This is a genomic window from Actinoplanes sp. CA-142083 (assembly GCF_050942195.1).
Classification (GTDB): domain Bacteria; phylum Actinomycetota; class Actinomycetes; order Mycobacteriales; family Micromonosporaceae; genus Actinoplanes.
In genome coordinates this window covers 6,872,746-6,927,913 of sequence record NZ_CP192076.1, presented here as the reverse complement: position 1 = coordinate 6,927,913, position 55,168 = coordinate 6,872,746, and the positions used below count along the sequence as shown (strand labels likewise).

Genomic DNA, 55,168 nt, shown 5'->3' with positions numbered 1-55,168 from the left:
GGACCGGTTACCGGTCTCGGTGCCCGGCGAGGGCGAAACTCGGGAGAACCGGGTGAGCGCGCTCGGCAGCCTGTCCGGCGTCGTCACCGGGGTCGGGATCGGCGTGATGTTCGGGGTGCTGCGCCGGGCCGGGCTGCGGCCGCCGGGGCCGGTGGGGGCCGTCCTGGTCGGGCTGACCGCGATGGCCTCGACGAACGCCTCGATGGCCTCGCTCGGCGTCAGCGACCCCCGCGACTGGTCGGTGGGCGACTGGCTCAGCGACCTCGTGCCGCACCTGGCCTACGGCGCGGTCGCCTACGCGACGCTGGCCGCCCTCGATTAATCGGTCGCCGCGAGTGGCTGGGGGGCGGTAGAACCACGGAATGACCGAACAGCGGCTGGCCGGTGGGCTCGGATTCGGCGCCGTGCGCGTCGGCGACGAGGTTCGCCGGCCCGTGCAGCCCTGGACCGCGAACGCGCACGCGGTGCTGCGGCATCTGGAGGACGCCGGCTTCGACGGTGCTCCGCGCGCCCGCGGCTTCGATGAGCAGGGTCGCGAGCGCCTGACGTTCCTGCCCGGCGAGACCCTGGGCGAGACCTGGCCGTGGCCGGCCTGGCTGCGCACCGACGAGGCGCTGCGGCAGGTCGGTGCGTGGCTGCGGCGGCTGCACGACGCGACCGCGACTTTCCGTCCGGCCGCCGATGCCGTCTGGTTCACCGGCCGGGCGTGGGAGCCGGGGCTGCTGATGGCGCATCTGGACGCGTCGCCGTGGAACGCGGTCTGGGCCGATGGCGAGCTGGTGGGCTTCGTCGACTGGGACACCGTCAGCCCGTCGCGGCGGGAGGACGACCTGGCCTTCTCGGCGCTGACCTGGGTGCCGCTGCTGACGGCGGAGCTCGCGGGGAACGCCGGTTTCGACGAGGCGACCGACCGCCACCGGCGGTTCCATCTGCTGCTGGACGCGTACGGGTACGACGGCGACCGCATCGCGATCCGGGACGCGATCGCCGGGCGGGTGGAGCGCAACGTCGCGGTGATCCGGCAGATGGCCGCGGGTGGGGAGCCGACTTCGCAGGGGATGCTGCCGTGGGCGGCGTTTCTGGAACGGTCCGGCGCCGAGGTGGCCGGGCTGCCCGACGAGTTCTGGCGTCCGTAGCGCGGCGGGGCGGCGGGCGGCGGGGCGGCCTGGGCGGCGGGGGCCTGGGCGGCCGGGAGGATTCAGGCGGCTGTGGGCGGCGCGGTGGAGGCGCGGATCACCAGGGACGGGTTCATCAGGACCGAGCGGGGGTGGCGGTCCGGCTCCTCGATGGTGTCGAGCAGGAGGCGGGCGGCCTCGCCACCGATCTCGTAGTGGGGGATGGCGACCGTGGTCAGCGGCGGCCGCATCTTGTCGAGGAACGGCATCTCGTTGAAGCCGACCACGCTGATCTGCCCGGGGCAGGAGATGCCGCGCTCGGCGAAGACGTCGTAGCAGCCCAGCGCGATCAGGTCGTTGCCGGCCACGATCGCGGTGAACTCGGCGCCCGAGTCGAGCAGCGAGCGCAGCGCCTGGGCGCCCTCGGTCTCCGACCAGTATCCGCACTCGACGGTCAGAGCGGGGTCGTCCCCGAGGCCGTTGTCGACCATGGCGTGGCGGAAGGCGCGGGCGCGGCTCAGGCCGGTCGAGGTATGTTGCGGGCCCGAGAGGTGGGCGATCCGGGTGTGGCCCAGCCCGGCCAGGTGGGCCACCGCGAGGGCGATGCCGGCGTCGTCGTCGGCGCTCACCGACGGCAACTCCAGGCCGTCGACGCGACGGTTGACCAGCACCATCCGTACGCCCTGCTCGTGCAACCGGTGCAGCAGCGGGTGCTCGCGGCGCGCGGTCGCGACGATCAGGCCCTCGACCTGCCGGGACCGCAGCGACTCGACCTGGGCCTCCTCGCGCCCGGGATCGTTGTCGGTGTTGACGATCCAGGCGTTGTAGCCGGCCGTGGTGAGCACGTCCTCGATGCCGCGGACGATCGGCGGGAACAGCGGGTTGGTCAGGTCGGGGATGACCAGGCCGACGGTGCTGCTGCGGGCGGTCTTGAGGCTGCGGGCGATCGGGTTGGGCTGATAGCCGATGGACTCGGCGGCGCGCAGGACCTTACGGGCGGTGTCGGCGTTGACCAGCGGGCGCGTCTGCGGGTTGAGCGCGCGGGACGCCGTGGCGGGGTGCACCCCGGCCAGCTGCGCGACGTCGCGGAGCGTCGGCGTGGTCATCCGCACGAGTTTAGGCCCGGTCATCCCCGCCCCCGACAGTCACGGCCGATGTGGTCAGTCGGGCTCGCGACAGCGTGGCCAGCACACCCAGCGGCACGGCGACCAGCGCGAGCACCGCGAAGCCCAGCGAATAGTGGCCGGCCGAGGCGGGGCCGGCGAGCAGCGCCGAAGACAGGGCGCTGCCGGCGAACAGGCACCCGGCGAAGCCGGAGACGACCGCGGCGCGGGCGGCGGGCAGCACCTCGGTGGCCCACGTCTGCAGCGACGAGTGCATGGCGGCCCAGGCCAGCCCGATCAGCACCGCCACCACGGCGGCGACCGCGGCCCGCTGGGAGACCGCGGCCAGCGCGCAGGCCGCTACCGCGGCGGCGGCGCCGCATGCGATCAGCCGCCAGGCCGGCCAGCGCCGGGATAGCGCGCCGGCCAGCGGGGCGAAGATCAGCACGGCGAGGCCGTACACGGCGGTGACCGCGCCGGCCAGCGCGGCGCTGACGCCGGTCGACTCGATGGCCGGCGGCAGCAGGGTCAGGGCGCCGAGCAGCACGCCGCCCTCGACGAACGCGAGCAGCAGCACGAGCAGCGCCGCCCGCGAGCGGAACAGCCGGCCGAAGCCGCCGCCGCCCCGCCGGCCGTCGGCGGGGGAGGGCAGGCGGCGCAGCAGGAACGAGAGGGTCAGCGCGCAGACGGCCGAGACCAGGAACGCGGCCCGCCAGCTCACCGCGACCGCGAGCAGGCCGGCGCCGGCCGACGCGAGGGCGGTGCCGAGCGCGACGCCGACCATGAGGTTGGTGACCTCGGTCTGGCGGCGCTCGCGCGAGACGGTGTCGCCGACGTAGATGAGGCTCGCCGGGATGGCCGCGCTGAACGCCGCCCCGGCCAGCGCGCGGGCCACCCCGAGCTGGGTGACCGTGGTGACGGCGGCGGAACCGGCCGCCGCGATGCCGGCCGCCGCCAGCGTGATCCGCAGCGTCCGGACGCGGCCCAGCCGATCGGACACCAGGCCCCAGATCGGCTGCATCAAGCCGTACGCCAGGAAGTAGACGCTGGCCGTCTGGACGACGGCCGAGAGCGGAACGCCCAGCGATCGGGCCGTGATGATGAGCATGGGTGGCATGGCGAAGCGGTCCATGGTGCTGACGAACGTCGTGGCCTGCAGCAGGCGCAGCGGGCGGGTCACGCGAAACGCCGGCGCAGGCCGGCCACCGTCGCCAGGGCCGTGGCGTGGATGACGCCGTCGGGGACGAGCCCCTCCTCGGGGTCCTTCAGGCGCCGCAGATAGCGCTCCGCGAGGGGCCGTTCCAATCGCAGCGCTTCCATGGCCGACGCGATGACGAGCTCGTCGTGCTTGCCGTCCACGATGGCGCCGGCGGTCTCGACCATCCGGTCGGTGAAGGCCGCGACCGGCGCGGGATCGAGGGCGGCCAGGACCGTGCCGAGATAGGGGTTGCACACCTCGCTGACCCGGGCCACCGCGGTGAAGCCGGCCGCCTCGGCGTGCAGCTCGTTGCCGGCGTTGAGCATCGTGTAATCGCAGTCGCCGGCCAGCAGCGCCTGGAGCCGCTTCGGCGTGGACCCGAGCGTGATCAGCTCGAACTCGTCGCGGGAGACGCCGAGCGACTCGGCGAGCGCGTACATGGCGAAGGCGAAGCCCGACGTGGGCACGTCGACGCCGACGCGGGCGCCACGCAGCTCGCCGCGGCCGTAGAGGGCGAGGCCCATGCCCCGGTCGATCGCGGCCAGCATCTCCACCCGGCGGGGCTGGCCGAGGACGTTGTCGGGGCTGGTCAGCACGGCGTCGTAGGCGCCGGCGTAGAGCGCCTGGAACTGGGCCGGCGACGAGGGCACGAGGGTCTCGGTCACGTCGAGGGCCGGGTCGAGGTGGCGCGCGACGCGCAGCAGGACCGACGGCGTGAACGATCCGAGTCGGACGGTGGTGGCCACGACGGCAGCATAGCCGCACTCGTTTGCAGTCGGAACTCTTGACATTGCTGTAACACAGGACACATCCTGCTACGCAAACGATTGCGGCCTCTCTCAGGAGGACCCTGATGATCGAGATATCCGTCCCCCGGCGATCAGTCCTCGCCGCTTCCCTCACCGCCGCCATGGCGCTTGCTCTCGGCGCCTGCGGATCCCGGCCGTCCGAGAAAGCGGCGGCCGATACCAGCAAACCCATGACGATCGGCATCTCGCTGCCGCTGACCGGCGACTTCTCCCAGCCCGGCACCGAGGCGCGCCGCGGCTACGAGGTCTGGGCCGACCAGATCAACAAGGCCGGCGGCCTGCTCGGCCGCCAGGTGCAGCTCAAGATCGTCGACGACGCGAGCAACCAGGACACGGTGGTCAGCGACTACACCAAGCTGATCACGCAGGACAAGGTCGACCTCATCCTCGGCACCTTCTCGTCACTGCTCAACTACCCGGCCTCGGCGGTCGCGGAGAAGAACGGCATGGTGTTCGTCGAGCCGGCCGGCGGCGCGCCGAAGATGTTCGAGCGCGGCTTCAAGTACCTCTTCTTCGCCCAGCCGGCGACCGCGCCGCACCAGGCCGACGTCTTCGTCGACTGGATCAAGTCACTCCCCGCCGACCAGCAGCCCAAGACGGCGGCCTACCCGACGCAGGACGACCCGTTCGCGGCGCCGGTCATCGAGAGCATGCAGAAGCAGCTGGAAGCCATCGGGGTCAAGACCGTGTACAGCTCGACGTACCCGGCCGACACCACGAACTTCCAGTCGATCGCCAGCCAGCTCGCCGCCAAGAAGCCCGACCTGATCGCCCAGGGCGCGGTCTTCGAGGACGGCGTCGGACTGGTCCGCTCGCTGAAGCAACTGCAGTACTCGCCGAAGATCATGTTCCAGACCTCGGCGCCGAGCAACGCCGGCCAGTACAGCACCGGCGTCGGCGTGGAGAACACCGAGGGCGTCTTCTACACGGTCAGCTGGCATCAGGACGCCAAGACCCCGAAGAACGCGGAATTCGTCGCCGGCTACAAGGCGAAGTATCAGAACGCCGACCCGGCCGAGGACGCGGCGGACGCGTACGCGGCGGCCGAGGTGCTGCAGGCCGCGGTCGTCGCGGTCGGCTCCACCGACCAGGCCAAGCTGCGCGACTGGCTGCACGCCAACCAGGTGACGACCATCCTCGGCCCGCTGCGCTGGGAGGCGACCGGCGAGCCGATCGGCAAGTTCCTGCTCGGACAGTGGCAGTCGGGCAAGGCCCAGGTCGTCGCGCCGGCCGAGGCGGCCACCTCCCAGACGGTCGTGAACCCCAAGCCCGACTGGAAGTGATCGGCACATGACCCAGTTCGTCCAGGCGCTCGTGCTCGGAGTGCTGATCGGCGGCATCTACGCGCTGATGGCCTCCGGCCTGACGCTGATCTTCGGAGTGCTGCGGATCGTCAACATCGCCCAGGGCGCGTTCCTCATCCTGGTCGCGACGTTCACCTGGTGGCTGTGGCGGGCGACCGGGATCGACCCGATCCTGTCCGCGTTCATCACCGCCCCGCTGATGTTCGGCCTCGGCTGGTTGCTGTACCGGTTCGTGGTGCGGCGCATCAGCGGGCAGGCGGCCTCGATGTCGGTGCTGCTGACCTTCGGCATCGCGCTGGTGATCGAGGGCTTCCTCAACGTGGTGGCGGGCAACAAGTTTCGCTCCGCCACCCCGGCGTACTTCGAGCAGAGCTTCCGGGTGGGCGACATCCTGCTGCCCAAGGCCCAGGTCTACGGCTTCCTCGCGGCGGTCGTGGTGCTGGGCGGGCTGTATCTGTTGCTCACCCGGACCTGGGCGGGCCGGGCCATCCGGGCCACCTCGCAGAACCCGTCGGCCGCGGCGCTGGTCGGCATCACGGCGACGGCCACGGCCGCGCTGGCGTTCGCGCTGGGCAGCGCGAGCGCCGGCGTGGGCGGGTCGATCCTGTCGGTGCTCTACCCGTTCTTCCCGGCGTCGCACTACGACTGGATCTCCCGGCTGCTCGGCATCGTGGTGCTGGGCGGCATGGGCTCGCTGCCGGGGGCGCTGGTCGGCGCGCTCGTCCTCGGGCTGGCCGAGACGCTCACCGCGACCTATGGCTCCCTGCAGTGGTCGACGCTGGTCTTCTATCTCGTGATCATGGCGGTCCTGCTGGTCCGGCCGCAGGGTCTGTTCGGCGCCCGGCTGCGGGAGGACGTCGCATGACCTTCTTGAGAAAACCGCACGCCATCGCCGGAATCGTCCTCCTCGGGCTGATCCTCTACCCGGTGATCAACCCGTGGCAGCCCTATCCGCAGGGCGTCATGCTGATGATGTTCCTGCTCGCCATCCAGGCCACCAGCTGGAACATCATTTCCGGCTACGCGGGCTACATCTCGCTCGGCCACAGCATGTTCCTCGGCCTCGGCTCCTACACGGCCGCGATCATCGCGCTGCACACCGGCGTCAACCCGCTCTGGGTGGCGCCGCTCGGCGGGGTGACCGCGGTGATCGTCGCGGTCGTCTTCGGTGCGGTGGTGCTGCGGACCCGCGGGCACGCCTTCGTGATCATCACGATCGCGCTGCTGCTGTCGGCGCAGATCGTCGCCACCAACTGGGACTCGCTCACCAACGGCTCTGACGGCATCACGCTGGAGCTTCCGTTCTGGAGCGCCGATTTCCAGAACATTCCGTTCTATTACGCGTTCCTGTTTCTCCTGGTGCTGACCGTGCTGTTCAGCGCGTGGATCGCGCGCACCAAGCTCGGCACCGGCCTGGTCGCGATCCGCGAGGACGAGGGCAAGGCCGCCGCGATCGGGGTCAACACCACAATCTTCAAGATCATCGCGTACGGGGCCAGCAGCTTCTTCATCGGCATCGCCGGAGGCGTCTACGCGTACTACCAGACCTTCCTCAATCCGGTGGGGTCGTTCGCGATCCTCGGCAGTGTGCTGATCGTCCTCGCCGCGCTCGTCGGCGGACGGGGCTCGCTCTACGGGCCGGTGCTCGGCGCGTTCATCGTCTCGCTGATCAACGAGGGCGCCACGGTGTACGGCGGGAGCACTCAATCACGCGTACTCGTCATGGGCTTGATCCTGGTTTTGGTCGTGCTCTTCCTGCCGGCCGGGCTGCTGCCGACGGTGGAGTCGGCCTGGCGCAAGCGGCATCCCGCGAAAGTTTCCTATACCGATCAGGTCGGCGCTCTCTCGCACAACGCGGCTGTGGTGCGGGCGCGACTGCCGCAGCGGGAACCGGGACCGATCCTCGAAGTACGGGGGGTCACGAAACGTTTCGGCGGGCTGGTGGCCGTCGACGGCGCGGACCTGACCGTCGAGCGCGGGTCGATCACGGCGCTGATCGGGCCCAACGGATCGGGCAAGACGACGCTGTTCAACCTGATCACCGGGGCCATGCCGGCCGACTCGGGGACCGTGACCTTCAACGGCAAGCGGATCGAGAAACTGCCGCCGTGGACGCGCGGGCATCTCGGGCTGGGCCGGACGTTCCAGGTGACGCGGCTGTTCAAGGACATGACCGTGCTGCAGAACGTGGTCGCGCCGCAGCCCGACGGAAAGTTGCGCACGATGCTGGCCGACGCGGTGTCGGGAGCCGAAGCGACCCGGGCGCGCGAACTGCTCGACGTGGTCGGGCTCGGCGCGCTGGCGCAGCAGAAGGCGGGGGCGCTCTCCTATGGGCAGCAGAAGCTGGTCGAGCTGGCGCAGGTGCTGATGCAGGCGCCGGAGCTGATCCTGCTCGACGAGCCGGCCGGCGGGGTCAACCCGAGCCTGCTGGGACGGCTGACCGAGGTGATCCGCGAGCTCAACCGGGACGGGGTGACCTTCCTGGTGGTCGAGCACAACATTCCGCTGGTGCTGGAACTTTGCGATCCGGTTTACGTCTTCGCGCGCGGCAAGAGCATCGCGTCGGGACCGCCGGCGCAGATCAGGGAGGACCCGCTGGTGCTGGACGCCTACCTGGGTGACGACTGGAGGGCCGATGCTCACGCTTGAGGACGTCACGGCGGGGTACGGCGGCGGGAACGTGCTGCAGGGGGTGTCGCTCACCTGCGGCGAGGGGACGGTGACCTGCATCGTCGGGCCGAACGGGGCCGGGAAGTCCACGGTGCTCCGGGTGATCAGCGGGTTGCTGCGGTGCCGGACGGGGTCGGTCGCCCTGGCGGGCTCGCGGCTCGATCAGCTCGACCCGGCCCGGATCCTGGCGCTCGGGATCACCCAGGTGCCGCAGTCGCAGGCGCTCTTCCCGGGAATGTCGGTGCGGGAGAACGTGCTGCTCGGCGGCTATCTGATCCGCCGCGATCGCCGTCTGCTGGCGGCCCGCTTCGACGCGGTCGTCGCGCGCATCCCGCTCGTCGGCGAACGCGCCCGTGATCAGGCCGGGAACCTCTCGGGCGGACAGCGGCGGATGGTGGAGATCGCGCGCTGCCTGATGCTCTCGCCGAAGCTGCTACTGCTCGACGAGCCGTCGCTCGGGCTCGATCCGCGCAGCCTCGCCGGGGTGGCCGGGCTGATCCGGTCGCTGCACGAGGGCGGGACGACCGTGCTGATGGTCGAGCAGAACGTGCGGCTCGGGCTCGGGCTGGCCACCCACGGCGTGGTGATGGAGGGCGGCAAGGTGCGGCTCACCGGCACCGCCGCCGCGGTACGCGACAACCCCGAGATGGCTTCGCTCTATCTGGGCGGCACACCTGCATCCGTTAAGGAGACACAACATGGCTGAAGCTGTTGGCTGGATCGGGGCGGGGCGGATGGGGGCCGCCATGGCCGTCCGGCTGCTCGCCGCCGGTGTGCCGCCGCTCGTCTGGAACCGGACCCGCTCCAAAGCTGAGGCCACCGGCTGCCCGGTCGCCTCCGATGTCGCCGCCCTGCGCTCCTGCGATGTCGTGTTCACGATGCTGTCCACTTCTGCGGATCTTGATGAGGTGCTGTTCGGGGACGGCGGTCTGCTCGTCGATCCGTCTTCGGTGCCGGAGACCTTGATCGATTGCTCCACTATCTCGCCCGAGTCGTCTGCGCTCGTACGATCGGCGTGTCTTGCTCTTGGGGTTGATTTTCTCGCCGCACCCGTTTCCGGTAACGGCAAAGTAGTCAAGTCCGGAAATTTGAGTATTGCGGTTTCGGGGCCGGTTTTGGCCTATGAACGCGTGTCGGATTTGCTGGGACATATCGCTCGCTCGGTGACCTATGTGGGGGAGGGCGACGTCTCCCGGCTCGTCAAGATCTGCCACAACCTGATGCTCGGCGTGGTCACCCAGTGCATGGCCGAGATCACCGTGCTCGCCGAGAAGGGCGGGGTGTCGCGGGCCGCGTTCCTGGAGTTCCTGAACGGCTCGGTGATGGGGTCGATGTTCACCCGGTACAAATCGCCGGCTTTCGTCCACCTCGACTACACTCCGACGTTCACGCCGGTGTTGCTGCGCAAGGACTTCGATCTCGGGCTCGCCGCGGGGCACGAGCTGGACGTGCCGCTGCCGCTGGCCGCGCTGACGGCGCAGCTGGTGCAGCAGGCGGTGTCGAGCGGGCGGGTGACCGAGGACTTCGCGATCCTGCTCGACCAGCAGGCCGCCGCCTCCGGACTCACGCTCAAGCCCGAGGACACGCCGGTCGACGACGGGCTCTCGTCGTGAGCCGGCCGCTCGGCGCGCCGGGGCACATGGGGGTCGACTACGAGGAGCGGGTCGACTTCGATCGGCTGCGTCGCTACCGGCTTTCCCGCGCGGTCTCCAGTCTCGCCTCCTCTTCGTGTGGCGCGTTCCTGCTCTTCGACTTCTACAACATCCGGTACACGACGCAGACGTGGATCGGCGGGGCGCTCGGCGACAAGATGACCCGGTATGCGCTGCTCACGCGCTCGGGCGGGCCGACGTTGTGGGACTTCGGGTCGGCGGCTCGGCATCACAAGCTGTACGCGCCGTGGCTCGACCCTTCTTCATGCCGGGCGGGCATGCTGGGGATGCGCGGGGCCATCGCGCCGTCGGCCGGGCTCATGGAATCCGCCGTACGGGAAATCAAGGGTTTGCTTCTTGATGCTGGTCTTGCCGATCAGCCGGTCGGCGTGGACATCGTGGAACCCGCGTTTCTCTTCGAAATGCAGCGGCAGGGGGTGGAGGTCGTCGACTGCCAGCAGCTCATGCTCGACGCCCGGCTGATCAAGTCGCCGGATGAGATCATGCTGCTGAACCAGGCCGCGGCGATGGTGGACGGCGTCTACCAGGACATCGTGGAGGCCCTGAAGCCGGGGATCCGCGAGAACGAGATCGTGGCGATGGCCAACAAGCGGCTGTACGAGATGGGCTCCGACCAGGTCGAGGCGATCAACGCGGTCTCCGGCGAGCGGTGCAACCCGCACCCGCACAACTTCTCCGACCGCATCATCCGCCCCGGCGACCAGGCGTTCTTCGACATCATCCACTCGTTCAACGGCTACCGGACCTGCTACTACCGCACGCTCGGGGTGGGGCGCGCGACGGCTTCGCAGCGCGACGCTTACAAGAAGGCCCGTGAGTGGATGGACTCGGCGATCAACGCGGTCCGTCCCGGCGTGGGGACCGACGAGATCGCGGCTCTGTGGCCGGCCGCTCCCTCGTTCGGGTTCGAGAACGAGATGGCGGCATTCGGCCTGCAATTCGGGCACGGCCTGGGGCTGGGGCTGCACGAGCGCCCGATCATCTCGCGGCTCAACAGCTTCTCGTCGCCGGTGGAGCTGCAGGAGGGCATGGTCTTCGCCCTCGAGACGTACTGCCCCGCCGACGACGGTTTCTCGGCCGCGCGCCTCGAAGAAGAAGTCGTGGTGACCGCGGACGGCCCACGCATCCTCACGCTGTTCCCGTCGGAAGACCTCGTGGTCGCCAACCCGTACTAGGAGGTTTTGTGGACACGGATCTCTTCATCGGGGGCAAGTGGCTCCCGTCCTCGGCCGGCGATCGTTTCGACGTGCTCGACCCCGCGACCGGCACGGTGATCGCCTCGGTGGCGGACGGCACGACGGCCGACGCCCTAGCGGCCGTCGAGGCCGCGTCTTCCGCCGCCGCCGCGTGGGCTGCGACACCACCACGCGTACGGGCGGAGCACCTGCGCCGCGCGTTCGAGTTGATGACCGCGCGCGCGTCGTCGCTGGCCCAGCTGATCAGCCTGGAGAACGGGAAGGCTCTCGCTGACGCCCAGGGCGAGGTGGCTTACGCCGCCGAGTTCTTCCGGTGGTACGCCGAGGAGGCGGTGCGCGCCTTCGGCTCGGTCGCGACGGCTCCCTCGGGCGCCAACCGCATCCTGGTGGTGCGCCAGCCGGTGGGCGTCTGCGTTCTGGTCACGCCCTGGAACTTCCCCGCCGCCATGGCCACCCGCAAGATCGCACCCGCCCTGGCCGCCGGCTGCACCGTGATCCTCAAGCCGGCCTCCGACACCCCCTTGACAGCCCTCGCGATGGCCGCCCTGCTGGCCGAGGCCGGCATCCCGCCCGGCGTGGTAAACGTGCTGCCGTCCCGAAGCTCGGGCCGCGTGGTCTCCGCGATGCTGCACGACCCGCGGGTACGCAAGGTCTCCTTCACCGGTTCCACCGAGGTGGGCCGCCTGTTGCTGGCCGAGGCGGCCGACAACGTCGTGAACACCTCGATGGAACTGGGCGGCAACGCGCCTTTCCTGGTCTTCGCCGACGCCGACCTCCCCGCAGCCGTCGAAGGCGCCATGATCGCCAAAATGCGCAACGGCGGCGAGGCTTGCACGGCGGCCAACCGCTTCTACGTAGAGGCCCCGGTAGCCGCCGAGTTCGCCCGCCTCTTGTCGGCCCGCATGGCGTCGCTGGTGGTCGGCCCCGGCACCGACCCCGCCACCCAGGTGGGCCCGTTGGTCAACCCCGAGGCGGTCGACAAGGTGGACTCGCTGGTCCGCTCGGCCCTCTCCGCGGGCGCCGTAGCCACCACAGGCGGCTCCCGCCTTTCGGGGGCCGGCTGCTACTACCCGCCCACGGTCCTCACCAACGTCCCACCCGACGCCAGCATTCTCCGCGAGGAGATCTTCGGCCCCGTGGCCCCGATAGTCACCTTCACCGCCGAGGAGGAGGTGATCCGCCTCGCCAACGACACCGAATACGGGCTGGTCGCCTACGTCTACACCAGCGACTTGGCGCGTGGTTTGCGGGTGAGCGAGGCTTTGGAGGCGGGGATGGTCGGCCTGAACCGCGGCTTGGTAAGCGACCCGGCAGCCCCGTTCGGCGGTGTGAAACAGAGCGGGATCGGTCGGGAAGGCGGTCATGAGGGCCTGCTCGACTACACCGAGTCCAAGTACATAGCCGTCACCTGGTAGCCGGCGCCGCGCCGGGCTTGCCCGCGCGGCGTTCCGGCTTGCCGCCACCGCGTTCGTGCTTGCCCACGCCGGCGCTCGCACCGCTCATAGGGCCGTGTCTTGCCTTGCCCTGGGCGGGCGGCAGGCAGGTCAGCTGTCCCGCTCTATGGCTGCGACCACCGCCTCTCGTGTCAGCGGCAGGTCGCGCACCCGGACGCCTACTGCCGCCGCGAGCGCGTTGCCGATCGCGGCGGCGGTCGGGCCCTGGGCGGCCTCGCCGGCACCCAGCGACTTCTCGTTCTCCTCGCCGCCGACCAGCGTGACGTCGACCCGCGGCACCTGGGAGAACCGCAGGATCGGGTAGGTCTCCCACGTGTCGCTGGTGACCCGCCTGCGGTCGAAACGGACCCGCTCGGTCAGCGTCCAGCTGGCCGACTGCACGGCGCCGCCCTCGATCTGGTTGCGAACGCCGTCCGGGTTGACCACCCGGCCCACGTCGATCGCCACGTACAGCCGGCGAACCCGGACGTCAGCCTCCGCTTCTACCTCCGCGACCACCGCACAGTAGGCGCCGGTGCCCTTGTACCGCGCATAGCCCAGACCGAACCCGTGCCCCTCGGGCGGTGGTTGTCTCCAGCCGGCCGCTTCGGCGGCCGCGATGAGGACGCGCCGCCCGCGCGGGTCGCTGAGGTGCTCCAGCCGGAACTCCAACGGATCCCGCCCGGCTGCCTCGGCCAGCTCGTCCATGGCCGACTCGATGGCAAAGACATTGAGGAACGCCCCCAGCGCCCGCATCGACGAGCTGCGGATCGGTGACCGGAGCAGCCGATGCCCGACAACCCGTCGGCGCGGCAGGTCGTACCCGGGCAGCGCGTTGCGCATGCTGCCGTACCCGTTGGCAGCCGGGGGATCCACCGCCGCCGGATACTCGGCCGCGTGCCCGAGGACGGTCGCCGCTAGCAACCCGGGAACACCGGCATACCCCGGCCGTGCCATGTGGCCCTGGCTGAAGACGTCATAGTGCCACGACGAGATCGCCCCGTCCGCCGACAGCGTGGCAGCCACGTCGGCCGTCATCGCCGACCCGAACGGCGCCCACGACAGCTCGTCCTGCCGGCTCCACAGCACCTGCACCGGGCGCCCCGGCACGGCCCGGGCGAGCAGCACAGCGTCGAAGGCCGCATCGTCGGCGGCATTGTGTCCGTAGCATCCCGCGTTCTCGACGTGCTCGACCCGCACGGCGTCCGCCTCCAGGCCGAGCGCGGCCGCGATCGCCCGGCCGAGCGGATGGACGCCCTGACTGTGCGACCACACCTCCAGCCGGCCGTCGTCGTGCCAGAGCGCCACGCCGCAGCTGGGTGCCATCGACGCGTGCGCCACGAAGGGACGGCTGTAGGTCGCCCGGACAACTCGCTCGCTAACCGCTTCGACGTGATCGTCCCGGCTGTCAGCCGCGCTCGCGCCTCTTTGCCGGCTGCCGCCTGTCTCAGCACCGCTGCCCCGCGCGCCGGTTGTGCCGTCTTTGTCACCGCCCGGTGGCGCTGCGCCGTCGTCGACGACCGTGATGGTCTCGTGCGGGCCCGCTCGCAGGAACTTGTCGAGGTCCTCCTCGTCGGGAAGCGAGTCATGCTCGTCCCAGCGCGTGCCCTGCCGCAGGACCTCCGCGCCTCGCACCACAGTCGCCTCGTCCGGTCCTACCAGGCCGAGGAAGGAACCATCTCGCACGAGGGTGAGCCCGTCGGGCACCGCGGCGGTCACCTCGACGAGGCGTGCGCCGCGCGAGGGTGGACGCACGACCCGCCCGTACAGCTGGCCGGGCAGGCGCAGATCCTGGATGTAGCGCGGCCGCCCGAACACCTTGTCCGGCAGGTCGAGCCGCTCGACGCTTCGGCCGACCAGCCCTGCCTCCGACCGCAGCGGCACGTCGGGGTCGGCCGGGACTTCGAGGTCGACGGCGGCGGCAAACCGGGCATAGGAGAAGTCGTCGCCGCCCGCCGCTCGGGCGAAGCGCATCCGGACATTCGCCGCCGCGACCCGCAGTGCGGCACCCGAATCCATGACGGACAGGCTGCCGGCGGTGACACCCTCGTCGGGCCCGCCGGACCCGGCCGGCACCATGCGGACGGCCGCCAGGCCGACGCCGAGCTCGTCGGCGGCGATCTGTGCCAGCGCGGTCAGGATGCCCTGGCCCAGCTCGACCTTTCCGGCCCGCACGTCGATCCGGCCGTCGGAGTGCACGGTGATCCAGCGCGCGAGGATCGGGTTGGCGGCGAGGTTCTTCGGAAGCTCAGCCATTGTCCTCACCCGCCCGCACGACGGCCCGGACCATCCGCTGCTGCGCACCGCATCGGCACAGATGGCGGTCGAGCGCGGCGACCACCTCGGACTCGCCGGGATGAGGGTCGCGCTCCAGCAGCGCGGCCGCCGACATGATGATCCCGGTGACGCAGTAACCGCACTGCGCCGCCTGCTCATCGAGGAATGCCTGCTGGACGGGATGCGGCGTGATGCCCTCGACGGTCGTGACCGCCTTGCCCTCGACCGACCAGATCGGGGTGTCGCAGGACGGCACCGGGTGGCCGTCGACGTGGACGAAACAGGCGCCGCACAGTCCGAGCCCGCACCCGAAGCGCGCGCCCATCAGCCCCAGCTCGTTGCGCAGGACGTACAGAAGCGGCGTATCCGGATCGGCCGCGACGCGGTGCTCCACGCCATTCACCGTGAGCGTGATCATCAGTCTTCTCCGAAGACTTCGGGGTGCCGGCGGAGCTCGATGCGCGTCCGCCGGATGTGGCCGGCCAGGAAACGGCCCGAGTCCACCTCGTCGCGGCGCTCGATGGCGTCCAGCAGCAGGCGGTGCTCGGCGTTCACGACCCAGCGCCGGCTCGGTCCGGTGAGCTGCATGAACAGGCGGCGGTAGTACTGCGTCGAATTCCACAGGCGGGTGACCGTGGTGGTGAGCTGATCGATGCCGCAGGCGCTGTAGGTGCGCAGGTGGAACTCGCGGTCCAGGGCGAGAAACCCTTCCACGTCGACCCCGGCCTCGATCTCGTCCTGGATCTCCTCCATCCGCAGGAAGTCGCCAGGTGTCAGCATCGGCAGGCTCTCGGCGAGAGCTAGGGGCTCGAGCTGCTCGCGCATCTTGTACATCACGTCGACCTCGTGCATGGACAGCCAGGGCACCCGGGCGCCCTTGTTGGGCTCATGCTCCACGAGGCCCTCAGCGGCGAGCATCTGCAGCGCCTCGCGGACGGGGAGCCGGCTGGCGCCGAGCTGCTGGGCGATGTCCTCCTGCCGGACCCGCTCGCCGGGTGCTATCCGGCCGCCGAGGATGGCGCTGCGAAGGTGCTCGGCGACGCGTTGCGTGGCGACGGTCATGAGCTCTCGCCCCGGAAGTAGGCCCGGCCGTGCGGGTAGGACACCAGCTCGAATTGCATGCCCCATGGTGCCAGGAAGTAGACCCAGCGCTGGCCCTCGTGCGGGCCGCGGCTCGCCGTCGGGTCGCCGAGCACGGTGACGCCGTGGCTCCTCAGGTGGGCGACGGCGGCATCCAGGTCGTCGACGTAGAGCGCGATGTGGTGACCGCCGATGTCGCTGTTGCGCGGCGGCTCGGTGCGCCGGCCGGGCGCCTCGTACGAGAACACCTCCAGGATCGCCTGGCCGCCGAGCCGGAAGAACCGGTTTTCCGGGATCTTGGCGCGCGGGTGGACGTTGAGATGCTCCGCCATCCACATGCCCTCGTCGGCGAACGGGCCCAGAGAGTAGAGGTACTCGCAGCCGAGCACGTCGACGAGGAACGTCTGCGCCTCGTCGAGGTCGGGCACGGTGAAGCCGACGTGATCGAGCCGCTGCAGCCCTGGGAGCCCCATCGCTCACCTCCTTTTGGATCCAATTCACCCTATCGCCTCGCCGTAGCGCGAGGGAAGGACGATTTTCGGGCTGGTGAATGGATCCAATCGGTGGGAGGCTGTCCGGGACGAAGGAGGTCCCGATGGCGGAACACCGCGCTTTGCACCCCGGCGCCGCATGGACGGAGCTGGTCGTCACCGACGCCGATTGGGATGCGGCCGACCCCGAGCTGCTCGCCACGATGTTCCATCAGCTCACCCTGATCCGCGCCTTCGAGGAGCTCGTGCTCGAGCTCGCGGCCGCGGGCCTGGTCCACGGTCCCGCGCACTCCAGCATCGGGCAGGAGGGCGGCGCCGTCGGCTCCGTGCTGGCGCTCGCCCCCGGCGACCAGGTGAATGGCTCGCACCGTGGCCATCACCAGTTCCTCGCCAAGGCGTTGCAGCACGTCGCGCCCAAGGGTTTCGACCTGACCGCGGGGCTGTCCGAGGAGGTCCGCACGGTCCTGCTGCGCACGCTCGCCGAGATCTGCGGCCTCGCCCGCGGCTTCGGCCACGGCCGCGGCGGCTCCATGCACCTCCAGTGGATCGAGGCCGGCGCGATGGGCACCAATGCCATCGTCGGCGGCGGTGTCCCGCTGGCGGCCGGCTACGCCTGGGCCGCCCGGCAAGCCGGCACCGACGCGGTCGCGGTGACTTATTTCGGCGACGGCGCGGCAAATATCGGCTCGACGCTGGAGACCTTCAACCTCGCCGCGGCCTGGCGCCTGCCGGTCTGCTTCTTCCTGGAAAACAACCAGTACGCGGTGTCCACCAGCGTCGAGGAGGCTACGGGGGAGCAGCGCCTGTCCGCCCGCGGGCCGGGCTTCGGCATCGCCAGCTGGCGGGTCGACGGCATGGATCCGCTCGCGGTCCATCTCGCGATGAGCGAGGCGGCCGCGCACATGCGCGCCGGGCACGGTCCCACCCTCATCGAGGCCGACACCTATCGCTACTTCCACCAGAACGGCCCCTTCCCCGGCAGCTCCTTCCGCTACCGCTCGAAAGAGGAGGAGGCCGAGTGGCGCAGCCGTGATCCGATCGATCGCGTGGCCGGCCACCTGATCCGGCGTGGCCTGCTCACTGCTGAGGCCCGCGACGCCGCTGTGGCTGGTGCCAAGGAGGCGGTCGCGGCAGCCGGAGAGGTCCTCCTCGAGCCTGTCCCCGATGGGAAGCCCGGCGAGCGGCGGATCAGACCCGCGGAATGGCCCGACCCGGCCTTCGTCGATGTCGGGGTCCGAGGCGACCTCAGCGAATTCGACGGCGCCCGCATGGCCGACGAGAGCATCGCCGTGCGCGACACCAAGTTCATCGACGCCGTCGCCGAGGTCATGCGACGGCGCATGGAGGCCGACGACCGGATCGTCGTGCTCGGCGAGGACGTGCACCGCCTCAGCGGCGGGACGAACGGCGCCACCAAGGGCCTCAAAGACGCCTTCCCCGACCGGGTGCTTGGCACGCCGATCAGCGAGAACGCCTTCACCGGCCTGGCCGGCGGCGTCGCGCTCGACGGGCGGTTCCGGCCGGTCGTCGAGCTCATGTACGCCGACTTCATGTGGGTCGCCGCCGACCAGCTGTTCAACCAGATCGGCAAGGCCCGGCACATGTTCGGCGGCGATGGCCCGGTCCCGCTCGTGCTCCGCAGCAAGGTGGCGACCGGCACCGGGTACGGCTCCCAGCACTCGATGGACCCGGCCGGGGTGCTGGCCACCGCGCCGGGCTGGCGGATCGTCGCGCCGTCCACACCCTTCGACTACATCGGCCTGATGAACGCCGCGCTCCGCTGCGAAGACCCGGTCGTCGTGCTGGAACACGTCGACCTCTACAACAGCACGGGCCCCGGCCCGGTCGACGACTACGACTACTGCCTCCCGGTCGGCCGGGCCGCGCTCCGGCGTACGGGCTCGGCCGTCACGCTCGTGGCCTACCTTTCGATGGTCGCCGAGGCGTTGGCCGCGGCCGAGGAGACCGGCGTCGACGCCGAGGTGGTCGACCTGCGCTGGCTCGATCGGGCAAGCGTCGACTGGCAGACCCTGGGCGCCAGCATCCGCAAAACCAATCGCATCCTCATCGTCGAGCAGGGCCCGGTTGGCACCTCTTACGGCGGCTGGCTGGCCGACGAGATACAGCGCCGGTTCTTCGACTGGCTCGACGCGCCGATCCAGCGCGTCACCGGCGGCGTGGCTTCGCCGAGCATCAGCAAGGTATTGGAGCGCGCGGCGATCGCCCGGCGCGAGGAGATCGCCACCGCCCTCCGCCGCATCGGGGAGGCCTGAGATGGCGAGCCTGCTGAGGATGCCCGCGATCTCCGCCAACGTCGCGGAGGCCGTGCTCAACGAATGGCCGCTCGCGGAAAACACGGCCTTCGCCGCCGGCGACCCCCTCGCCACGGTCGAAACCGACAAGGCCGTCGTCGACGTCCCGGCCGAGGCTGACGGCGTCCTGATCCGCACCCTCGTCGAGCCCGGCAAGGCGGTCACGGTTGGCACGCCGATGGCCGTGCTCGCGGCCCCCGGCGAGACCATCGACGACGTCGACGCCCTGGTCGCCCAACTGCTCGGCACGAGCGTGGAGGGCGCAGCTCGGCCCGGCACGCCGGCAGCCACGCCGAGCAGCACGCCGACAGCCACGCCGAGCAGCACGCCGACAGCCAGGCCGAGCAGCACGCCGGCGGTCGGGCCGAGCAGCGCTTCGACAGCCGAGCCGAACGGCATGCCGGGCGGCGGGCCAAGCGGGGCCTCAGCGGTCGGGCCGGGCAGCGCGCCGTCAGTGGCGGCACCGACTAGCATGCCGGGCGCGGCGTCGGTTGCGTCGTCGGCCGCCGACGGGGCGGTCAGAGTGTTCGCCAGCCCGCTCGCGCGGCGCCTCGCCCGCGAGAACGCCCTACGCGTCGAGGACATCAACGGCACTGGCCCGGGCGGCCGCATTGTGCGCGACGACGTCCACCGAGCCATGGCTGATCGTGTCCACGTCCCGTCCTCGGGGCCCGAGGCGGAGATGGCGGGTTTTGCGCCTTCCGGGCCGGTGACCAGCCCAGAGGCTGTCGCCCCTTCCGCTCCTGCGATGGGTTCCGTGCCTGGTGTGACTTTGGCCGGGACGGGCGAGGCCGCCTTCGAGGTGATCCCGCATTCGCGGATGCGGCGGGCCATTGCCGCGCGGTTGTCCGCGAGCGCGCGCGAGACGCCCGTGTTCACGATCAGGGGGAGTGCGCGGGTCGGTGCTCTGCTCGCGCTTCGCGAGGAGCTCAACGCGGGGGGCGAGGTCAAGATCTCCGTGAACGACCTGGTGGTTGCGGCTGCCGCTCGTGCCCATGTCGCAGTGCCGGGCATGAATGTGGTGTGGACAGACGACGCCGTCCGCCAGTTCCGCCATGTCGATGTCTGCGTAGCGGTGGCCACCGATGGTGGCCTTGTCACGCCGGTGCTTCGCCGGGCCTCCGAACTCACGATCACGGCGCTCGCGCGGACGAGTGCTGATCTGGTCGCGCGGGCCCGCGCGGGCAGGCTGCGGCAGGACGAGCTGGAGGGCGGCACGATCACCGTGACGAACCTCGGCGTGTACGGCACCGAGGAGTTCAGCGCGGTGATCAACCCTCCGCAGGCGGCGATCCTGGCCGTCGGCGCCGCGCGGGAGGAGGCCGTCGTCATCGACGGTGCCGTGGCCGTGGCGACCGTGCTGCGGGTGACGCTCTCGGTGGATCACCGGCCGGTCGACGGCGCGCTTGCCGCCCGCTGGATGGCCCAGTTCCTCGGGCTTCTCGAAGCCCCCATACGCATTCTGGCCTGACGGAGGTTATTCATGCCCGACGCCGCCATCGAGACCGCTCTCGCCCACTGGGCGCCCCGGCTGATCCAGAACGGGGTCGACTACAACGACATGATGGCGACCATCGCCCGCACCGAGACCTGGGCCGATTGGCTGCCGCAGTGGAACAGAACCGCCGATGAGCAGGCGGCATTCGCGCGGGAGGCGGACGCGGGAGGGCACGGTCTCACCGCCGGCCAGGCATGGCGGCGGGCGTCGGTGAACCGGCATTTCGGGAAGTTCGTCTGGACGGTCGACCTCGAGCTGGCCGCCGAGGCCACCCGCGTGTCGGTCCGGGAGACGCTGGCGGCCCTGCAGCGCCTTGACCCTTCCGGAGAGCGGCTGGAGGTGCCGTTGCCTGAGGGCATCGTCTACGCGAATCTGCGTCGCCCGCCCGGCATCGATCTGCCGCCCTATGTGGTGCTGATCCCGGGGCTCGACTCGACGAAGGAGGAGTTCTTCTACTTCGAGCAGTCGTTCCTCGACCGGCGCATGGCCACCGTCTCCCTCGACGGGCCTGGGCAGGGCGAGGCCGGCCTCGCGCTGCCGATCCGGCACGACTACGAGGTCGCGGTTACGGCGCTGCTCGACCACGTGGCGGCTCGCACCGACCTTGACCACGACCGTATCGGGCTCGCCGGTGTCAGCCTCGGTGGCTACTACGCGCCTCGGGCCGCCGCCCACGAACCACGGGTGGCTGCTGTCGCGGGAATCAGCGGGCCGTTCCGGTTCGGCGACATGTGGGACGACCTGCCGCCGATGACGCGGCAAACGTTCGTCGTGAAGTCCGGCGCCCGCGACGAGGAGGAGGGGCGGCGGCTCGCCCTCACGCTCGATCTCACCGACCAGTGCCGGCGGATCAGTGTTCCGGCGCTGTATGTGACCGGCCGCCTCGATCGGCTCATCCCGTGGCAGCAGACCCAACGGCAGGCTGACGAGACGCCGAAGGGCACCTTCGTCTGCTTCCCGGAAGGCAACCACGGCGTCTCCAACTTGCCGTCCAAGGCCCGCCCGATGATCGCCGACTGGATGGCCGGCCACCTCGCCATGGCGCCGCAGCCGATGCTCGGCGCGAACGCTACGGCCACTGTCCCGGGGCCGCGGCGAGAATCGGCTCCGGCGTCATGATGCCGAGCGACCTCGGGGGTCTAAGCGGCGGGTGAGGCCGGGGCTGTCCCGGCGCCCCGGGACGGCGCGAGCTCCGGCCCCGGGACGGCGCGAGCTCCGGCGCCCCGGGCCGGCGCGAGGGCGCCCGTCCGGGCCGGCGCGAGAGTGCCCGCCCAGCGCGGGCGTCCGCGCAGGTCGGGCGTCCGCGCAGGTCGGCTGAGGGCAGCCCATCCAGGCCGGCGTGAGGGTACCCGCCCAGCGCGGGCGTCCGCGCAGGTCGGCGTGAGGGCGGCCCGCCCAGGCCGGCGTGAGGGCGCCCGCCCAGGCCGGCGTGAGGGCGCCCGCCCAGGCCGGCGTGAGGGCGCCCGCCCAGGGCGGGCGCCCACGTAGGTCGGCGTGAGGGCGTCTGCCCGCGCCGGCGCGAGGGTGCTGGCCCGGGCCGGCGTGAGAGTGCCGGCTCCTACCTGCGCTGGGTGTCGCCCTCGCCCGTGCGCTCCTGTGCCTCGTCGACTCCCTTGTCGATCTTGTCTGAGTACTTGTTGCCGGTGCGGTCGTCTACCTGGTCGCCGGCCTTCTCCAGGCCCTGGTCTACCTGCTCGTCGTGCTTGTCGGCGAAGTCCTTCGCCTCGTCCATGAAGCCCATCGGAAGCTCCTTCCACGGTGGTCCAGCCAGGTACGTGCCCGGCCCGATGACGACGAAACCAGCGTGGTGTCGACGCTGGACGACCACGAGCTCGAACCGGACGGGCACGCAGGCAGGTGTACCTGTGCGCTCGCGTGGTATTCGGCCCGGCATGGACCACGACAAGGCGCACGTTCTCGCTGCCGGAGCACCGCTTTGGGAAGCTGGTGGTGACCCGCCGCTGCCGGGTCACCTGCAGGTCGAGGTCACCTCGGCCTGCAACCTGCGCTGCACGATGTGCCTCGTCCGCTACCGGCCGCCGGTCAACAAGCTCGCCGGCGCCATGCGTCCCGAGCTGTTCCGCCGCCTCGTCGACGAGCTGCCGTTGCGCCAGCTGACCTTGCAGGGACTCGGCGAGCCGCTGCTGTCGCCGTACCTGCCGGAGATGATCGACATCGCGGTCGCGCGGGGCGTGCGGGTCGGGTTCAACTCCAACGCCACCCTGCTCAACCGGCGTCGCGCCGGTGACCTGGTCGCCTCCGGACTGAGCTGGCTGCACGTCTCGGTCGACGGGGCGACGCCGGCCGTCTACGAGGGGATCCGCGAGGGCGCCCGCTTCGACACGGTGATCGGCAACCTGGCGGGGCTGGTCGAGGCCAAGCGCGAGGCGTCGAGCGCGACCCCGTGGATCAGGGTGGTTTTCGTGGCGATGCGCGACAACGTCGCCGAACTTCCCGCGCTGACCCGGCTGCTCGCGGGCATCGGCGTGAACGAGTTGCGCGTACAGAATCTTTCGCACGACTTTGCCGACACCGACCCGGCCGGCGCGTACCAGGAGATCCGGCAGTTCACTGCCGAGCAGGCGCTCTGGGACGACGGCGGCGCGTTCGCCGAGGCGGCCGGGCAGGCGAAGGAACTCGACATCAAACTGCGTCTCCCGTCGAAGGCCGGGAACGGCGGCGGAAACTGCACCTGGCCGTGGGACGCGGCCTACGTGACCAGCGCGGGCCTGGTGCAGCCGTGCTGCATGGTGATGGGCGACGACCGGGTCGCGCTCGGCGATCTGAAACGGGAAAGTTTCGCCGACATCTGGCACGGCGAGGCGTACCGGGAGTTCCGCCGGCGCCTCGACAGCGCCGACCCGCCGGACGTGTGCCGGGGTTGCGCGCTCTACCGGCACACCTTCTGAGCCGTTTGGGCGGGCTTAGGGCGGGCAATCCGCCGTACATGCAGATGATGACCCGGCTGGAAGAGGCCCACGCGCTCGACCCCGTCAGCGACAAGCTGCAGGCGGCGGTGCAGGCCGTCGCGAAACCGCAGCGCCTGCGCGACGTGCTGCACGGCACCTGGCTCGGGCACCCGTTGCACCCCGTACTAGTGCAGTTGCCGGTGGGTTCGTTCGTCTCGGCGGCGATCCTCGACCTGCTGCCCGGCCGGAGCCGTTCCGCGACCGCCCTGATCGCGGCGGGCGTGGCCGGCGTGGCCCCGGCGGTGGCGGCGGGCTGGATCGACTGGTCGCAGCTGACCAAGGACCGGCGCCGTGTCGGCCTGGTGCACGCGACGACGAACGCGATCGCGGTGGGTCTCTACGCGACGTCGCTGGTCGCCCGCCTGCGCGGGCGGACCACCCGAGGCAAAGCTTTCAGCTTCGCCGGACTGACGGTGGCCGGTCTGGGCGCATATCTCGGGGGTCACCTTTCGTACGCCCAGAGCGCCGGCGTCAACCAGGCAGCGCCGGAGATCGTACGGGTCCCGGAGGAGTGGACCGAGGTGGCGTCGCTGGCCGACCTGCCCGACGGACGGCCGGTGGTGCGCAAGGCGGGGGAGGTGCCGATCCTCGTCTACCGGAACGGCGACCGGGTCTCCGCGATGATCGAGCGCTGCGGCCACGAGACCGGCCCGCTCGGCGAGGGCGAGATCACCGGCGAGGGCGCCGACGCGTGCGTGGTCTGCCCGTGGCACGGCAGCGCTTTCCGCCTGACCGACGGCGCCGTCATGCACGGCCCGGCCGCCAGCGCCCAGCCCATGCTGCGCACCCGAGTCCGCGACGGCCGAGTCGAGATCTCCCAGCCGTGACCGCCCAGCCCGAGCCGCCCAGTGGGCCCGCCCGGGCCGCGCTGCCCAGTGGGCCCGCCCGGGCCGCGCTGCCCAGTGGGCCCGCCCGGGCCGCGCTGCCGGGTGGGTGCGACCAGCCGGGAGCGTGGCGACCATGAGCGGGCGGGTTGTGGTTGTCGGGCAGTTGGCGCGTGACCTTGTGCTACGGGTCGAGCGGATGCCGGCCACCGGTGAGGCGGCCGACGCCGGGCTGCGCCGGGAGGTGCTCGGCGGCAAGGGCGCCAACCAGGCGGTTTCGCTCGCCCAGCTCGGCGCCACGGTCTCGCTGGTCGCGGTGGCCGGCGGCGACGACGTGGGGGACCGGCTGGTGGCGCAGGCCGCCCGGGACGGCATCGACGTGAGCGGCGTGGTCCGCCGCGACGGGGAGCCGACCGGGCTGATCGTGGAGGCGCTCGAGGCCGGCGGCGGCTGGCGCTACCTGCAGCATCTGCCGCCCGCGACCCTGCTCACGCCCACCGACATCGAGAAGGCGGGCTCCCTCTTCGCCGGGGCCGCGGCCGTTCTGGTGCAGCTTCAGCAGCCGCCTCGGGCCGCGCTTGCCGCCGCGCGCCGTGGCCGGGAGGCCGAAGCTCTCGTGGTTCTCGACGGCGTCCCGGCCGAGGAGGACCACGAGGAACTGCTGGCCGTCGCCGATGTGCTGCGCGCCGACGAGCAGGAAACTCACCTGCTGACCGGGGCGCCGCCGGACGACGAGGACCAGGTGCGGGCGGCGGCCGAGAAGGTGCTGAACGCCGGCCCGGGCCTGCTCGCGCTCGGGATGACCGGCGGCAACCTGTTCGTGTGGCGGGAGGGACACCTGTTCCTGCCGCTGGGCGACGCGCCGGTGGTCGACACGACCGGGGCCGGCGATGCGCTGACCGCCGCCCTGACGGTCGCCCTGCTGCGCGGCGACCAGCCGCCGGACGCCGCCCGCTACGCCGTCGCCGCCGCGGCCCTGACGGTCGGCCACCCCGGCGGCCGCCCCAACCTGAGGCGGCTCCGCGCGAAAGGCTGATACCGGCGCAGGTCAGCCGAGGCGTCCGGCGAGCGGCCGGCGGTCAGGCGGCGTCGCGTGAGAGGCCGGAGGTCAGGCGGCCGCACACAAAGGCAGGCGGCCGCACACAAAGGCAGGCGGCAGCGCACAAAGGCAGGCGGCAGCGCACAAAGGCCGGTGTCGTCCGCCGGGAAACGGGTAACCGCGCCGCCATGTCGACCACCGCCGCTGCGCGAGTCAATGATCAGGATCCCCCGCCGATCGAGACCGACGAGGTGACGATCGTCGTCGCCACTCGTAACCGTGCTGATCGGCTGGCCGAGACGGCGCCGCACCACCGGGCGCCGGTCATCGTGGTCGACAACGCGTCGGACGAACCCATCCGCATGCCCGGCGCCGAAGTGATCCGCCTTCGCCGCAACCTCGGGGCGGCCGCGCGCAACACCGGCGTCGCGCGGGCACGGACGCCGTTTGTCGCGTTCGCCGACGATGACTCGTACTGGGAAAATGGCGCACTCGCCCGCGCCGCCGCCCTCATGCGCGCCCACCCCCAGGTCGCGCTGCTGACCGCCGAGGTGCGCATCGGCGCCGAGGGTCGCCTCGATCCGATGTCGGCGGCGATGGCGGCCGCCCCGCTCGGCACCCCCAAAGGCGCTCCCGGCCCGGCCGTGCTCGGCTTTCTCTCCTGTGCCGTGGTGGTGCGGCGCGATGTCTTTCTCGCGGTGGGTGGATTTCAACCAAGACTTTTCGTGTACGGGGAGGAAGCCCTTCTCGCCATGGACCTCGCCGCCGCCGGTCACCTGCTGTCCTACGCGCCTTCCTTGCGGGTGCGGCACCTCCCCGAGCCGTCCGGCCGTGACCCGCGTGCCCGCCGCCGCATCGAGGCTCGCAACCGCCTGTTGACCGCCTTGTTGCGCCGCCCGCCCGCGACTGTGGCCCGCACCGCCCTGCATACCGGCCCGCATGCGCTCGCCGGCACCCTTCGCCACCTGCCCTGGGCGCTGCGGCACCGCCGCCAGGTTCCACCGTCGGTGGAGGAGTCGTTGCGTTTGGTCGCCGGTGCGGTGGGCACCACAAGAGCAGAAGCAAGGAGGTGAACACGGTGACCACAACCACACCGGCCGGCAACCGGCACGACGGAAAGTCAACCGCTGACCTGGTGAACCAGGCGGCCGCGCAGATCTCGACGCTGGTTCGCGACGAGCTGGCGCTGGCGAAATCGGAGCTCACCGAGAAGGGCAAGCGCGCCGGAATCGGCGGCGGGCTGTTCGGCGGGGCCGCGGTGCTCGCGCTCTACGGGCTCGGGCTGCTGCTGACGCTCGCGGTCGTCCTGCTGGACCTGGCCTGGCCACTGTGGCTGGCCGTACTCGTCGTCATGGTGGTGGTTTTCGCCGCCGCCGGCGTGGCCGCGCTGATCGGGCGCACCAAGCTGCGCGAGGCGACGCCGCCGCTGCCCAAGGACGCGATCGAGAGTGTCGAGGCGGACGTGCGCACGGTCAAGGCCGCGGCACGGGAAGGACGGCATGCATGAGCACCGCACAGGACCCGCAGCAGCTGCGGGCCGAGATCGAGCAGACCCGCGCCGACCTGGGGGAGACCGTCGAGGCGCTGGCCGCCAAGACCGACATCAAGTCGCGGGCGAAGGAAGCCGCGTCGGACGCGACCGAGCGGGCCAAGGTAGCCGCCTCGGACGCCGCCGGGCGCGCCAAGGAAGCCGCGACGGATGCGGTCGGCAAGGCGCGGGAGAAGCTGGACGAATCCCGGCACATCGCTACCGACCGGCTGGCGCCGGCGGTCCGGGAAAAGGCACAGGCGCCCGGCCTCGGCAGAACGGCGCTCGTCGGCGCGGCCGCGATGGCCGTGACGGGAGTCATCCTGGTAGCGACATCCCGCAAGAAGCGGTAACGGGGCGAACGCACCGCATCCCCCCGGTGCGGTGCGTTCGCCGTACCCCCTAGTTGGTTTTGATGTTCTGGTTGAGCTGGAAAAGGTTGGACGGGTCGTAGCTTTCCTTCACCGAGACCAGGCGGTCGTAGGTCGCCTTCGGATAGGAAGCGCGGACCCTGTCCTCGGAGGCCTCGCCGGTGAAATTGACGTAGGCCGAGGCGTCCGTGTTCAGCGAATCGGTGGCGTCACGCGCCCAGGAAACCGCGGCGGGATAGCCGTCGGCGTCGGCGGATCGGGCCACCACGTTCAGCAGATAGTCGCGGTTGCGGGTGGCGAACGCGGTGGCGTCCTCGGGAATCCGGGACATCGCCCCGCCCAGGTGATGGATGTGCAGCTCGGAAACCGGGTTGGGAACGGCCGCGAACTTCGAGATCAGCGAGTCGGCGGCGTCGTCCAGGTTGTCGAAGAAGGCGGAGCGGAAATAGTTCCACATGCCGCGCGGGTAGAGCGGGTCGAGAAGCGTCTGCATCGCGGTGTAGGGCATCGGCGAGAAAAGGTCGGTGATGACCGGCGCGAGCGTACGGAATGGACGCGTCGCGGCGTCGCCGTCCTCGGGATGGCCGGACCACATTCCCACCACCGCCACGATGGGCTTCCCATGGACTTCCTCGGGCAGGAATGGCGCCGGCGGGGCAGTGGTCATGTTGATGACCACGGAAAGCTCGTCGGGCGCCTGCCGCGGGAAAGTGCGCAGAATCTGCTCGGCGTGCTCGCCCGGATAGAAGACCAGGCCGGCGAAAACGGTCGGGCCGACCTCGTGCAGTTTGAATTCGAACGATGTGACCACGCCGAAGTTGCCGCCGCCGCCGCGCAGCGCCCACAGCAGGTCGGGGCGCTCGTCCTCGCTGACCCGCAGGTACTGGCCGTCGGCGGTGACGATGTCGGCGGCGATGAGGTTGTCGCAGGTCAGGCCGCACCGGCGGACCAGCCAGCCGATGCCGCCGCCGAGCGTGAAGCCGGCGATGCCGGTGCTCGAGACCAGCCCGCCGGTGACCGCCAGGCCGAACGCCTGGGTCTCCGCGTCGACGTCGCGCCAGAGGGCCCCGGCCTGCGCCGTGACGGTCTTGCGGCCGGGGTCGACGCGCACGCCGTTCATCGGGCTCAGGTCGAGGACGACGCCGTTGTCGACGGTCGAGAAGCCGGGAATGCTGTGGCCGCCGCCGCGCACCGCGAGGGGGAGGCCCTCGCTGCGGGCGAACTCGACGGTCTTGAGGACGTCGGCCACGCCGTGGCAGCGGACGATCAGGGCGGGGCGCTTGTCGTGGGCGCCGTTCCAGATGGACCGGGCCTCGTCGTAGGCCTCGTCGCCGGGGCGGATCAGGTCGCCGCGCAGGGATTGTGCCAGCTCACCGAGCGTGGCTTCGCCAATCGTGTTCATGTGATCCGACGCTACGAAGCCGGCCTTCGCAACGGCTTAGCGGATTTTTAAGGCCCGCGGCAGCCCGATCCGGCAGCCCAGCCGGCGGAAGATGGCGCGCGCCTTGGCCGCGTGCTCGCCGGGCGCGCCGAGCTCGGCCGCGAGCAGCCGCGCCCACGCCTCCACCCGCAGGTAGCCCTGGTCCTCGAAGGACCGGGTCGCCTGGTCGATGAGGGTGCGGGCCCGGTCGCGCTCACCCGCGAACAGCTCGACGACGGCCAGGTTGAGCAGGGCGCCGCCGGTTCCGGGTCCGTCGTCGACGGCCTCGCCGCGGTCGAGCGCGCGGCGGGCCAGGCGGCGTCCCTCGGCGGCGTCGCCGGCCGCGGCGGCGAGCAAACCCAGGTTGGCGAGGCTGAGGTTCTCGGCGCGACGGTCGCCGAGCTGCTCGCGCAGCCGCAATGCTTCGCGCAGGTGCTTCTCGGCGGCGTCGAACCGTCGGGCGTCGCGTTCCACGCAGCCCAGGTGGTTGAGGGCGTGTGCCAGGCCGGCCGGGTCGTCGATGCGCGCGAACTCTTCGACGGCCCGCTCGGTGCTGTCGAGAGCGGCGGGGATGTCTCCCGCCAGGCGATGGGCATAGGCAAGGGCGGAGCACGCGTACGCGTGTCCCTGCACCGCCCCGACGCGGCGGCCCAGCAGCCAGGATTCTTCGAAGACCGGCACGGTGGTGTCGTGGAGCGGCGCCAGCGGCACGCAGAGCGTCACCGCAGGCAAGAACGGCAACTTGTCCGGATTTATCATCTCAAGTTCCCTCAAGAACGCGGCAAATCGCTCCCGGGCGATCGGCACGTCCTCGCGGAAGAGCGCGGTCAGAGCCGCGAGCCAGCGCGCGGTGGCATTGTCCGTATTTTCCGTGACTTTCTCCACCTCGTCGAGGTCGGCCACCCCGAGCAGGAGGAAGCCGCGCATCAGCCGTGCGTCCTCCGACTGAGCGTCATCGGCGACAGCCGCGTCAGCCAGAGGACGCAGCCGAGCCCCGAGCCCCTTGCGGGCCTCCAAAATCGCCAGCGCGAACGACGCACGGGACCGCAACGGCGACGGCGTCTCCGCCACCCCGAGGATCCGCTGCAGCCATGCCGCCCCCTCCATGAAGTGCCCCCGCGCCAGCCAGTACCGCCACAGGCTCACCCCGAGCAGCAGCGCCTGCTCCGGATCGTGCCGCACCGCCCACCCGAGCGCCGCCCGCAGGTTGTCGTGGTCGATGTCGAGCAGTTGCGGCCGCTCGACCACGATGCCCGAGACGCTGCGGTCCGGGTCGTTGTCGACCGCGAGCCGCGTGAAGAACGCGCAGTGCGCCGCCTCGAACTCCGCCGCCTCGCCCGCCGCGACCAGCCGTTCCCGGGCGAGCTGCCGGATCGTCTCGAGCAGCCGGTAGCGGGAGCGGTCGCCGGCCCGTTCCACCTGCACCAGCGACTTGTCGACGAGCCGGCCGAGGACGTTCTCGTCCGCGCAGATCTGCTCGGCCGCGGTGAGCGAGAAGCTGCCGGCGAAGACCGCCAGCCGCCGCAGCAGCGCCTGCTCGTCGGGGTCCAGCAGGGCGTGGCTCCACTCGAGCGCCGCCCGCAGCGTCGCGTGCCGGGTGACCTCGGCGCCCTGCCGGCGCAGCAGCGAGAGCGCGCCGGTCAGCCGCTCGGCGATCTCGGCCGGCTCCAGATGGGACATCCGGGCCGCGGCCAGCTCCAGCGCGAGCGGGATGCCGTCCAGGCGACGGCAGATCTCGGCGACATCGCCGGCGTTCGTTTCATTCAAGGCAAAGTCGACGCGTACGTCCCGCGCACGCTCGACGAAGAGCCGCACCGACGCCGTCTCCCCGCCCGAGCCGTCCGGCACCTCCAGCGACGGCACCCGGAAGGTCACCTCGCCCGGGACGTGCAGCGGCTCGCGGCTGGTCGCCAGCAGGGTCACGCCCGGGCAGGACCGGCGCACCGCCACGGTCAGCTCGGCACACGCCGTCAGCAGGTGCTCGCAATTGTCCAGCACGAGCAGCAGCGTCCGGTCCCGCAGCCGCCCGACGAGCGAACGCAGCGCGTTCTCGCCGGCCGCCGGGTCGAGGCCGAGCGCCGCGGCGACCGTGTCCGGCACGAGCCGCGGATCCGCGACCCGGGCCAGGTCGGCAAACCACACCCCATCGCGATATTTCGAGATCTGTCGCCGCGCGGCCTCCTCGGCCAGCCGCGTCTTGCCGGCCCCGCCCACGCCCGTCAGCGTGAGCAGCCCGCCCCGGGTCAGCAGCCGGTGCACCTCACCGATCTCCCGCTCCCGCCCGACGAAGCTGGTCAGCGACTCGCCGAGATTGCTCTTGCCCGATTTCTCCACGAGCAGTTCGCGGAACAGGTCGCGGGTCTCGTCATCGGGATTCGTGCCATATTCCGCGGCCAGATCGTCGCGCAGCCGCTCGTACCGGGCGAGCGCCTCCGACCGTCGCCCGGCGTCGGCGAGTTGCCGCATCAGCCCCCGCACCGCCCGCTCGTGCAGCGGATCGACGGTGAGCGCCCGCTCGTGCTCTCCAAGATCGACAAGCAGCTCACCGTACGTGTGGCGCAACTCCTCCCGCCGCCGCACCGCCCAGTCCTCGAACCGGTCCTCCGGCAGCAGATCGCCCGCGTACAGACCCACCGCCGCCCGGGGATCCTCGACCGCCATCCGCTCGAACCGCAGCACGTCGACCTCGACCGGGCCGCCCGCGTGCAGCACCACCACGTCGTCCCGCAGCTTCAGCAGCTCGCCCGGATCGCCGTCCCCGGCCAGGGCTCGCCGCGCCACGTGCAGCGCCTGATGCAGATTGTTGACCGCCGCCGACGCGTCCTTGCCCGGCCAGAGGGTCTCCAGCAGCACATCCCGGTGCATCCGCTGCTCGGGCGCGAGCGCCAGCAGCTTCACCAGCGTCCGCGCCTTGCGCAGCCGCCATTCGCGGGCCTCGACGGCAACGCCGTCCCGGTCCACGCCAAATCCGCCCAGCAGCCGGATCCGCACGCGGCCAGCCTAGGAGCCCCCCGCCACGAGATCCGCTGCCGAATCGCAACCCCGACTGTTCCGGCGCCTTACCTGGCCAGGACCTCATGGGTGGGTGATCATCGTGGCATGACGACGCGGATAGCGATGTGGTCCGGCCCGCGCAACATCTCGACCGCCATGATGCGCAGCTTCGGCGCCCGCCCCGACACCGTGGTGGTCGACGAGCCGCTCTACGCGCACTACCTGGCCGTCACCGCCATCGACCATCCCGGCCGCGACGAGATCCTGCTCAGCCAGCCCACCCGCTGGCAGGACGTGGCCGCCCAGCTCACCGGCCCGCTCGCCGGCGACCCGGCCGTGCACTACCAGAAGCACATGACCCACCATCTGCTGCCGGGGATCGGCCGCGATTGGCTCGGCGCGCTCACCCACGCGTTCCTGATCCGCGACCCCTCGCACGTGGTCGCCTCCTACGCCCGGGTGCGCGGCGAACCCACCCTCGAGGACCTCGGCTATCCGCAGCAGGCGGAGATCTACCGGGCGTTCGGCGGCCCGGTCGTCGACGCGGCCGACGTGCTCCGGGATCCGGCCGGGACGCTGGCCCGGCTCTGCGCGGCACTCGGCATCGCCTTCGATCCCGCGATGCTGGCGTGGGCGCCGGGTCCGAGGGCGACCGACGGCGTGTGGGCGCCTTTCTGGTACGCCTCGGTCCAGGCGTCCACCGGCTTCGCCCCCTACAACCCGGCCCCGGTCGAGGTGCCGGACCGGCTGCGCCCCCTCGTCGACGCGGCCCAGCCCTACTACGACGAGCTAGCCCGCCACCGGCTCCAGCCCTAGACGTACGCCGTTGGCCGCCGCGTGCTCCTGGTACAGCTTGGCGACCCGGCCCGTCACCGCGCCGACCTCGCCCCCGCCGATGGTCCGCCCGTCGATCACCGTGACGCCCGCGATCTCACCCATCGTGCCGGTGCAGAAGACCTCGTCCGCGTTGTACATCTCGATCAGCGACACGTCCCGCACAGTTGTCGGGATGCCGGCGCTTGCCGCGAGCGACAGCACCGTCTCCCGGGTGATCCCCTCCGGGCACGCGACCGTCGCCGGCGTGACCAGCCCGCCACCGGCCACGGCGAAGAGGTGGGTCGCGTTGGTCTCCGCCACGAAGCCGCGCTGGTCGAGCATCAGCGCGTCGTCGGCGCCCGCCGCGGTCGCCTCGATCTTCGCGAGGATCGAGTTCAGCAGGTTCGCGTGGTGGATCTTCGGGTCGAGCACGTCCGGTCCCGGCCGGCGCACGCTCGCCGTCGCCAGGCGCAGCCCGCTCGTGTCGTACACCGGCGGCTTGTGCTCGGCGAGCACGATCAGCGTCGGCCCCGCCGTGTTGAGCCGCGGATCCATGCCGCTGGTCACCTTCACACCCCGGGTGAGCGTGAGCCGCACGTGCACACCGTCGTACATGTCATTGGCTTGAAGCGTGGCAGTGACCGCCGTGACGATCTCGTCGTCGCCCGGAATGTCCGCGAAATTCAACGCGGTCGCCGAGCGCCGCAGGCGCGCGAGGTGCTCATGCAGCCCGAAGATCGCGCCCCGGTAGAGCCGCAGCCCCTCCCAGACCGCGTCGCCGCCCTGCACGACCGAGTCGAAGGGGGAGAGGCCGGGCTGATCGCGGTGCAGCAACTCGCCGTTGACCCAGTAGCGGAGGTCGCTGTTGCGCTCGTCGTACTTCTGCAGCATCCGGCGACTATAGATCGGCGCGCGGGTAGCATCCGGCGGGATGGATCAGCTGGACACAATCGCCGCCGGCGTGCTCGGCATCAGCCTGCGCCCGGCGCAGCGCCGCGCCCTCACCGCCCTCACCACCCACGGCGACACCCTCGCCGTGCTGCCCACCGGCAGCGGCAAAAGCGCGATCTACCAGGTCGGCGGCCTCGCGCTGGGCGGGCTCACAGTGGTCGTGTCGCCGCTGATCGCCCTGCAGCGCGACCAGCTCCGCTCGATGACCGCGCACGGCAAGGTGCGAGCCGTCATGCTCAACTCGTCCCAGCACCACGCCGACCGCGTCGCGGCCCTGGGCGAGCTGGCCGGCGGGCAGGTGGACTTCGTGATGCTCGGCCCCGAGCAACTCGCCAACGCCGAGACGATGGCCGCCATCACCGGCAGCCCGCGCCCGATCACGCTGGTGGCGGTCGACGAGGCCCATCTGGTCAGCGAGTGGGGCCACGACTTCCGCCCCGAATACCTTCGCCTGGCCGACGTGGTCGAGACCGCCGGCCGTCCGCCGGTGCTGGCCCTGACCGCGACCGCCGCGCCGCCCGTGCAGGCCGACATCACCCGCCAGCTGCGGATGCGCGACCCCCAGGTGATCGTGGCCGATTTCGATCGTCCGAACATCTCGCTCGCGGTGCGCCGGGCACGCCACGACCTTCCCGAAGATCAAGCCATTGATGATCGTACGGTCGAAGTGGTGCTCGCCCATGATGGGCCGACTCTGGTGTACGCGCTGAGCCACGCCCGCTGCGAGTCCCTGGCCAAGCGCCTGCGCCTCGACGCGTACAAGGCCGAGCCCTATCACGCCGGCTTGCCGGCCGCCCGCCGCGCCGAGATCCAGGACGCGTTCTTCGCCGGCAAGCTGGACGTCGTCGTGGCGACCAGCGCCTTCGGCATGGGCATCGACAAGCCCGACGTACGCACGGTCGTGCACGCGGGCGTGCCGGGCAGCCTCGACGAGTACTACCAGGAGATCGGCCGGGCCGGTCGCGACGGCGCTCCCGCGACCGCGGTCCTGGTCTACGACCCCCGCACGGTCCGCATCCCGCGCCTGCTGGCGGCCCGCTCCAAGATGGGCGACGCGGCCGTCCACAAGGTCGTCGACGCCATCGAGGCCGCGACCGGCCGAATCACGGTCAAGGACCTGGCCGAGTCGACCGGCGTGGGCCGCTCGGCCACCGCCCGCGTGGTCGACGAGCTGCTGGAGCTGGGGTTGGTGCGCCCCGACGGCAACGACGCCGTGCAGGCGGCGCCCATGGGCGACGCGTTCAAGCAGGTCACCGCGGCCGGCAACCGTCGCCAGGCGATCCTGCGCTCCCGCATCGAGGCGGCCCGCGGCTACGCGGAGAGCGTCCACTGCCGGCGGGCCGAGTTGCTCGGCTACTTCGGCGAGCACTACGACCCACCCTGCAAGACCTGCGACAACGACAACAACGCGCCACCCGCCGCCGCCCGTGCGTCGCAGCAGGGGGCCGGCCAGAGCGTCCACCACCGCCTGTGGGGCCACGGCACCATCCTCAGCCGAGACGACCACGAGCTGGTGATCGCCTTCGACTCGGTCGGTTACCGCCACTTGACGGCGGCAGCGCTCACCAACGGCCTGCTCACCGAGGATTAGGGCCGGTCAGCCGTCCAGCAGCCCGGTCAGATTCTCCAGGCTGCTGATCAGCGCGCCGGTGTAGCCGAAGATCCGGCCCGCCCACTTGGCGACCGCGGCGATGATCTGCGCCGTGACCACCGGAATGGTCACGATCGCCAGCGCCTCGGCGGCCCAGACGATCACGCGGGCCACCAGGTCGCAGATCAGGTCGCGGACGATGTCGCGGGTGAACTGGACCAGGTTGCCCGCCGCCCGGGTGGCCGAGGACATCGTGGCGGCCAGCACGCTCAGGCCGCCGAGCCCGTCGACGTTGTTGGCCATCATGGCCCGGTAGGAGCTTGCGGCGCTTCCTCCCCAGTCGGGCAGATCGGCGGCCAGATCCGCATGCAGGTCCTCCGCCATGGCCTGGAGCGCGCCGGCCATGTTGGTCCAGGTCTGGGCGTGCGCGACGACCTTGTCGGGGATGCCGGTCAGCCGGTCGAGAACCTCGCGCAGCGGCTCGAAGTGCTCCATCACCCAGCCGAGGCCGTTGGCCAGCAGCGCGCTGAACGGGTCGATCACCGTGGACGCGGCATCGGCCACGAACGAGCCGCCGGCCAGCATGCCGTTCACCCAGCTGCCGCTCTCGACCGACTGGTGCAGGCCTTGCAGACCGTCGGCCAGCGAGCTGCCGGTCCAGGCCGTGCGGGTGGTCGTGGAAGTGGCGACCAGCGACGAGTACGGCATTGGTCAGCCCACCCCGCCGGCCGCCTGTATGCGGCCCTGTGCACTGTTGTCGGCGCCGTCGTACTCCTTGCCGGTGTCGACCAGCGCGTCCGCCATCAGCTGGAGGTTCTCCTCCACGTACGTGTAAAGGCCGTCCTGGCTCACGTGCCGGCGCTCGAGAATCGCCGAGATCCATCCGCACAGGACACCGTAGGCGGCGTCGTCCTGCGCGATGGCGCGGCTGGCGTCCTTGATCGCCGCAAGCTGGTCACGCACCGCCCGGACGTTCGAGGCGTGCCGATACAGCTGGGCCGAGTCCACATGGAACGAGTCGGACATGTCGGTTAACCTCCGTGCTCGTCGGTCGCGTCCGGCCGCTCGAGCAGCTGCCGCATCCGCTCGGCGGTCGTGCGCGCCGACAGCGAATCGGGTCCCATGGTCTCGACCGCGATCTCCTGCGCCCGCTCGGCGGCCTCGGCGCGGGCCTTCCGCAGCGCGCTCATGATCGCTCTGGCCACGGCCTCCGGCGCGTGGCGGTGGATGCGCTCGGTGAGCTCCAGGTCGACCAGCACGCCGGAGGAGTCGATGGTGACCTCGGCCAGGCCGTCGCCGTCCCGTGCCGTGGTACGCAGTTGTTCCAGTCGTCCGGCCATGATCGCGGCCCGCGCGGCGGTCCGGTCGAGGTTCTCCTTCCAGGACCGCAGGTACTCGCGCGATGCGTCCGGATCCAGGAAGGCTTCGGTATCGGAGATCTCCGGCATGAGCATCACCCCCGTGGTGAGGCGCAGTTTAACAACGACGTGCACGAATGGATTACGTCACGAGGATGACGACCCGGGCGTCGACGTTCACGGCATGGCCGTCGCCGAGCGAAGCCACCGGCTCGTCCCAGTGCACGTGACCGCAGAACGTCAGCGACGGCCCCCGGCGTTCGAGCAACGCCCGCACCGCCGCGTTGCCTCTCTGGCCGGCGTGATCACCCACCGGCCCCTCATGCAGGAGCAGCACGTCCGGCGCCGGCTCGACGGCCTTCCCGACAAGGCGCAGAAAATCCTTTTCCCTACGCCGGAGCACGCGCGCCGGGTCGCCGACGACCCCCGAGACCCCTGCGACCGCAAGGCCGCCGAAGCTCCGCGGCTCACCGTCCAGCAGCGCCACGTGCGGCCCGAGCTCCGAGACTTCCGCGGCCGTCACCTCGTCATGGTTGCCGGCCACCCCGAACAGCATCGGGCACTCGGCCGCCGCGAAGGCAAGCCACACGTCGAGCACCGCGCCGGACGCGCCACGCCGGTCGGCCTCCGGCGCCGAATACAGATCGCCGGTGAGGAGCACTCCCACCCGGTCCGGCGGCGGCAGCAGCCCGCTCTCCGCCCACACCCCCAGGTAGTCGGCGAGCGCGATGCCCAGCAGCACGGGCTTGCCACCGAGCGGCGAGGGCGCCACCCCTTGAAGATCACCGGTCGCGAGGACCGCAGCACACCCGGCGGGCAGCTCGTCGACCTTCAATCGCTCGATGGCGAGCTGCACGTTCTGCGTGCCGCCACCGGGCCCGGCCGCCCGGTAGGGGATCGTCGCCAGCCGTTCCGGCCGGGTGCCCAGCAGCCTCATCGGGCGTCAGCCCACCACTCTCCGGTAGAGGAAGCGCCATTGCGGCAGGCTCGCCAGCCGGGACCTGATCTCATCGGGACTGGCGGACTTGTCGACGTACAACAGGTAGCGATATGCCGGGAAATCGGGCAGTTGGTGATAGTCACCCGCGCTGTCATGGAGATCGTTGGACTGCAGCCGGAGTTTGCCGCCACCCGGAGGTGGGCCGGGTGCCGCGTAGTGAACGCCCCGGTAGTCGCTGTCGTGCAGCTGCCACTCGACGCCCAACGCCTCGGCGAGCCGGTCGGGCTGGTCGCCGAGGCTCGGCTCGACGAACCCGTACACGTCGTAGATCACTGGGACTGTCCGTTCACGTCAGAACCACACCCGGATGGTCGGTTTACGACCGACGGCGTCGTCCATCGTACGGAAGATCATGACGTGCACGTCGCGCCCCGCCTCGGCCGACGCCTCGCCGACGATGCCATCGAGGCCGAGCCTTTCCAGGTCTGCTTCGTCGAGCGGCCCGGTCGAGACGCCGTCGCCCCGGAACGGCACGCCGCCGTCGCGAGCGGCCGCGTTGACCGAGTCGCCGGTGATGGCGATGTCGTAGTCGCTGACCCGGCCCTCGTCGAACGGCGCCCCGTCGTCGGCGCTGCGGCCGGTGACCGCGCTGCCCTGAAATCCCATGTCCAGGTCGGGATAGAGCTCGCGCATGCGGTCGCGGTAGCGGCTCGCGAAGTCTCGGAAGTGCTGGAAATCGCGGAAGCCGTGCGGGACGTTGCTGGGCTGCCGTGCCGGCGAGGACGACGCCGAGGAGCCCGGCGCACTGCCGCCGGCGGCGGTCGGGCGACCCCCGCTCAGGACGTCCCTGGCGTCGACCTCGCCCCGCTGCACGTTGCCCGCCCGCCCGCGCCGGCGGCCGGGCCGGGCCGGGCCGGGCCGGGGGAGTCTCGTCGTCACCGCCCCCGTGTGGTCTCCGCGATCTCGGTGTCAAGGGCTGCCTCCATCGACATCGGTCACGACTTTAACGCCACCGGGCCAATGCCGGCGGGGGAGCAGGGCCCTCGCAGACCGGCATCGTGGGCGGCCACGGGAGCGGCGTGTCGTCAGGATCAGGAAGCCTGATCCACCTGCCCGGCGGGCTCGGCTGAGTTCAGCCGAAAGCCACGGGGTGGGCGAGGAAGAAGTCGTTGAGGGTGCGCCGGTCGTCCAGTGCGAGAGCCTTGCGGGGCACGCGCAGTGAACGTCCGCCGCCGAGCCGCACGATCCAGGTGGATGGCCGGCGATCCACGCGGGTGACGTCGTCCCAGGCGACGTCGGTGCGGGCGGCGCCGGTCAGCTGCGTCATGCCCGTGGTGGTGAATTCGTACTTGACGGGCTGCGCGAACGCCTTGCGGCGCAGTCCCCAGCTCGCCAGCGCCAGCAGCTCGAAGAACGCCGGTATGACGAGCAGGAACAAACCCATGGGCAGCGACGAGCTCAGCGGGTTTGTCCCGAGCAGCGTCTGGCCGATCCCGAAAATGAGGAACGGGACGGGAAGGGCACGGCCGATGTTGGCCCGGATGCCGTAGGAACTCAGCGCCATCTTGCGGTACACGCCATACGTGACCTGGATCTCCCCCCGTGAGCAACATGCGCGGCAGTATGCCATCGCGGCTAGGCTGCGTGCGTGCCCGCGATGATCGAGGTCGTCACCGTCGTCGGCGCGGCCGCGAGCACGGTGTTCGACCTGGAACTCGATGTCGATGTGCACGCCGCATCGCTGCGCGACAGCCGAGAGACCGCGACGACCAGTTCCGGCCGTCGGCGGCTCGTGCTCGGCGACGAAGTCGCCTTCCGGGCCCGGCATTTCGGGTTGCCGTGGCGGATGACCAGCCGGATCAGCGCCTACGACCGTCCGCGCTACTTCGCGGACGAGCAGGTCCGCGGCCCGTTCCGCAGCATGCGCCACGAGCACCACTTCGAAGAGCTCGGCGACATGCGCACGAAAATGACGGACCGCATGACCATCAGCGCGCCGCTGGGGATGTCGGGCGTGATCGCTCCCTACCTCAAGCGACTGTTGACGCGACGTGCCATGCACATCAAGCGCCAGGCCGAAGCCTAGTCAGCGTGTCGTAGAGCCACCGGCAGGCCCGCTCCTCGTCCGGGAACCGCTCCACCACCGTCTCCCGGCCGCGTTCCCAGGCGCGGGCCGTCCAGCCGCCGCCGTCGTCGCCGTCGTCGGGACCGAGGATGACGCTGCCCTCGCCGACAGGCTTGTCGCCCGTCGCCCCGCGGATGGCGTAGAGCTGCGGGTTCACCCCCGCCGCGCGCAGGGCCTCGTCCGTCTCCCGTGCGTTCATCACAAAACTCTAGCGCATTGTGCGTTGTGCACCATTTCGGCAGCCCGCGAAGTTGGCATGATCCACCGGCAATTCCGGCTTACCGCGGCATTCGATGAGATGGGATAGTTTTGGAGTGCGACAGCTGGAATTCTTTACCCGGGCTCAATTGGTGGAAATGCGTGATCGCACTCTTTCGCGTCGTTATTCTCCGGCCCGGGAAGAATTCCGCCGGGAGCACGCCCGGCAGCGCGCTTTGGGTCTTGTCCAGCGGCACGCCCGCAAAATGCGCCGTCTCCACGGCGGCGACGACGGTTCGCCGCTGACGGCGGAGGAGGTGCGACTCTGGTCCGGCCGGGCTCGACCGTCTCCGTCCGCTCTGTCCGCAGGCGCCGAGCAGCCTCCCGGCCCGGCGGCGGGAAAGGCGGCAGACGGGCGAGCGGCGCGGTCGGCGGAAGGGCCGCTCACACGCTCACCGGAGCCGCCGGTCGGGCAGCTTTCGGGCGAGCACGCGCCGTCATCGCCGAGCGCCTGCTCGGCGGCACGCCATGCGACCAGGCCGCGGGCGCGGCATGCGGCCGGATCGGCGGTGCGACAGGTGCGGCAAGCCGCTGGGCCGGTGGTGCGGCACGCGGGTGGGCCGGTGGTGGAGCGCGCGGCCGGGCCGGTGGTGGGGCCACGCGGCCGGGCCGGTGGTGGGGTGCGCGGCCGGGCCGGTGGTGGGGCCACGCGGCCGGGCCGGTGGTGGGGCGCGCGGCCGGGCCGGTGGTGGGGCACGCGGGTGGGCCGGTGGTGCGGCACGCGGCCGGGCCGGTGGTGCGGCGCGCGGCTGGGCCGGTGGTGTCGCAGGTCGCCGACCCGGCAGCGCGGCAGGTGCGGCAAGCCGCCAGCCCATCACCGCGGCAAGCGGCCGGGTTGGCGGTGCGGCAGCTGGACACGCCGACCGGGCGGCCGCTCGCCGCCCGGTCTGTAGGTTTCGTCGCGTTCGGGCGCTTGGCGTACCATTCCCGCCGCCGCATTTCTGTTACGGATTTCTGCGCCGGGAAGCGTCGTTTCGAAACTTTCCTGGCGGTGGAAGCGCGGTCAGTTGGCGGTGTTTCGCCAGCGCTCCCAGAATGCTGTGAGATCGATGGTGGTGGCCGCCTGGAAGGCGTTTCTCAAGGTGGATGGAGTTGCTATGCCGAAGCGGTTCTGGGCGAGATAGTTTCGCAGGGCTGTGCGCATCGGGGTGGCGCCTATCAGGGTTTCGAGCTCCAGAAGCATGCAGGCGCCGTCTCCGTAGATGCCGGGGGCGTAGAAGTCGTAGTGGGTGGCGTAATAGTCCATGCTGGCGTCTATGCGCATGCCGTCGTCGAACCAGAAGGGGGCCGTCGCGCAGTAGTCGGGGGTGCCCAGGAGCTTGTCGGTTGTGTACTGGGCGAGGGACTCGTCGAGCCACGGGTTCCGGTATTCGTCGTTTCCTACCAGGGCGTACCACCACTGGTGTGCGGTTTCGTGCACGGCGGGGAGGGCGGCGGGCTCCGTCAGGACGAAATTGGGGTACTCCATGCCCTGGAAACCTTCGAAACCGCCGATCACGGTGTCCATCTCGGGGTAGGGGTACGGGCCGTACTCGCGGGACGCGTACTCGAGGGTGCGAGCCACGTCGGATTGCACTGTGGTCGCCGTTTCGGGCGTCACCTCGCTGGTGTACCAGGTGCGCAGGCGGACGCCGGTGGCGGTTCGGCCGGTCACGCTTCCGAACGGGCCGGCCGCCCAGGCGAAATCGCGCACCAGGGGCGCGGCTATGCGGGTGGTGACGCGGTCCTGGTGGCGGGTCTCGGCCACGACCGTTCCGGTCGCGGGGACGGCCATGGTCGCCGGGTGGTTCAGGGAGACCAGGAAACTTGCGGTGGGCGTCTGGAAACTCTCGCCACCGCTGACGTACGGCGGGAGGTCGTCGCCGATCGCGGGGACCGGCAGGGCGTTGCCGAGGAAAGCGTAGGGGCCCACGCGGCCGAAGCGGTCGGGGCGTTCGGGCACTCGGATGGTCAGCGCGAAGGACAGGTCGGTGGTGCGGCGCGGGGGCAGCGGCCGGGTCAGGGCTACGCGCACGGCGGTGCACCCGACCTCGGGCGTGCCGGGGGTGCCGCCCTGGAACTGCGAGACGGTCACGTCCAGGGTCGGGGTGCAGCCGTCCACGCCGTTGCCCCACAGCCGCAGCCAGACGTGGTCCATCGCCGCGGGTCCCGGGTTGCGCAGGACGATCCGCTCCCGGCCGTCCCATCGCGCACCGGTCGCGTCGCTGGCGAGGCGCACGTCGTAGGTCAACGGCTGGGCCGCGGGAGAGGGCAGCGCGGCGGAGGCCATCGAGGCGGCGGGCAAGGACGCGGCGGGCAAGGACGCGGCGCGCGAGGAGGCGGCGAGCGGGGAAGCGGTCAGCGGCTCGGCGGGTGCATCGGGTGGTGCGACGGGCGTCAGCAGGAGCAGAGCGCTGAGGGTGTGCAGAACGGTCATGGCGGTCAGGATCGGGGTGGGGGATCGACGGGCGCGATCCTTTCGGGCAGGGTCGAAGAATGCTGCGCCTGTATTTCGACCCGGACGATCGCGGGCGAGTTGTCTTCGACCTGGCCTGGCACTCCGAGACGATCGGCAGCCTTCAGGCGCTGCGGCAACCCGGCCGCGGGCCGTTCCTCGACCGGTGGGGACAGGCGATGCGGTCGCGGGTGCGCGGAGCGGCCGGCGCGTTGCTGGAGGCGGTGCCCGCCGAAGGGTTCGTCCCGGATCTGTTCACCCCGGAGGACTACTGCCGGCTGCCGACCGACCGGGTCATCGCCGGGCTCCGCCGCAACAAGCGGAAACAAGGGGCGGGGCTGCTTGCGTTTGGCGACGCTCTGGTCGCGTACCAGATGAATTGCATTGCTCCGGCCATGACCACCATCGGGGCGTTGCTGCGCGCTGAGCTTGCCCACCGGGCGCATTTGATCTTCACGTCGGGGGTGGACGCGGCGCTGGCGTCGCTCGGGCCGGGGATCAGCTGGGAGCCGCCGGTGCTCAGCGTGCGCTCGCCGGTGGACGGTGAGGTGCGGCTCGGCGGGCGGGGGCTGCGGCTGGTGCCGTCGGTGTTCTGGACGCGGCCGGGCGTCAGCGTCGCGGGATATCGCCGGCCCACGCTGAGCTATCCGATCCACCCGGCTCCGGCCTCACCGCCGGCGCCCCGGGACGATCCGCTGTCCGCGTTGGTCGGCGCCACCCGGGCCGAAGTGCTGCGGGCGCTGACCACCGGCTGCGGCACCACGCAGCTCGCCCGCGACCTGCGGATCAGCCCGGCCTCCGCGTCGGCGCACGTCACCGCGCTGCGGGAGGCGGGGCTGGCCGCCACCCGCCGCACCGGACGCGCCGTCCACCACACGCTCACACCATTGGGGATGCAGCTGCTGTCGGGAACCTGACGGCAGCAGCGGTGATCCGCGTCCATCGCTCGAACGATGGATGGCATCGACACCTTTCGGTGATGTGTCGTGCACGTTCCGCTCGTTAGCTTGGCCTTGTCCGCACACAGCGGGCGGATGGGGCAGAACATGACGGATGACTTCTCTCCGCCGGGCGACGCCATCGAGCGGCCGCCGAGCGCGGAGGTGGCCCGGCCGGCCGAGCCCGACGACTTCTACGTGACGCTGCAACCGCTGACGCTCGAGCTGCTCGCGCATCAACTGACCCGGTTGAGCCTCGACTACGAAGAGCACGGTCGCCGGCTCTACGCCCGGTTCGCCGAGTTCACGCTGCAGATCAGCGTGCTCAACGAAAATGACCTGAGCGTGCGCGCGATCCTCAAGCAACAGTTTCCGGCATCGGCGATGGCCACCCTGACCGGCCGGTGCAACTGGTGGAACGCGTCCCAGCTGTTCGTCAAGGCGTCGGCCACCACGATCATGGCGCAGGCCGACGCGGGCAGCGCGCCCGCTCCGGCCGTACGCGTGCAACTTGATCTTGATCTGCCGTGCCCGGTGGGTGTCGCGCCCGTGCAGCTCCAGGCGCTCCTGCAGGCGGTGCTCAACAACGTGAACGCCTTCAAATCCCGCTCCCGCGTCGCCGACCTGGCGGCCTTCGGGTGGGGGTGACCGCTTGGGCATCCTGTCCCTCCTGGCCAGGTTGATCAATCTGATCGTCGAGAACTTCTCCCGCAACTCGCTGAAAGAGCTCGACCGCCTGCAGATCCTGTACCGGAACATGACCGACGAGCAGTTGCGGGTGGAGTTCCGCCGGCAGGTGACCGCCGGCCGCATGTCGTCCGGGCGGGACACCACCCCGGGGCCGCGGTTCCTGATGAAGCAGCGCGACACCTCCGGCCTGCACGCGCTCGCGATCGCGTCGTGCATGTTCGACCGTCACCCCTGCGACCTGCCGGCCGGCTCCAAGATCTACGACGAGCAGCGCCTGGCCGCGCTGATGCTGCTCGACCAGCTCAACGTGCAGATGGACACCGGCGAGGGCAAGACGTACGCGATCGCCGTCGCCGCGGCCGCCCTGCTCGCCCGCTACCCGCAGATCGTCATCGTCACCGCCAACGCCTACCTGGCACGCCGCGACCGCCGGCGGGTCAGCTCGTTCTTCGAGGCCATGGGCATCGCGTGCGCCGGCGACCTGCCCGGGGCCGACTTCGACGGCGTCGCCTACGTGACGCTCGAGGAGCTCTGCTTCGGGTACCTGCAGCGGACGTACGCCGAGGACAAGCGCACCTATCCCACCCGGGCCGCGATCGTGGTCGACGAGATCGACTCGGTGCTGCTCGACCAGAACCTGCGCCACTCGCTGGTCCGGCACATGCGCAGCCAGGACACCATGTGGGAGGACGTCGTCGCGCTGGTCGCCGACTGGGGCGCCGAGCAGTACACGTACAACCCGGTGCTGGACACCATCACGCTCAGCGCCGAGGCGTGGGAGCAGCTCGCCCGGCTCGGTCACGCGCTGGGCCGGCCCGCCGCGCTGCTGATGGACCTGGCCGCCGGCGTGCTCTGGGCGATGCGGGCGAAGCAGGGCGCCGACTACATCGTGGCCGGCCGCGAGATCCGGCTCATCAACCGGGTGACCGGGCAGCCGTTCTCGACCGCCAGCCCCGACTCGGCCGCCCTGGAATACCTGGTCCTGGGCGGCAACCCGCGGCTCGCGCTGACCACCGCCGAGATCAACGCGCTGAGCCTGCTGTCCCGGCATCCGCACGTGGTCGGGCTCTCCGGCACGGTCCGCGAGGACACGCTGTATTACCTGCAGCAGCTGGGCACGCTGACCGGCAACGTGCCGCCGCGCTTCCCGCGGTTCGAGACCGACATCCGTACGCTGCTCTCCCCCTCTCGGGAGAAGACCCTCGAGCACATCCTGCTGCGCATCGAGGAGGAGTCGCCCCGCCCGGTGGTGATCGGCACCTGGTCGGCGGCGGAGTGCCGCGCGGTCGCCGACTGGCTGCGCCACGCCGAGTCGATCGACCCGGCCCGGGTGTCGACGGTGGCGAGCTTCGACTCGGCCACCGACGCCGAGGTCATCGACAACGCCGGGGCGCCCGGCGCCATCACCGTGCTCAGCCAGGGCGGCAGCCGCGGCGTCGACGTCCGCTCGGCGCACAAGCCCCTGCTGATCGTGATCGGCCGCGCCATCGAGCCGCGCCTGGACCGGCAGTTCCTCGGCCGGGTCGGCCGCCACGGCGAGGCGTTCGAGGCCGAGTTCGTCGTGGACTCGCAGGGTCCGATCTGGAGCAGCCAGCTGGCCTTCGCGACGAAGTTCTTCCCCGAGGCGATGCCGTTGAACCGTACGGCCGCCCGCGGGCTGCGCTCGACTCAGCGCGAGACCTGGCTCGGCCAGGTCAGCCGGCGCACCCACGCGAGCGTGCTGTCCCGCGCGGTCGGCGAGGCGGAGATGGAGACGGCCGCCCGGTTCCTGGCTCTCAAGCGGATCGGGTCGCCGGTCGACTTCGACTCGCACGCCGAGGAGCTCGCGGCCCAGCAGACCGGCCCGGTCAACGGCCATGGCGCCCTCGGCCCCAGCGTCGTGCAGGCATTGGAGAAGAGGCGCGCGTCGGACGGCGTCGTCAGCGACTTCGAGGCGGCGATCCGCGCCGCCACCGACAGCCAGCCGGAGTACCGGCTGCTGAACATGTATCTCGACGACGACGCCGAGCTCCGGGCGCTGACCGGGTGGCTGCGGCGGGGCACCGACCGCTTCCGCGACCGGCCCGAGGCCCCGGAGGCCGTTCTCTTCCGGCGCCAGGCCGCCATGGCGTCGCGGCAGTACCTGCCGATCGAGACGGTCGCGGACTGGCGTCCCCCGGTCCGGATCGAGCGGGAGACGCGGCTGATGGTCAACGCCGCCTACATCACCCAGGTCACCCACAAGCTCGAGGCGCTGTGGGTGAGCTCCACGCCGGCCACCTATTACCGCCGGGGCGCGTTCGCCGTGCGGACCCTGCACGAGCTGGCCGAGCTGAAGGCCCGCACCGAGGTGCTCAACAACCTGCTGATGGCCGACGAGCCGGCGACGCTGGGCGAGCTGTTCTTCAGCGCCGACAACAGCATCGCCAGCGCGCCGGCCGACAAGCCGGTGGACGACGTCGCGACCCTTCCCGCGCCGGCGCCGCCGCCCAGCGTCCAGCTCGCCGACGAGCAGGTCCAGGCGCTCGTGGAGCAGTTCCTGGCCGAGCGGTCGAAGGCGCCGGGCGGGCTGCCCCTGCCGCCGGACTACGCGCGCCTGCTGCTGCTGGACGTGCTGCGGCCGCTGATGGCCCGGCCCGGCACGGTCGGCGGTGGCGTCATGCGCCGCCAGGTCGACCTCATGATCGACGCGCTGGCCACCAAGGGCATGTCCTCGGCCGAGCTGCGCGTGCACCGCCGGCTGATCGCCGATTTCGTGGACAGCCTGCACGCCAAGGGCATCCTGGCCGAGCGGCTGCCGGCCGAGGGCCGGCTGACCGGCGCGGTGCGCCGGGTCCGATCGTTCGTCAGCACCATCCCGATGTACGGCGTCGCCGCCGTCCTCGGCTTCCTGCTGGTGACCGCGATCGGCCTGCTGCCGACGATGACCCCGGCCCGGCAGTTCACCCTCGTCGACCGCGCCTCCGACGTCTTCGGCTTCGCCACGGTGCTGCCCGGCCGCCCGCTGATGTCGTTCTTCGCCCTGATCGTGGTCACCCAGCTCGCGGCGCGGGCGGTCGGCATCGCGGACCCGTCCCCGCTGATCACCCGGCTGGCGCCGATCGGCGCGCTGGTGTTCGCGTTCGTCGTCTACGGCCGCGGCTTCGACAACCTCCCGGCCACGCTGCTGCTGTGGGTGGTCCTGCTGCTCTGGACCACCCCGCTGCTGCTGGTGCACCGCTTCGTCATGGTCTTCGTCGGCGCCGACCTGGCCGTCGTGGTGGCCGGCTTCTCGGTCGTGATCTTCGCGGTGCACGCGGTGGCCGAGGGGACGGCCGCGACCAACGCGATGATCGTGGCCGGGCTGGTCGCCGCGCTGGCGGGTCCGTCCGTCCCGGTCTCGGTGGAGAATCACGAGTACGTCGCCGGCAACGTGCGCCACTCCGACGAGCGCACCCGCACCCGGGTCGCGATCGACCCCGCCGACCTCTCCGGGACGGCGGCCTTCGTGGTGGTCGCCCTGATCGGCCTCAGTGGCGGGTTCGCCCTGGCTGGCTTCGTGGCGCTGCAGCTGCTGGCCGTGCTCGTGATCGCCAACCGGCGGCTGGCGGTCGACCGGGTCGAGGGCATGATGGCCAAGCTCCGGGTGGGCAGCCCGTTCACCCACGAGCAGCTGCGCGGCTATCTGGTGCGCACCCAGGTCCGTACGGTGGCGGTCGCGGCCTTGATCCTGGGTTTGGCGCTCTGGCCGGTGGCGGCCGGCGGCGGGGCGTCGACGGTCACGCTGCTCCTCGACCAGTGGGCCGGCGTCGTGCTGGCCACCGGCTTCCTGGCCTGCGGCAACGCGTTCAGCGTCGGCGGGCGGGTCGCGCTGCTGCGGGACACCGGCGAGGACGACGCGGGCGCGCGCCCGTTCCGCAGCCTCCTCCAGTCGCTGAAGCGGACGCGGCTGAACTGGGTGTGGCGGATCGCCGTGATCGTCATCGTGCTGATCCGGCCGCTGTCGTGGCTGGCCGAGGCGACCGACCTGATCGACGCGGCCAAGGCGGTCTGGGGCTTCGTGACCGGGATCTTCAGCTGACCTTGGCCTCCTCGGGGCGCCGGTCGGGGCGCAGGCCACGCCACGAGGAATGACGCAGGCGGCCGTCGTCGGTGAAGCTGCGGTACTCGACCTCGCCGACGACGCTAGGCTCGACCCAGATGGCGCCCTTCGCGTCGCGCCGGGGCACGTCGCCGGCCGCCGGCTCCGCGGTGATCAGCGGCTTGAGCTGGGCCTGCAGCGCGTGCAGGGCCGCGTCGGTGAATCCGGTGCCGACGCCGCCGGCGAACGAGAGCTCGCCACCGCGATACAACCCCACGAGCAGCGCCCCGATCGTGCCCGCTCGCCGTCCTTCGCCCTCTTTGAAACCCAAGATCACGACCTCTTGCGTACGGATAAATGGCGCCTTTATCCAGTCAGGTGACCGTCGTCCTGGGGCATAGGGGGCTGCCAGCCGCTTGGCGATCACACCCTCGAGTCCCAGCCGTCGCGACTCGGCCACCACGTCGTCCGGAGTGTCGGCGAGGAAGGAAGGAGTGAGCTGGAGGCCCTCCAGCGCTTCGAGCCGTGCCCGGCGCTCGGTGTAGGGGGCGGTCACCAGCGACTTCTTGCCCTCGTGGAGCAGATCGAAGACGTTGTAGTGCAGGGGCGTGTTTTTCATCAGGTCGGCGCTCGGGTCGTGCACGCCCATCCGGCGCTGCAGGCGAGCGAACGAGGGCCGGCCGTGGGCGTCGGGCGCGACGATCTCGCCGTCCAGGATCAACGTGCCGCCTCTGGGGATCGCGCCGGCCACATCCGGGTACGCCGCGATGACGTCCCTCTCGTTGCGGCTGAGAATGCGTACGTCATCGCCGTCGACGTAGACGACGGCGCGCACCCCGTCCCATTTGTATTCGTACGCCCAGTCGCCGCCGCTCGGCAGCGCACCGAGTGTGGCGAGCATCGGTGGCACGACGTCGGAAAAGGTCACCTCCCGAAGGTACCGTTACGCCCATGAGCCAAACCGAGACCGCCATCCTGGCCGGCGGCTGCTTCTGGGGCATGCAGCAACTCATCCGCCGGCGACCCGGCGTGATCAGCACGCGGGTCGGCTACAGCGGCGGCGACGTGCCGAACGCCACCTACTACAACCACGGCACCCACGCCGAGGCCATCGAGATCGTCTTCGACCCGGCGGTCACGTCGTTCCGCGAGATCCTGGAGTTCTTCTTCCAGATCCACGACCCGACGACGCTCAACCGGCAGGGCAACGACGTCGGCCTCAGCTACCGGTCGGCGATCTTCTACACCAGCGACGAGCAGAAGCGGGTCGCCGAGGACACCATCGCCGACGTCGAGGCCTCCGGCCTGTGGCCCGGCAAGGTCGTCACCGCGGTCGAGCCGGCCAGCCCGTTCTGGGAGGCCGAGCCCGAGCACCAGGACTACCTGGAGCGCCTGCCCGACGGCTACACCTGCCACTTCCCCCGCCCCGGCTGGGTCCTGCCGAGGCGCAACGCCACGCCGGCCTGACGCGAAACTCGGTGGCACCCGGATCTGCCCGTGGGCAAGATGCGGTCATGGCCGGTGCACCCGAAGGATTCACCTACCGCGTCCGCAAGAACGGCGACGTGGAGGTGCTCCATCACGGCCGCCCCGCCGCTGTATTACGCGGCGGGGCCGCAGCCCGCTTCCTGATCGACGTGGAGAGCGACGATCCTCAGGAGCTGATGGCCCGCGTCACCGGCAACTACAAACACGGCAACGAGCGAACCGCCAAGAACCACCCCCGCAACCGCCGCCGCTAGGGCGGCCCGCTGACCGGACAATACGTTCGACCGGGCCGTCGTGCCGCGCCGGTCGTCCGAGACGCCGCCGAGAGAATAGCGACGCGAAAGAGTGCGGTCACGCATTTCTGCCAATTGGGTCCGGGAAAAGAACTCCAAAATTTCCCATCTCGTCGAACGTCTCGGTAAGCCGAAATGGCGATGGATCATGCCAACTTCGAGGGCTTCCGAAATGGCGCACAACGCACAATGCGCGACCGGCCGCACGCACCGCAACCGGGCAGCGGCCGGGCCATGGCAAGCAGGCCCGACCACCACCGGGCCGTGACGGGCGAGCGCGGGGGCCCGTTTAATGCGTTGTGGGCGACGCCGGCCCGGGGTCATGCTGATCACGGCCCCGGCGGCTTCAGAAGTACGCGCTTCCGTGGCGGATGCATTGGCGATCAAACCACGCTCATCCGTTGCCTTCACGGCGACCGATCCTTCAAATCGGATCCGCTCCGGGGCCACCCCATACGCATATGAAGAAGGTGAAACCCATGTCCCACGAGGTGACCGTCCACAGCGGATTCCGCGGCCTGCGCTACGTCGACGGCCGCTTCGACCAGGTGCTCGAGCCGGGCCGGTACGAGCTGCCCGCGCGCGGCCGGTTCCATCGGCGGGCGCCGCAGGTGGAGATCGTGCCGATCGATGTGCGGGAGCGGGAGCTCAACATCAAGGGTCAGGAGATCCTGACGGCCGACAAGGTCGCGGTGCGGGTCAACATCATCACTCAGTTCCGGGTGGTGGACCCGAAGGCCGCGGTCGAGCAGGTCGCGGCGTACAACGACCGCATCTACAGCGACGTGCAGCTCGCGGCGCGGCGGTCGCTGGCGACGATGACGCTCGAGGCGATCCTGACCAATCGCAACCAGCTCAGCGAGGACATCCTGCGCGACGTCGAGGGCATCTCGGCGGGCTACGGCGTGCAGATCATCCGGGCCGACGTGAAGGACCTGGTCTTCCCGGGCAACCTTCAGGAGATCATGAACCGCGTCCTGACGGCGCAGCGCATGGCGGAGGCGCAGATGGTCGAGGCCCGCACGAAGGCCGAGCGTGAGGCGCTGGAGGCGAGCTCGCGGGCCGACGCCAAGCGGGTCGCGGCCGAGGCCGACGCCGAGGCGAAGCGCATCCGCGCCGACGCCGAGGTGGACGCGCTGCGGCGGCTGGCCGCGGCGGCCGAGGCGTACGCGCAGCACCCGGCGCTGCTGCGCCTGCGCGAGCTGGAGACGATGGGCGCGCTGGGCGCCAACGCGTCAGCCCGCCTCTACATCGGCTTCGACAAGCACCGCGACAGCATCGATGAGTGACCGGGAGGGTCAGTCGTCGACGCGGAAGCCGATCTTCAGGCGGACCTGGAAGTAGGCCACGTCGCCGTCCACGATCTGACCCCGGACCTCCTGAGTCTCGAACCACTCGATGTTGCGCACGGTCTGGGCCGCCTTCTTCACGGCGGTCCGGATCGCGTCGTCGACGCTGGTCGGGCTGCTCCCGACGACCTCGGTCAGGCGATACACGTGATTGCTCATCATGGCCTCCTCGGTGCTGCGGCTAACGGTGCTGCGGCGATCGGCTCTGCCAGGAACGTCAGGACCTCGGTCGCGAACTCGGCCGGGGCCAGGCTGTGCACACGATGCCCCACCGGAATCGTAGCCAGGCGGGCGTACGGGATCGCGGCCGTCGCGTCGGCCAGCCGCTGCGGGGGAATGCAGCTGGTCGGGCCGCCGGAGAGGATCAGCGTGGGGTGGGTGACGTCGCCGAGGCGCGCCCACCACGCCGGGTCGGGGCGGGAGAGCTGCCGGAGGATGGTGACCACCGCCCGCAGCTCGTAGTCGCGGCCGCTGGTGAGGATGCCGGCGACCGCCTTGACGGCGTCGAACGGGTTGATGCGGGTCGTCGAGCCGGGCTCGCGCGGGGGAGCAGCCAGGTCTTCGAGGACCAGGCTGACGACCCGGTCGGGCGCGTGCAGCGCGGCGGCGAGGGCGGCGTAGGCGCCGACCGAGTGGCCGATCAGGACGGCTTCGCGCAGCTCGAAGGCGTCCAGCAGGCCCAGGACGTCATCGCGGAGGCTGGTCAGCGAATAGCTGCCCGGGCGGGCGCTGGTGGCGTGCCAGCGCAGGTCGACGGCGATCGTGCGGTGCCCGGCGGCGGTCAGATGTGGGACGAACTTGTCCCAGGTGGTGGCGCTGCTGCCGCTGCCGTGCAGGAGCATGACGGGTACGCCGTCGGGGTCGCCCGACTGCCGGCAGCCCAGCCGGATGCCGTTGACCGCGACGGTGCCGGCCGTCGACCGTTCAGAAGCCATCCAAGTTGTTTACCAGATGTTCGGCTGATAACGGTTCGGAATGAACGTCAAGGTAAGCATCAACACGCCGTCGGCATGATCTACAAATAGGCATGCGTCGTGTCGTCGTGGTGGTCCTGCTGCTGGTCCTGGGCGCCGGGGTGGCCTACGGGCTGGCCGGGGCGCTGCGGCTCTCCTGGACGCCGGCCGACGTCATGGCCGAGTCGTCGAGCACCAAGGCGGTGCCAACGCGGGCGATGAAGCTCCGGCTCACCGACGCCGGCTCGGTCGGGCGGACCGCCGACGCGGCGGCCTGGCGCACGGGCACCGACTACTCGCTCAACACCGACATCGTGACCAGCGCGCTGCTGCCGCAAGCGCCGTGGGTGGATGCCGCGGTCGTGGACCGGACCGCCGCCGAGTTCCGCCAGTTCATCGACCATTCGCTGGCGCAGGGCTACAACGGCGTCGTCGTGCCCGGCTTTCTGGAGTACGTGACTTTCGCGGGTGAGAACGTCTATTCACCCGGCGACCCGCACGTCGATCGCGCGAAAGCCATGGTCGCCGCTTTCTCGCCGATGTTCCGCTACGCCGCCGACAAGGGAATGCGCGTTTACTTCCTCACCGACATGCTCGCGCTGTCCGGCCCGCTCGACGCCTACCTGAAGAAGCAGAACGACCCGTGGCCGATCTACCAGGCCGGGCTGCGCGAGTTGTTCACCGCCATGCCGTTCGCGGCGGGGCTGATGGTCCGGGTGGGGGAGGGCGGCTCGGCGTACCGCGCGCCGGGCTGGGATTATTTCTCGCGTATCGCCGTCACCACGCCCGAGAAAGTTCGCGCGATGTTGCGGGCTTTTCTCGCGGTGGCGGCGGAAGGCAACCGCGACATCATCTTTCGCAGCTGGACCGTGGGCGTCGGCGCGGTCGGCGACCTGCATACGAATCCCGACTCGTACGCGAAAGTCCTCGGAAGCTTGCGCGACCCGCACCTGGTGGTCTCGACGAAATTCACCGCCGGGGATTTCTACAGCCACCTGCCGCTCAACCCGACGCTCGGCGTGGGCGACCAGCGGCGGATCATCGAGTTCCAGGGGCGCCGCGAGTTCGAGGGCTTCGGCTCGCTCCCCAACGATCTGACCGCCCTGCACGCCGCCGCGCTCACGAAACTTCTCGCGCAAAACCCCAACATCGAAGGCGTCTGGTTGTGGACCCAGGACGGCGGGCCGCTCCACGCGGGCCCGATGACTCTCTATTTGCGGACGGGTTTCTGGCAGCTCTACGACATCAACGCGTACGCGATGGGACGGCTCGCGCGCGACCCGAATGCCGACCCGGCGCAGATCACGCTCGACTGGGTGCGCCAGACCTTCTCCGCCGACCCGGACACCGCGAAAGCGATCGCCGCGATGTTCGCGATGTCGCGCGAGGCCGTCACGAAGGGGCTCTACCTCACGCCGTACGCGGACAATGCGGTGAAGGCGCTCGGCCTCGAGCCGCCGCCGATGATGTGGATTTTCGAGTGGGACATCGTCACCGGCGATTCGGCCGTGCTCGACAGCATCTACGCGATCGGCCGCGACCATGTCGAGCAGACGATCGCCGACGGGGACCGCGCCATCGCCCTCGCCGAGCAGCAGCGCGCCATCGTCGCCGCCACCGATCCGAGCACGTGGCGCGACCCGCAATTGCGCGGCCAACTGCTCGACACGCTCGAATATCAGGCCGATCTGTACCGCACGCTCGGCGCCTATCGCACCATGTTCCTGCGCCGCGCCCAATGGATCGACACCGGCGAAACGACCGCGAAAGAACAATGGAAAAAGGCCGAGGACGCGTACGAGATAGCGCGCGCCGCCCACGTCCAGAAATACGGTGGTCGCCTCGACCTGCCCGCCTACAACTTCACCGCCGCGGACCTCGGCTCGGAGCGCTTCGACCGCGACCCCGCGATGGCAACTTTCGCGCGCATCCTGCTCGGCGTTCTGGTCGTCTCGATCCTCGTGCCCTGGCGACCGGCGCGGTCCCTGTGGCGTGCCGCGGTCCGGCCGTGGCGGGTCGACCGGCCGGCGCCGGCGAAACTTGCCATCCTGTTTCCGGCCGCCGTTCTGCTGCTCAGCCGCGGGATCTACACCTGGTTCGCGGCGCCCGCGCACCTGCTGGTTTCGCTCGGTGCCTGGGTAATTTTCGCGCTCGTCGCCCGGCTACTTGTCCGCGGGCGTGACCCGGGGGCGCTGTGGACGGTGATCGGCGGCGTGGCCCTGCTGCGCTCGGTGCTTCTGCTGGCCGCGCTCGCGATCCGCGGTCCGGGCCACTACTGGTTCGAGTTCTGGACGAATCCGGCCGCGCGGTCGGCGTACGTGACGATCGGTTTTGCGATTTTTGGTTGGCTTTTCTTCGCAACCGGATCGGTGCTGCGGACGCATTACGGGTGGTCGCGACGTGGCGTCACCGGGGCCATTCTGCTCGCGGCGGGTCTCCCCGTGCTCGCGATCGGCGCGCTGATCTGGTCGGCCGGCCTCGAACGATCGCTCACCGTCTGGAACGACCAGATGGCGCTGCTGCCGTGGGGGCTGCACCGCATCCTGGGGATCGTCACCTACCTGGGCATTCCGCCGCAGCTGCCGGTGTGGCTCACGGTGGCCGGCGCGCTCCTGGTGATTGCCGGGCTGGCGACGGCGCGACGGTCTGGCTGATCGGCCCGGCGACACTGCGGGTCGCCCCACCCGCTGATGCGCAGCCGGAACGCCCGCTGCTTGGTCCGGTCGACCACGATCAGCGGTTCGCCGTCGAGCATGTCGAGCGGGCTTACCAGGCAGAACATGTCGCGCCGCAACGGGTCGAGCCGCCGGGCAAGCCGGGTCACCTCGTCCCGGTACTCGAACCATTCCTGTTCATCGCCCTCGCCCGGAACCGGCAGCGCGGCATTGCGCTCGCTGAAAGGCGGGACGGTCCGCGTCGGTGGCGGCCGCTTCGAGCGCCGCCATGCGCTGATCATCGTGCCCGGCGACGATCTTAGGGTCAGTGGGGAGATCGACATCGATGTAGGCTGTCCGCCGGTATCGACCGACAGGAGCACCGGTGACGGAGAGCGACGCCCACTCGTGGGGTTACATGGTGGGCTACGTAGGCACGCGGATCTGCTGCTGCCTCGTCGTGGTCGGCGCGATCGTCTGGTTCATCGTGTGGATCGTGCGGCGCAGCACCAAGCCGGCGCAGCAGCCGCCGCCGTACCCGGGGTATCCGCCCTATCCGCCTTACCCGCCGCAGGGTGGCTATCCGCCTGCTTCGCCGCCGCCCGGTCCTTACCCGCCTGCCTCGCCGCCGCCGGGTCCCTATCCCGGGTCTTCCGGGCCGCCGCCGCAGGATCCGTATCAGAGCCCGCCGCCTCCGCCTTCGTGACGCCTGGGATCCTGAGCCCGCGCTGAGTTGTCCGATCAGGTCGAGGGCGGCGCCGATCAGGCGAAAGCGGTGGCCCGCCCAGGCTCGGTGACGGACAGTTGAGGGAGCTAGTCCGATCGGCCCATGGAGTGGCCCGATGTCGCACGACCCTCGTCCGCAACGCCGTCCCGATCCGGGCGCCCGTGGTGGCGCGCCGCTGAATCCGCTGCTGGCGGTGCTGCTCGCGTGCGGCGCGGTGGTGGTTCTGTTGGTGGTCGGCTTTGTGGCGCAGCGGCAAACCG

Annotated in this window: 54 protein-coding genes (2 of these 54 running past the window's edge); 30 read left to right on the top strand and 24 right to left on the bottom strand. The window is 70.9% G+C overall.

Annotation, left to right across the window (positions count from 1 at the left end; genetic code table 11):
* Positions 1–322, top strand: the 3' portion of a protein-coding gene (locus ACQPZX_RS31915; RefSeq protein WP_433363327.1) for a hypothetical protein. It extends 137 nt beyond the left edge of the window; only the last 322 of its 459 coding nucleotides appear in the window; its start codon lies off the left edge, out of view; its stop codon occupies positions 320–322.
* Positions 323–362: 40 nt separating this feature from the next.
* Positions 363–1,136, top strand: a complete 774-nt coding sequence (locus ACQPZX_RS31910; RefSeq protein ID WP_433363324.1) for an aminoglycoside phosphotransferase family protein — start codon at positions 363–365, stop codon at positions 1,134–1,136.
* A gap of 62 nt (positions 1,137–1,198) precedes the next feature.
* On the opposite strand, the gene ACQPZX_RS31905 is transcribed toward ACQPZX_RS31910, so the two are convergent.
* The 3 genes from ACQPZX_RS31905 to ACQPZX_RS31895 are packed head-to-tail and all read right to left on the bottom strand — an operon-like array spanning position 1,199 to position 4,162.
* Complete coding sequence (locus ACQPZX_RS31905) at positions 1,199–2,221, bottom strand: LacI family DNA-binding transcriptional regulator (protein WP_433363321.1); 1,023 nt, start codon at positions 2,219–2,221, stop codon at positions 1,199–1,201.
* A gap of 10 nt (positions 2,222–2,231) precedes the next feature.
* Positions 2,232–3,398 carry an MFS transporter gene (locus tag ACQPZX_RS31900; RefSeq protein ID WP_433363318.1) on the bottom strand — a complete coding sequence of 389 codons (1,167 nt, stop codon included), beginning with the start codon at positions 3,396–3,398 and terminating at the stop codon, positions 2,232–2,234.
* Entirely contained in the window at positions 3,395–4,162 is a 768-nt protein-coding gene (locus tag ACQPZX_RS31895) for an ABC transporter substrate-binding protein (RefSeq protein WP_433363315.1), read from the bottom strand. Before ACQPZX_RS31895 ends, ACQPZX_RS31900 begins: the two co-directional genes overlap by 4 nt.
* Positions 4,163–4,269: 107 nt before the next feature.
* On the opposite strand from ACQPZX_RS31895, the gene ACQPZX_RS31890 reads away from it, so the two are divergent.
* The 7 genes from ACQPZX_RS31890 to ACQPZX_RS31860 are packed head-to-tail and all read left to right on the top strand — an operon-like array spanning position 4,270 to position 12,483.
* Positions 4,270–5,508 carry an amino acid ABC transporter substrate-binding protein gene (locus ACQPZX_RS31890; RefSeq protein ID WP_433363313.1) on the top strand — a complete coding sequence of 413 codons (1,239 nt, stop codon included), beginning with the start codon at positions 4,270–4,272 and terminating at the stop codon, positions 5,506–5,508.
* A 7-nt stretch (positions 5,509–5,515) separates the two neighbouring features.
* Positions 5,516–6,394 (top strand): branched-chain amino acid ABC transporter permease, encoded by an 879-nt coding sequence (locus ACQPZX_RS31885; protein WP_433363310.1) that lies wholly within the window; start codon positions 5,516–5,518, stop codon positions 6,392–6,394.
* Positions 6,391–8,178, top strand: coding sequence for a branched-chain amino acid ABC transporter ATP-binding protein/permease (locus tag ACQPZX_RS31880; RefSeq protein ID WP_433363307.1), 1,788 nt, complete (start codon positions 6,391–6,393; stop codon positions 8,176–8,178). Before ACQPZX_RS31885 ends, ACQPZX_RS31880 begins: the two co-directional genes overlap by 4 nt.
* Entirely contained in the window at positions 8,165–8,905 is a 741-nt protein-coding gene (locus ACQPZX_RS31875; RefSeq protein WP_433363304.1) for an ABC transporter ATP-binding protein, read from the top strand. Before ACQPZX_RS31880 ends, ACQPZX_RS31875 begins: the two co-directional genes overlap by 14 nt.
* Entirely contained in the window at positions 8,898–9,812 is a 915-nt protein-coding gene (locus tag ACQPZX_RS31870; RefSeq protein WP_433363302.1) for an NAD(P)-dependent oxidoreductase, read from the top strand. Before ACQPZX_RS31875 ends, ACQPZX_RS31870 begins: the two co-directional genes overlap by 8 nt.
* Positions 9,809–11,047, top strand: coding sequence for a M24 family metallopeptidase (locus ACQPZX_RS31865; RefSeq protein ID WP_433363299.1), 1,239 nt, complete (start codon positions 9,809–9,811; stop codon positions 11,045–11,047). Before ACQPZX_RS31870 ends, ACQPZX_RS31865 begins: the two co-directional genes overlap by 4 nt.
* 8 nt (positions 11,048–11,055) lie before the next feature.
* On the top strand, positions 11,056–12,483 hold the full coding sequence (locus ACQPZX_RS31860; RefSeq protein WP_433363296.1) for an NAD-dependent succinate-semialdehyde dehydrogenase: 1,428 nt from the start codon (positions 11,056–11,058) through the stop codon (positions 12,481–12,483).
* Positions 12,484–12,612: 129 nt separating this feature from the next.
* On the opposite strand, the gene ACQPZX_RS31855 is transcribed toward ACQPZX_RS31860, so the two are convergent.
* Genes ACQPZX_RS31855 through ACQPZX_RS31840 form a run of 4 tightly spaced genes read right to left on the bottom strand, consistent with a single transcriptional unit; the run spans position 12,613 to position 16,331 of the window.
* Positions 12,613–14,757: a molybdopterin cofactor-binding domain-containing protein gene (locus ACQPZX_RS31855; protein ID WP_433363294.1), complete on the bottom strand. Its 2,145-nt coding sequence runs from the start codon at positions 14,755–14,757 to the stop codon at positions 12,613–12,615.
* Positions 14,750–15,196: a (2Fe-2S)-binding protein gene (locus tag ACQPZX_RS31850; RefSeq protein ID WP_433363291.1), complete on the bottom strand. Its 447-nt coding sequence runs from the start codon at positions 15,194–15,196 to the stop codon at positions 14,750–14,752. The genes ACQPZX_RS31855 and ACQPZX_RS31850 overlap by 8 nt, the downstream gene beginning before the upstream one ends.
* Entirely contained in the window at positions 15,196–15,840 is a 645-nt protein-coding gene (locus ACQPZX_RS31845) for a GntR family transcriptional regulator (RefSeq protein WP_433363289.1), read from the bottom strand. Before ACQPZX_RS31845 ends, ACQPZX_RS31850 begins: the two co-directional genes overlap by 1 nt.
* Positions 15,837–16,331, bottom strand: a complete 495-nt coding sequence (locus tag ACQPZX_RS31840; protein WP_433363286.1) for a VOC family protein — start codon at positions 16,329–16,331, stop codon at positions 15,837–15,839. The genes ACQPZX_RS31845 and ACQPZX_RS31840 overlap by 4 nt, the downstream gene beginning before the upstream one ends.
* Before the next feature lie 122 nt (positions 16,332–16,453).
* Here ACQPZX_RS31840 and ACQPZX_RS31835 point away from each other — a divergent pair, with 122 nt between their 5' ends.
* The 3 genes from ACQPZX_RS31835 to ACQPZX_RS31825 are packed head-to-tail and all read left to right on the top strand — an operon-like array spanning position 16,454 to position 21,278.
* The gene (locus ACQPZX_RS31835; RefSeq protein ID WP_433363283.1) at positions 16,454–18,622 is read left to right on the top strand and encodes an alpha-ketoacid dehydrogenase subunit alpha/beta; all 2,169 of its coding nucleotides are present in this window, start codon (positions 16,454–16,456) and stop codon (positions 18,620–18,622) included.
* Between the two features lies 1 nt (position 18,623).
* Positions 18,624–20,132, top strand: a complete 1,509-nt coding sequence (locus ACQPZX_RS31830; RefSeq protein WP_433363280.1) for a 2-oxo acid dehydrogenase subunit E2 — start codon at positions 18,624–18,626, stop codon at positions 20,130–20,132.
* Positions 20,133–20,144: 12 nt separating this feature from the next.
* Entirely contained in the window at positions 20,145–21,278 is a 1,134-nt protein-coding gene (locus ACQPZX_RS31825) for an alpha/beta hydrolase family protein (protein ID WP_433363277.1), read from the top strand.
* Between the two features lie 439 nt (positions 21,279–21,717).
* On the opposite strand, the gene ACQPZX_RS31820 is transcribed toward ACQPZX_RS31825, so the two are convergent.
* Positions 21,718–21,900, bottom strand: coding sequence for an antitoxin (locus tag ACQPZX_RS31820; protein ID WP_433385512.1), 183 nt, complete (start codon positions 21,898–21,900; stop codon positions 21,718–21,720).
* A gap of 151 nt (positions 21,901–22,051) precedes the next feature.
* Between ACQPZX_RS31820 and ACQPZX_RS31815 the strand changes: the two genes are divergently transcribed.
* The 6 genes from ACQPZX_RS31815 to ACQPZX_RS31790 all read left to right on the top strand — a co-directional run bounded on the left by ACQPZX_RS31815 (position 22,052) and on the right by ACQPZX_RS31790 (position 26,872).
* Entirely contained in the window at positions 22,052–23,068 is a 1,017-nt protein-coding gene (locus ACQPZX_RS31815; protein WP_433363274.1) for an SPASM domain-containing protein, read from the top strand.
* A 38-nt stretch (positions 23,069–23,106) separates the two neighbouring features.
* Entirely contained in the window at positions 23,107–23,955 is an 849-nt protein-coding gene (locus ACQPZX_RS31810) for a Rieske 2Fe-2S domain-containing protein (protein WP_433363271.1), read from the top strand.
* A 133-nt stretch (positions 23,956–24,088) separates the two neighbouring features.
* A complete protein-coding gene (locus ACQPZX_RS31805; protein ID WP_433363268.1) occupies positions 24,089–24,988 on the top strand; it encodes a PfkB family carbohydrate kinase in 900 nt (299 codons plus the stop codon).
* A gap of 191 nt (positions 24,989–25,179) precedes the next feature.
* On the top strand, positions 25,180–26,064 hold the full coding sequence (locus tag ACQPZX_RS31800; RefSeq protein ID WP_433363265.1) for a glycosyltransferase family 2 protein: 885 nt from the start codon (positions 25,180–25,182) through the stop codon (positions 26,062–26,064).
* Between the two features lie 5 nt (positions 26,065–26,069).
* Positions 26,070–26,498 carry a phage holin family protein gene (locus ACQPZX_RS31795; RefSeq protein ID WP_433363262.1) on the top strand — a complete coding sequence of 143 codons (429 nt, stop codon included), beginning with the start codon at positions 26,070–26,072 and terminating at the stop codon, positions 26,496–26,498.
* Positions 26,495–26,872, top strand: coding sequence for a DUF3618 domain-containing protein (locus tag ACQPZX_RS31790; RefSeq protein ID WP_433363259.1), 378 nt, complete (start codon positions 26,495–26,497; stop codon positions 26,870–26,872). Before ACQPZX_RS31795 ends, ACQPZX_RS31790 begins: the two co-directional genes overlap by 4 nt.
* A gap of 49 nt (positions 26,873–26,921) precedes the next feature.
* On the opposite strand, the gene ACQPZX_RS31785 is transcribed toward ACQPZX_RS31790, so the two are convergent.
* Both ACQPZX_RS31785 and ACQPZX_RS31780 read right to left on the bottom strand, forming a co-directional pair.
* Positions 26,922–28,292 (bottom strand): FAD-binding oxidoreductase, encoded by a 1,371-nt coding sequence (locus ACQPZX_RS31785; RefSeq protein WP_433363257.1) that lies wholly within the window; start codon positions 28,290–28,292, stop codon positions 26,922–26,924.
* Between the two features lie 36 nt (positions 28,293–28,328).
* The gene (locus ACQPZX_RS31780; RefSeq protein ID WP_433363254.1) at positions 28,329–31,301 is read right to left on the bottom strand and encodes a BTAD domain-containing putative transcriptional regulator; all 2,973 of its coding nucleotides are present in this window, start codon (positions 31,299–31,301) and stop codon (positions 28,329–28,331) included.
* 108 nt (positions 31,302–31,409) lie between these two features.
* Between ACQPZX_RS31780 and ACQPZX_RS31775 the strand changes: the two genes are divergently transcribed.
* Positions 31,410–32,120: an HAD family hydrolase gene (locus tag ACQPZX_RS31775; RefSeq protein ID WP_433363251.1), complete on the top strand. Its 711-nt coding sequence runs from the start codon at positions 31,410–31,412 to the stop codon at positions 32,118–32,120.
* Here the strand turns inward: ACQPZX_RS31775 and ACQPZX_RS31770 are convergent.
* Positions 32,094–33,011 (bottom strand): aminotransferase class IV, encoded by a 918-nt coding sequence (locus ACQPZX_RS31770; protein WP_433363248.1) that lies wholly within the window; start codon positions 33,009–33,011, stop codon positions 32,094–32,096. The two genes, ACQPZX_RS31775 and ACQPZX_RS31770, sit on opposite strands and share 27 nt — an antisense overlap.
* A 40-nt stretch (positions 33,012–33,051) precedes the next feature.
* On the opposite strand from ACQPZX_RS31770, the gene ACQPZX_RS31765 reads away from it, so the two are divergent.
* Positions 33,052–34,662, top strand: coding sequence for a RecQ family ATP-dependent DNA helicase (locus ACQPZX_RS31765; RefSeq protein ID WP_433363245.1), 1,611 nt, complete (start codon positions 33,052–33,054; stop codon positions 34,660–34,662).
* A 6-nt stretch (positions 34,663–34,668) separates the two neighbouring features.
* Here ACQPZX_RS31765 and ACQPZX_RS31760 read toward each other — a convergent pair whose 3' ends face one another.
* From ACQPZX_RS31760 to ACQPZX_RS31730, 7 genes are all read right to left on the bottom strand, one after another.
* On the bottom strand, positions 34,669–35,370 hold the full coding sequence (locus ACQPZX_RS31760) for a WXG100 family type VII secretion target (RefSeq protein WP_433363242.1): 702 nt from the start codon (positions 35,368–35,370) through the stop codon (positions 34,669–34,671).
* 3 nt (positions 35,371–35,373) lie between these two features.
* A complete protein-coding gene (locus tag ACQPZX_RS31755; RefSeq protein ID WP_433363239.1) occupies positions 35,374–35,688 on the bottom strand; it encodes a type VII secretion target in 315 nt (104 codons plus the stop codon).
* Between the two features lie 5 nt (positions 35,689–35,693).
* Entirely contained in the window at positions 35,694–36,155 is a 462-nt protein-coding gene (locus ACQPZX_RS31750; protein ID WP_433363236.1) for a YbaB/EbfC family nucleoid-associated protein, read from the bottom strand.
* A 7-nt stretch (positions 36,156–36,162) separates the two neighbouring features.
* Complete coding sequence (locus tag ACQPZX_RS31745; protein WP_433363233.1) at positions 36,163–36,957, bottom strand: metallophosphoesterase family protein; 795 nt, start codon at positions 36,955–36,957, stop codon at positions 36,163–36,165.
* 6 nt (positions 36,958–36,963) lie between these two features.
* Complete coding sequence (locus ACQPZX_RS31740) at positions 36,964–37,293, bottom strand: hypothetical protein (RefSeq protein WP_433363230.1); 330 nt, start codon at positions 37,291–37,293, stop codon at positions 36,964–36,966.
* A gap of 18 nt (positions 37,294–37,311) precedes the next feature.
* Positions 37,312–37,899, bottom strand: a complete 588-nt coding sequence (locus ACQPZX_RS31735; RefSeq protein WP_433363227.1) for a hypothetical protein — start codon at positions 37,897–37,899, stop codon at positions 37,312–37,314.
* 193 nt (positions 37,900–38,092) lie between these two features.
* Positions 38,093–38,524, bottom strand: coding sequence for a YcxB family protein (locus ACQPZX_RS31730; RefSeq protein ID WP_433363224.1), 432 nt, complete (start codon positions 38,522–38,524; stop codon positions 38,093–38,095).
* Positions 38,525–38,617: 93 nt separating this feature from the next.
* Here ACQPZX_RS31730 and ACQPZX_RS31725 point away from each other — a divergent pair, with 93 nt between their 5' ends.
* Positions 38,618–39,046 (top strand): SRPBCC family protein, encoded by a 429-nt coding sequence (locus tag ACQPZX_RS31725; RefSeq protein WP_433385509.1) that lies wholly within the window; start codon positions 38,618–38,620, stop codon positions 39,044–39,046.
* Here ACQPZX_RS31725 and ACQPZX_RS31720 read toward each other — a convergent pair.
* Positions 39,024–39,284: a hypothetical protein gene (locus tag ACQPZX_RS31720; protein ID WP_433363221.1), complete on the bottom strand. Its 261-nt coding sequence runs from the start codon at positions 39,282–39,284 to the stop codon at positions 39,024–39,026. The genes ACQPZX_RS31725 and ACQPZX_RS31720 overlap by 23 nt on opposite strands.
* A gap of 1,062 nt (positions 39,285–40,346) precedes the next feature.
* Positions 40,347–41,759 carry a M1 family metallopeptidase gene (locus ACQPZX_RS31715; protein ID WP_433363218.1) on the bottom strand — a complete coding sequence of 471 codons (1,413 nt, stop codon included), beginning with the start codon at positions 41,757–41,759 and terminating at the stop codon, positions 40,347–40,349.
* 59 nt (positions 41,760–41,818) lie between these two features.
* Between ACQPZX_RS31715 and ACQPZX_RS31710 the strand changes: the two genes are divergently transcribed.
* The 3 genes from ACQPZX_RS31710 to ACQPZX_RS31700 all read left to right on the top strand — a co-directional run bounded on the left by ACQPZX_RS31710 (position 41,819) and on the right by ACQPZX_RS31700 (position 47,444).
* Complete coding sequence (locus tag ACQPZX_RS31710; RefSeq protein WP_433363215.1) at positions 41,819–42,694, top strand: hypothetical protein; 876 nt, start codon at positions 41,819–41,821, stop codon at positions 42,692–42,694.
* Positions 42,695–42,823: 129 nt separating this feature from the next.
* Complete coding sequence (locus tag ACQPZX_RS31705; RefSeq protein WP_433363212.1) at positions 42,824–43,363, top strand: YbjN domain-containing protein; 540 nt, start codon at positions 42,824–42,826, stop codon at positions 43,361–43,363.
* 4 nt (positions 43,364–43,367) lie between these two features.
* Positions 43,368–47,444 (top strand): hypothetical protein, encoded by a 4,077-nt coding sequence (locus ACQPZX_RS31700; protein ID WP_433363209.1) that lies wholly within the window; start codon positions 43,368–43,370, stop codon positions 47,442–47,444.
* Here the strand turns inward: ACQPZX_RS31700 and ligD are convergent.
* Positions 47,437–48,372, bottom strand: a complete 936-nt coding sequence (ligD, locus tag ACQPZX_RS31695) for a non-homologous end-joining DNA ligase (protein ID WP_433363206.1) — start codon at positions 48,370–48,372, stop codon at positions 47,437–47,439. The two genes, ACQPZX_RS31700 and ligD, sit on opposite strands and share 8 nt — an antisense overlap.
* 23 nt (positions 48,373–48,395) lie before the next feature.
* Between ligD and msrA the strand changes: the two genes are divergently transcribed.
* The 3 genes from msrA (at position 48,396) to ACQPZX_RS31680 (ending at position 50,514) form a co-directional block, all read left to right on the top strand.
* Positions 48,396–48,911: a peptide-methionine (S)-S-oxide reductase MsrA gene (gene msrA / locus ACQPZX_RS31690; protein ID WP_433363203.1), complete on the top strand. Its 516-nt coding sequence runs from the start codon at positions 48,396–48,398 to the stop codon at positions 48,909–48,911.
* A 47-nt stretch (positions 48,912–48,958) separates the two neighbouring features.
* Positions 48,959–49,186 (top strand): hypothetical protein, encoded by a 228-nt coding sequence (locus ACQPZX_RS31685; protein ID WP_433363200.1) that lies wholly within the window; start codon positions 48,959–48,961, stop codon positions 49,184–49,186.
* 518 nt (positions 49,187–49,704) lie between these two features.
* On the top strand, positions 49,705–50,514 hold the full coding sequence (locus ACQPZX_RS31680; protein WP_433363197.1) for a slipin family protein: 810 nt from the start codon (positions 49,705–49,707) through the stop codon (positions 50,512–50,514).
* A 9-nt stretch (positions 50,515–50,523) separates the two neighbouring features.
* Here the strand turns inward: ACQPZX_RS31680 and ACQPZX_RS31675 are convergent, their stop codons facing one another.
* The gene (locus tag ACQPZX_RS31675) at positions 50,524–50,733 is read right to left on the bottom strand and encodes a dodecin (RefSeq protein ID WP_433363194.1); all 210 of its coding nucleotides are present in this window, start codon (positions 50,731–50,733) and stop codon (positions 50,524–50,526) included.
* Positions 50,733–51,509, bottom strand: a complete 777-nt coding sequence (locus ACQPZX_RS31670; RefSeq protein ID WP_433363192.1) for an alpha/beta fold hydrolase — start codon at positions 51,507–51,509, stop codon at positions 50,733–50,735. The genes ACQPZX_RS31675 and ACQPZX_RS31670 overlap by 1 nt, the downstream gene beginning before the upstream one ends.
* 92 nt (positions 51,510–51,601) lie before the next feature.
* On the opposite strand from ACQPZX_RS31670, the gene ACQPZX_RS31665 reads away from it, so the two are divergent.
* The gene (locus ACQPZX_RS31665) at positions 51,602–54,181 is read left to right on the top strand and encodes a hypothetical protein (protein WP_433363189.1); all 2,580 of its coding nucleotides are present in this window, start codon (positions 51,602–51,604) and stop codon (positions 54,179–54,181) included.
* Here ACQPZX_RS31665 and ACQPZX_RS31660 read toward each other — a convergent pair.
* Entirely contained in the window at positions 54,085–54,525 is a 441-nt protein-coding gene (locus tag ACQPZX_RS31660) for a hypothetical protein (RefSeq protein WP_433363186.1), read from the bottom strand. The genes ACQPZX_RS31665 and ACQPZX_RS31660 overlap by 97 nt on opposite strands.
* Before the next feature lie 41 nt (positions 54,526–54,566).
* Between ACQPZX_RS31660 and ACQPZX_RS31655 the strand changes: the two genes are divergently transcribed.
* Together ACQPZX_RS31655 and ACQPZX_RS31650 are read left to right on the top strand one after the other, a co-directional pair.
* Complete coding sequence (locus ACQPZX_RS31655; protein ID WP_433363184.1) at positions 54,567–54,887, top strand: hypothetical protein; 321 nt, start codon at positions 54,567–54,569, stop codon at positions 54,885–54,887.
* A gap of 136 nt (positions 54,888–55,023) precedes the next feature.
* Positions 55,024–55,168 carry the 5' end (the start) of a DUF4352 domain-containing protein gene (locus ACQPZX_RS31650; RefSeq protein WP_433363181.1) on the top strand. It continues 473 nt past the right edge of the window, so the window shows 145 of its 618 coding nt (coding positions 1–145); it begins with the start codon at positions 55,024–55,026; its stop codon lies beyond the right edge, outside the window.

Excerpts from the sequence above, each read along its gene's own strand:
- ACQPZX_RS31910 (WP_433363324.1), top strand. The coding sequence starts at position 363 with ATGACCGAACAGCGGCTGGCCGGTGGGCTCGGATTCGGCGCCGTGCGC.
- ACQPZX_RS31905 (WP_433363321.1), bottom strand. The coding sequence starts at position 2,221 with ATGACCACGCCGACGCTCCGCGACGTCGCGCAGCTGGCCGGGGTGCAC.
- ACQPZX_RS31890 (WP_433363313.1), top strand. The coding sequence starts at position 4,270 with ATGATCGAGATATCCGTCCCCCGGCGATCAGTCCTCGCCGCTTCCCTC.
- ACQPZX_RS31885 (WP_433363310.1), top strand. The coding sequence starts at position 5,516 with ATGACCCAGTTCGTCCAGGCGCTCGTGCTCGGAGTGCTGATCGGCGGC.
- ACQPZX_RS31880 (WP_433363307.1), top strand. The coding sequence starts at position 6,391 with ATGACCTTCTTGAGAAAACCGCACGCCATCGCCGGAATCGTCCTCCTC.
- ACQPZX_RS31875 (WP_433363304.1), top strand. The coding sequence starts at position 8,165 with ATGCTCACGCTTGAGGACGTCACGGCGGGGTACGGCGGCGGGAACGTG.
- ACQPZX_RS31870 (WP_433363302.1), top strand. The coding sequence starts at position 8,898 with ATGGCTGAAGCTGTTGGCTGGATCGGGGCGGGGCGGATGGGGGCCGCC.
- ACQPZX_RS31855 (WP_433363294.1), bottom strand. The coding sequence starts at position 14,757 with ATGGCTGAGCTTCCGAAGAACCTCGCCGCCAACCCGATCCTCGCGCGC.
- ACQPZX_RS31850 (WP_433363291.1), bottom strand. The coding sequence starts at position 15,196 with ATGATCACGCTCACGGTGAATGGCGTGGAGCACCGCGTCGCGGCCGAT.
- ACQPZX_RS31845 (WP_433363289.1), bottom strand. The coding sequence starts at position 15,840 with ATGACCGTCGCCACGCAACGCGTCGCCGAGCACCTTCGCAGCGCCATC.
- ACQPZX_RS31840 (WP_433363286.1), bottom strand. The coding sequence starts at position 16,331 with ATGGGGCTCCCAGGGCTGCAGCGGCTCGATCACGTCGGCTTCACCGTG.
- ACQPZX_RS31835 (WP_433363283.1), top strand. The coding sequence starts at position 16,454 with ATGGCGGAACACCGCGCTTTGCACCCCGGCGCCGCATGGACGGAGCTG.
- ACQPZX_RS31830 (WP_433363280.1), top strand. The coding sequence starts at position 18,624 with ATGGCGAGCCTGCTGAGGATGCCCGCGATCTCCGCCAACGTCGCGGAG.
- ACQPZX_RS31825 (WP_433363277.1), top strand. The coding sequence starts at position 20,145 with ATGCCCGACGCCGCCATCGAGACCGCTCTCGCCCACTGGGCGCCCCGG.
- ACQPZX_RS31820 (WP_433385512.1), bottom strand. The coding sequence starts at position 21,900 with ATGGGCTTCATGGACGAGGCGAAGGACTTCGCCGACAAGCACGACGAG.
- ACQPZX_RS31815 (WP_433363274.1), top strand. The coding sequence starts at position 22,052 with ATGGACCACGACAAGGCGCACGTTCTCGCTGCCGGAGCACCGCTTTGG.
- ACQPZX_RS31810 (WP_433363271.1), top strand. The coding sequence starts at position 23,107 with ATGCAGATGATGACCCGGCTGGAAGAGGCCCACGCGCTCGACCCCGTC.
- ACQPZX_RS31805 (WP_433363268.1), top strand. The coding sequence starts at position 24,089 with ATGAGCGGGCGGGTTGTGGTTGTCGGGCAGTTGGCGCGTGACCTTGTG.
- ACQPZX_RS31800 (WP_433363265.1), top strand. The coding sequence starts at position 25,180 with ATGTCGACCACCGCCGCTGCGCGAGTCAATGATCAGGATCCCCCGCCG.
- ACQPZX_RS31790 (WP_433363259.1), top strand. The coding sequence starts at position 26,495 with ATGAGCACCGCACAGGACCCGCAGCAGCTGCGGGCCGAGATCGAGCAG.
- ACQPZX_RS31785 (WP_433363257.1), bottom strand. The coding sequence starts at position 28,292 with ATGAACACGATTGGCGAAGCCACGCTCGGTGAGCTGGCACAATCCCTG.
- ACQPZX_RS31775 (WP_433363251.1), top strand. The coding sequence starts at position 31,410 with ATGACGACGCGGATAGCGATGTGGTCCGGCCCGCGCAACATCTCGACC.
- ACQPZX_RS31770 (WP_433363248.1), bottom strand. The coding sequence starts at position 33,011 with ATGCTGCAGAAGTACGACGAGCGCAACAGCGACCTCCGCTACTGGGTC.
- ACQPZX_RS31765 (WP_433363245.1), top strand. The coding sequence starts at position 33,052 with ATGGATCAGCTGGACACAATCGCCGCCGGCGTGCTCGGCATCAGCCTG.
- ACQPZX_RS31760 (WP_433363242.1), bottom strand. The coding sequence starts at position 35,370 with ATGCCGTACTCGTCGCTGGTCGCCACTTCCACGACCACCCGCACGGCC.
- ACQPZX_RS31755 (WP_433363239.1), bottom strand. The coding sequence starts at position 35,688 with ATGTCCGACTCGTTCCATGTGGACTCGGCCCAGCTGTATCGGCACGCC.
- ACQPZX_RS31745 (WP_433363233.1), bottom strand. The coding sequence starts at position 36,957 with ATGAGGCTGCTGGGCACCCGGCCGGAACGGCTGGCGACGATCCCCTAC.
- ACQPZX_RS31730 (WP_433363224.1), bottom strand. The coding sequence starts at position 38,524 with ATGGCGCTGAGTTCCTACGGCATCCGGGCCAACATCGGCCGTGCCCTT.
- ACQPZX_RS31725 (WP_433385509.1), top strand. The coding sequence starts at position 38,618 with ATGATCGAGGTCGTCACCGTCGTCGGCGCGGCCGCGAGCACGGTGTTC.
- ACQPZX_RS31720 (WP_433363221.1), bottom strand. The coding sequence starts at position 39,284 with ATGAACGCACGGGAGACGGACGAGGCCCTGCGCGCGGCGGGGGTGAAC.
- ACQPZX_RS31715 (WP_433363218.1), bottom strand. The coding sequence starts at position 41,759 with ATGACCGTTCTGCACACCCTCAGCGCTCTGCTCCTGCTGACGCCCGTC.
- ACQPZX_RS31710 (WP_433363215.1), top strand. The coding sequence starts at position 41,819 with ATGCTGCGCCTGTATTTCGACCCGGACGATCGCGGGCGAGTTGTCTTC.
- ACQPZX_RS31705 (WP_433363212.1), top strand. The coding sequence starts at position 42,824 with ATGACGGATGACTTCTCTCCGCCGGGCGACGCCATCGAGCGGCCGCCG.
- msrA (WP_433363203.1), top strand. The coding sequence starts at position 48,396 with ATGAGCCAAACCGAGACCGCCATCCTGGCCGGCGGCTGCTTCTGGGGC.
- ACQPZX_RS31685 (WP_433363200.1), top strand. The coding sequence starts at position 48,959 with ATGGCCGGTGCACCCGAAGGATTCACCTACCGCGTCCGCAAGAACGGC.
- ACQPZX_RS31680 (WP_433363197.1), top strand. The coding sequence starts at position 49,705 with ATGTCCCACGAGGTGACCGTCCACAGCGGATTCCGCGGCCTGCGCTAC.
- ACQPZX_RS31675 (WP_433363194.1), bottom strand. The coding sequence starts at position 50,733 with ATGAGCAATCACGTGTATCGCCTGACCGAGGTCGTCGGGAGCAGCCCG.
- ACQPZX_RS31670 (WP_433363192.1), bottom strand. The coding sequence starts at position 51,509 with ATGGCTTCTGAACGGTCGACGGCCGGCACCGTCGCGGTCAACGGCATC.
- ACQPZX_RS31665 (WP_433363189.1), top strand. The coding sequence starts at position 51,602 with ATGCGTCGTGTCGTCGTGGTGGTCCTGCTGCTGGTCCTGGGCGCCGGG.
- ACQPZX_RS31660 (WP_433363186.1), bottom strand. The coding sequence starts at position 54,525 with ATGTCGATCTCCCCACTGACCCTAAGATCGTCGCCGGGCACGATGATC.